Source organism: Streptomyces sp. NPDC030820 (assembly GCF_055572075.1).
The window spans coordinates 327180-383866 of the sequence record NZ_JBVIEB010000001.1 but is presented as its reverse complement, the minus strand read 5'-3'; the positions used below and the strand labels follow the sequence as shown (position 1 = coordinate 383866).

Here is a 56687-nt window from a genome sequence, read left to right as displayed (position 1 = left end):
CCTCGCCGCGCGGGACGCGGGAGTCGGCCGGTACTTCTACTCCTCGTCGGCCTGCGTGTACGCCGCCGACAAGCAGATCACCAGCGACGTGCTCCCGCTGCGCGAGGAGGATGCCTACCCCGCCATGCCCGAGGACGGCTACGGCTGGGAGAAGCTCTTCAGCGAGCGGATGGCCCGCCATTTCCGCGAGGACTACGGACTGGCCACCCGCACCGCCCGCTACCACAACATCTACGGCCCCTACGGCACCTGGGCGGGCGGCCGGGAGAAGGCTCCCGCCGCGGCCTGCCGCAAGGTCGCGCGCGCCGTCCTCACCGGCGAGCACGCCGTCGAGATCTGGGGCGACGGCGAGCAGACGCGCAGCTTCACCTTCATCGATGACTGCGTCGAGGGCACCCTGCGCCTCACGCGCAGCGAGTACACCGAACCGCTCAACGTCGGCTCGGACAAGATGGTTTCCATCAACCAGCTGTACTCGCTGGTGGAGCAGATCGCCGGCGTCACGCTCGAGCACCGGCACGTGCCGGGACCCCTCGGTGTACGCGGCCGCAACAGCGAGAACACCCGTATCCGCAAGGAACTCGGCTGGGAGCCGGAGACCTCCCTGCTCCACGGGCTGGAGGTCACCTATCGCTGGGTGTACGACCAGGTGAAGGCAGAGCTCGACGGCGACGCCAGGGCCTTCTGATGGAGTGTCATCCCCGCGTCGACGTGCTCGGCGTGGGCATCAGCGCGGTGACCCCGCCGACCGCCCTCGACGAGATCGCTCGCTGGATCGAGACCGGCGAGCGCACATACGTCTGTGTCACTGGAGTACATGGGGTCATGGAGGCGCAGCGCGATCCGGCACTCCGCCGCATCCACAACGCGTCGGGCCTGACCGTGCCTGACGGCATGCCCATGGTCTGGGCCGGTCACCGTGCCGGAGCGCCCTGGATGCGCCGCGTCTACGGCCCCGACCTGATGCTCGCCGTCCTCGAAAAGGCCGTCGAGCGGGGATGGTCCTCGTTCCTGTACGGCGGTGCCGAGGGCGTACCCGAACTCCTCGGTGAGCGGCTGGTCGGCCGGATCCCCGGGCTGAAGATCGCAGGTGCGTACTCGCCGCCCTACCGGCCGCTCACAGCGCAGGAGTCGGAGGCGGTGGTGGCCTGCATCAACGCCTCCGGCGCCGATCTGGTCTGGGTGGGACTGTCCACGCCCAAGCAGGAGCTCTGGATGGCGGAACACCGCGACCGACTGGAGGCTCCGGTCCTGCTGGGGGTCGGCGCAGCCTTCGACTTCCACGCCGGCCTCAAGCCCCAGGCATCGCGGTGGATCCAGCAGGCCGGCCTGGAGTGGGCGTACCGTCTGGCGAAGGAGCCGCGTCGGCTGTGGCGCCGCTATCTCCGCAACAACCCCTCTTATCTGGCGCGCGTCGCCCTGCGCCCACCACGGCTCACCTACGAGGGGCATCCGTCGTGAGAATCGCCATCGTGCACAGTTTCTATGCGTCCGGGCAGCCCAGCGGCGAGAACGAGGCCGTGCACGACCAGCTTCGGGCGCTGCGCGCGGCGGGTCACGAGGCTGAGCTGTTCGCCGCCCACACCGACGAGCTGGCCCGGGACCCCCTCTACCCGCTCCGGGCCGCCGCGCGTGTGGCCACCGGACGGGGCAGCAACCCTCTGTCCCGGCTCCGGGCCTATGCACCCGATGTGGTGCATGTCCACAACCTCTTCCCCAACTTCGGGCGGTCCTGGGTCAAGGAGTGGGCCGGGCCACTGGTCGCGACGCTGCACAACTACCGCCCGACGTGCGCCGCGGCGACCCTCTACCGAGGCGGTGCCGAGTGCACGCGCTGCCTGGACGGCGATCGCTGGGCGGGTCTGCGGCACGGCTGCTATCGCAACTCCCGCCTTGCCACGCTCCCGCTGGCCTGGGCCGGACGACGCGGCGCGACGGCGGACCCGCTGCTGGACCGGGCCGACCGGCTGGTGGTGCTGTCCGCACTGAGCCGGCGCATCTATCTGCGCGCGGGAGTTCCCCCCGAACGTCTCGTCCTCGTCCCCAACTTCGTCGAGGCCCCGAAGGACGGCGGGGTGCGACCCGACGACACGGGCCGCTGGCTGGTCGCGGCCCGCCTCACGGCTGAGAAGGGCGTCCTGGAACTCCTCCGCCTGTGGCCCGAGGGCGAACCACTGGACGTCGTCGGTGACGGCGAGCTCCTCGCGACCTGCCGGGCCGCGGCGCCCCCGTCGGTCCGCTTTCTCGGCCGCCTCGACCGCGCCGAACTGCAGCGCAGGATGCCGTCCTGGCGCGGCCTCATCTTCTGCAGCCGTTGGTACGAGTGCGCGCCCTGCGTCGAGGTCGAAGCCCTGGCAGCCGGGCTGCCGATCGTGGCCTTCGAGGGATCCTCGGTGGCGGAGTCGGTACGTGAACGGGGCACAGGCCTGGTGACTCGCTGGGACCGGCCTCTCGCCCCCGTCCTGGCCATGGCAGCCGACCGGTTCCCGAACCTGCGCTCCCGATGCCGCCAGGTGTATGCGGACCACTTCACCGAGCAGGCATGGTCGGGTCGCATGACCGCGTTGTACGCGGAACTCCTGGGCACCGAAAGGACCATGCGAGGTGTGGACGGCCTCGCAATTACCGAGGGCTGAGTCTCACATGAATGTGCGGGTCACCGTGCGAGCAGGAGGAAGTGAATGACAAGCGGAGTGGATTTGCAGCGTGCCGCCATGACCGAGATCTGCGGTGAGCGGGACGAGGATTATTGGTCATTTCACGTTACCAGTGATCCTCTGACCCGATTCCTCCGGGACCGGCGCATGCTGATCGCCATGAAACTACTGGCCAAACACGGTCTGTTGGACCGTGGCAGGCAAAGCGTGCTGGTGGTGTGCGGCGGTGTCGGCGGAGAAGGGGTGTTCCTGCGGAACTTCGGGTTCAAGGACGTGACTGTGAGCGACCTCTGCGAGGAGGCGTTGTCCGTGTGCCGCCGGCTCGCTCCGGACATCGAGGTCGTGTCGTTGAACGCAGAGGACATGGCAGGAATCCCGAATTCGAGCTATGACCTGGTGCTGGTACAGGACGGACTTCATCATCTGCCACGTCCGGTTCTGGGGTTCACCGAGATGCTGCGGGTCGCCCGCAAGGCGGTCGTCGTGATCGAGCCGCACACAGGTCTCGTGGGAAGAATCATCGGAACCAAATGGGAGAAGCAAGGGGATGTCGTAAATTACGTCTTCCGATGGAATCGCTCCGTCCTTGAACAGGCCGCCATGAGCTATCTCGTGGACGAGGGAACAGTTGTGGTGCCACATCGGGTGTGGGATCACAATGTGGTCGTCGGGAAGGCAGTGAACAGAATCCTCCCCCGCCGCTACCGGCTGCTCGGCGCAAGAATCATCTATGGGGCACTGACCCCCTTGAACAGGGCCGGCAATATGATGATCGGGATCGTCGCGAAGGGCAGCCACGCCTCCGTCCGGTGAGCGGTGGAAATTCATCGAAACCCGATTTGAAAATCAGAATTGGCCGAACCGACGTGTCGGGACGAGTTTTCACTCCGGCGATACAGCACTATCGCTGCATGAACGGACTCGTCAAAGTGAAGTCAGCCGCAAAGACCGATGGGGGGAGGGCGGGCCGCCTGCCGGTCTTTGTCCGCATGCCGAAGGCGCCTGACACCGACCGCGGCGGCGGGCCGGCAGCGAACCCGGTCTGCCGGGTGCCAATGGTCGGCCTGCACACCGGCACTCCCGGCCCTGGCGACCACGACCTCGCGGTGCCTGGGGCCCACACGTGCCCGCCGGGGGCCCTGCGATGAGCGCCGACTCCCGGACGAGCTGGACCGGCACCCCACCTCGGCCCACCCGACCGGTCACGGCGCGCCAGCGGGCGCTCTGTGCCCTCATCTGGACGGGCCGTCGTGCCGTGCGCGGCACACCGCTGAGCGGCAGTTGGCTCACCACCAGACTTTCGGCAGCGATGCACAGTCTGGCGTTTCCGGCGCATGTGCCAGGCGCCGAAGTACCGTACCGGGGACTGCGGTTCACGATGGCCGAAGGCGAGCGTGCCATCTCCGTCGAGCTGGTCTCCGGCAGCGTCGAGGCCTTGGAGCTGGACCTCTTCGAAACCCTGACGGCCCGCTCCATGCAAGTCCTTGATGTCGGGGCGAGCATCGGTTTGTACGCCTGCCTGGGTGCCGTCCGGCTCCCCCGGGGCGGGCGACTCACCGCCTTTGAGCCGGTACCCGCCAACCTGCGTGCGCTGCACCGCAATCTGGAGCTCAACGGCTGCGCCGACCGGGTCTGCGTCGAGGCGGCGGCGGTCGGTGCCCGTCCGGGTGAGCTCACCCTGCGGCTGTCGGCGGTCAACAGTGGCGGCCACACCGCCGGCACCGCCGGATACGCCCCCAGCGGCGAGACGGTGACCGTGCCGCTGGTCAGCATCGACAGTTACATCGAGGCGCACGGGCTGCCCGCGCCGGATGTGATCAAGATGGACGTCGAGGGTTACGAGCCGTACGTCCTCGACGGGGCCGCCGCCACCCTGGCAGGTGCGGGAACCACGGTCTTTTCGGAGTATGTGCCGGAGTTGATCCGCGGCTGCGGCGCGCGCCCCGGCGATGTACTCGATGCGCTCTTCGCCGACGGTCGCCGTGTCTACGCGATCGACGAGCCGTGCGGCCAGCTACGCCGTGTGGACGCCAGAACACTGGTCGGCCTGCCGAACGGCCACGCGCATGCGCGCAACCTGCTCTCCGTGGCTCGGCCCGAACACGAGGCACTGTTGCCGGATTCGATCCGGCTTGCCTGGGAATGCGGCGGGTGAACCGGAGGTCCTCTGGGTGAAGTGACCGAGACCGCTCCGGAGGAGCTGGTCTCCTTCGTCGGCAGCCAGAGGACCGAGCATGACGTGCCGCAGCGCGAGGCCTGACGGGTCGCGCCCGCCGAGCGCATCCGCTGCGGCAAGTCCACCGGATTCGGCCGCTTTCCCTCCCGCCGCTTCGCCATCAACGCCGCCTGGCTGCACCCGCGACCTGACCAACGGCTTTGTCCCGGGAGGCTAGACCGGCCGGATCGAGGAGAACAGCTGGACCATCCGCGTGTACAGCGGTTTCAACCGGTGCTGCATGCGCTCGGTCGTGAGCTTCTCGACGAGGTCACCCGTGGCATTGAGCAGTGTGCGCTGGGGCGTGTGTCGAGTGATCGACATGATCGCGCCGACTCGTTCACGGAACTCGTCAGCCGACACGGTCCAGTACCAGGACCCCGGCTCCACCACGTCCCGGTACAGCCGCTGGAAGCCCAGGTCCTTCTCATGGATCAGATGCCAGAGGGTCAGACCGAGGATCGTCTCCCGATCCGTCAGGAACCGCCGCCAAGGCGCTGTCGGCACAGACCGCACCAGGTCGCTGGTCTCCACCCAAGGTACGCCACGCAGCGCGTAGTTCATGAAGTGCTCGTCTGTCCACAGATGGGGCAGTCCCCGCGCGTGACGGTCCAGCGAGTGGCACCAGGCCCGCTCGACCCGCTCCAACAGCGCCGGCGCCCACCGTTCGGGCACGAGATAGAAGTGACCGCCGAAGACCGGGTGTTCGGCGCTCCCCTCGCCCAGTTCCGGGTGAACCTGCGCGCACAGCTCCCGGTACGGGCCGAGCATGTCCGATGAGCTCTTCTGCAGGTCCTCGATGCGTTCCCCCTGGACCCCGACGGAGTCGCCCACGACCTCGAGCAGTCTCTCAAGCGGCCTTGCACAGATCTGGTCCGGGTCGCTGAACAGTTGTGTGCCGCCCCGGTCACGCAGTGACGCCATCGCATCGAAGAGGAAGAGAGAACTCGCCCAGCCCTGCCCGAATCCCTCCGGCGGACGGTGCGCGAACGGTGTGATGAGCGTTTCGACGCCGATGTCCGTCAAATGGCCTGCGAAGGACTCGGGCGGCAGCTCATTTGTCACCAGCACGAGCGCGGCGTCCGGGTTGAAACGCCGGAAAGAGGCGAAAGCGACGATCATGCAGCGGTAGTAGGTGTACGCCACGGGCTCGCCCACCCGGCCCCTGACTTGTGCACTCTGCGCTTGCGGAGTCCGTGCGAAGGCAATGGCGACGGTGACAGGCGGGGTACTCACCGCGCCTCCGGGGCGGCAGCCTGCGCGTCGAGGGTTTTCCGGAAGTTCACTGAGCCTCACCGAGGAAATCAGACGGACAGAAAGGGGCGCGAATAACCCCCCAGAAGTCGGTTTCGAGCTTAACCCCTGCCCCCTCCATTCCGCCGCGCTGCGCGACCGATGCACCAAAAATAATCCACTCGGTTCAGGAAAGGCGTCGCAAAATATACCGCCTGCCCGCCGGAGGCGCCATCGGCAGCCCGGCGGAATTGATCCCCCTCATCACATTGGTCGAATTTGCGCCGACCCGCTGCTGGTCCGGTTGCGCAAGGCTTGCTCCGACCAGGGCACCAAGCGGCATCATGACAAAAATGTAAACAACCGGGTTGTCTGTGATCATACCGAGGGCAATCGCCGCCAGGGCGAGGGCGGCCGCGATGTGTACCCTCTCCGACGAACGATCGGGGGCGGCCTTGGCTCGTCTCACCACTCGCATAAAAATAGTCACGTATCCAATGCCCCACAAGGCGAGTCCTACGATGCCGAAATCGTGCAGGAAGCGGAGATAGTCATTGTGCGGGTGCCCGACTTCGGCGGCGAACAACTGATTGATGAGGCGACCGGATGAGCCGGGACCATGCCCGAGCCAGATGTGCTCCTTCGCACTGTTGAGCGTTGCTGCCCACATCTTGTTTCGTCCCGAGGTGTCCAATGCGAAGCCTGCGACCTTCGAGTTGTCCCCACCACCATTGAAGCGGTCTCGCACCGGCGGAAAGAAGTTGATCAAACCTGCCACAAAAATAGCGATGCCGCCGGCCAGGACGATTGACTTGAAAAGGCGCACCCCTTTTCTCGCTCGCACGGAGAGCGCGATCAACAACAGTGCGGCAATCACCGTGCAGGTACGTGAAAGACTCACGGCCACCAGCAGGAAGAGCGTCAGGGGGAGCCACGGGCCGTGACGTCGTTCCTCGGCGGTGGGGATGACAGCGGACATCATGACCAAGGCAGCCAGCGCAAAAGCTCGCGGTCCGAAGATTCCCCCTTCTCCGAAGCCGTCGATGCTGATGCCATAACCGAGGGCCGCAATCAGCGCAGCGCGTCGGTATCCGGTGAGCAGTACCTCCGGCCTGACCTCAACGACATGCGAGGCAATCATGGCCATGGTGCAGACGAAGACGATATAGACGCTGACGTTCTGGAAACCCTCGACGCTGAGCGGCGCCGTGATCATGCGCAAAACAACCCAGCCGCAGAATAGCCACATTGCGACCGGTACAGCTCTGGTCTGATTTCCGGCGGCGCCCAGGCCGTGCTGCTGCTTCAGTTCAGTACGGGGCCGCAAACACGTGACAGGAAGCGCCAGCAGACAGACGACCGCAACCACAATGGTCAATACACCCAGGAGCGTGATCCCGTAGATGGAGACTCTCCGCAGGGCGTCGACGGTGGCCAGAGGAATGAGGGCTACGGCGGCAAATACAGGGAGCCCCGAGTTCACTTTCTCACTCTGTGATCGCACATGATCCAGCATAGCGATGAAGCTGTCTGTACAGCCGTAAGACGTGGGCCTTCGATGCAGGCGCCCAAAATTCCCGACGGCCACACAATCCTTCTATGCGCACAATTCAGGCCCGCTCATTTCGAATCCTGCGCCCTCATCCTTGGGATGGGAATCGGTGAGGGTACGGTGCGCCGTACCCTCACCGAGGACGCTGCGCCCCGTCCGCCGAGACGTTGTCGCGCGCCTGGCAGGGGGACCATCAGCGCCGTCACCGGGGCGGCTTCATCCCGTGGAGGCCGCGCCGGCCAGCGCCACCGGATGCGCCTGGTCGGCGAACCACTCGATGGTGCGCATGATGCCCTCGTCGAGTGGAACCTTCGGGGCCCAGCCCAGTGCTTCGTACGCACGGGCGATGACCGGCCTGCGGCGCTGTGGATCGTCCTCAGGCAGTGGGATGAAGACGATGTCGGAGTTGCTGGCCGCCATCTTCCGAATGCTCCGGGCCAGTTCGAGCATGGTGATCTCGTGCGGGTTGCCAAGATTGACCGGCCCCGGGACGACCGAGTCGGCCATGCGCACGACGCCTTCGACCAGATCGTCCACGTAGCACAACGAACGCGTCTGGCTGCCGTCTCCGGTCACCGTCATCGGCTGCCCGTTGAGCGCCTGGTGGATGAGGGTGGGCACCACTCGGCCGTCCCCGGCGCGCATGCGCGGGCCGTAGGTGTTGAAGATCCGGATGATCGAGGCGTTGGTGCCATGGGTGCGCCGGTACGCCATCGTGAGTGCCTCGGCGAAGCGCTTCGCCTCGTCATAGCAGCTGCGCGGACCGATCGGGTTGACGTGCCCCCAATAGGACTCCGGCTGCGGATGGACCTGCGGGTTGCCGTACGTCTCGGAAGTCGAGGCGAGTACGAATCTGGCGCCCGTGCGAGTGGCGAGGTCGAGCATGCGGCGGGTGCCCTCCGCGCCCACCCGCAACGTTTGGAGGGGATGGCGCAGATAGTCGGTCGGAGAGGCCGGCGAGGCGAAGTGCAGCACCACGTCAACCGCGTCGACGACATCGACGCTTTCGCTGACATCGCAGTCGATGACCCGGAATCCGGGGTGGTCGACAAGCCCGGCGATGTTGCTCGGATTTCCCGTCAGAAAGTTGTCCAGGCAGAGCACTTCATCGAATCCATCGAGGAAGCGCTCGCACAGATGCGAACCGATAAAGCCCGCACCCCCCGTCACCACCGCTCTCACCGTCAAGCCCCTTTCTGTTTTCACCACGTGTCCGAAGTAGCAGTCGACGTCCAGCCCTTGTGCTTACACGGGGACGGCGACTCTTCCACCCGATCGGGCGTCGAGGTGACCGGGACGACGCACGCCCGTCCGACCCTTGGCCGGAAAGAAGGACGGCGGATCCAGGTCATCCTCGCGCCGGAAGAGTCCAACATCGACTCAAATGTCTGCTATACACCATTGATCATGCATGACGTACACGGAGGAGCCACCCGGTGACCGGGCCCCGGACCACCCAACTGGGGGAGCACCGAAGCGCGCCTGGTTGCAGACACGCGGCTCCGGTGGCTCGCCCGGCCCTGCGCCTCTCACCGTCGACTGCCGCACCAGGGAGCCCGCCCATGGACCGTCCGTCACCCGCCGTCCCGCGCCACGAGCGCCTTACCGATCCGGCCGGCGCACCACCGCTGCTGACGCTCACCGCACCGCTCCTCGCGCTGATCTCCATCACGGTGGAGTCGAGTTCGCCGGACGGCGTAACCCACCGGCAACCCCGCCTCGGCCGCGGCGGACACACCTTCGCCATGCTCAAATTCCGCACGACGCGCCGCGGTGCGGACCGGCAGCGGACCGAACTCGCTTCTCGCAATATCTCCGGTGGCCCTCTGTTCAAGCTGCGTCGTGATCCACGCGTCACCCCCGCCGGCCGGGTGCTGCGCCGCTTCTCCCTCGATGAACCGCCACGGCAGGTCAACGGGGTGCGGGGTGAGATGTCGCTGGTCGGCCCGCGCCCGCTGCCCGTCGACGACTCCGGGTATCCCGGCCCGGCCCGGCACGAGACGGTGCGACTCGACCTGCACCACGTACGCCACCGGCCACGCGGACTCGACCTGACGGCCCTGACCCGAACACTGCCCGCCGTGCTCACCGCACGCGGCGCCCACTGATGCGGCCTCCGCGCCCATGTCTCGCACTTCCCGCAGTCTGATGTGGAACTACGGCGGTTCCGCGGCCGCCGCCGTCATCCAGCTCGCCTACACCACCCTCACCGCACGCCTGGTCGCCCCTGACGGGTTCGGCGCGTACGCGCTGGCACTCACCGTGAACGCCCTGGTCTCCTACTTCGCGGGAAACGGCATGGCGGTCTGCCTACTGCGCGCCGATGCCCTCACCCGGTCTCTGCTGCGCACCGCGCTGCGCACGGCCGTCGCCTGCGGGCTGGTGTGCTGCGCGGCGGTCCAACTCGTGGCGCCGCACGTCGGCATGTTCTTCACCATTCCGGCAACCGAACCGCTGTTGCGGCTGCTGGTACTCCAGTTCCCCTTCACCGCGGCGTCGGTCACACTGTGCGCTGCTCTGCGCCGAGTCGGCCGGGCCAGGTCGGCCGTACTCGCCGAGAGCCTGGGCCAACTGACGGGCTCGGCGGCAGGCACGGCCCTGCTGCTCGCCGGGTGGAACCCCTACGGACTCGCTGCCGCCGGACCCGTCAACGGCGCCGTCTGCCTGCTGCTCGCCCACCGGATGCTGCGGCGCCGCGGGCCGCTGCCGGACGGTCCTGCGGTACCGGTGCGTCGGGTACTGGGCCTCTCTGGATTCTTCGGGTCCACCTCCTTCGTCAGCTGCGGGGTCGCCCAGCTACCGGTTTGGTGCGCGGCGCTGCTGGGTCCGGCGGCTGCCGGCTACTACTCGCGCGCTCTGACGTTGATGGGGCTGCCGCTGAACGCCTTCAACCAAGGGCTGTCCCAGGCGAGCGCCCCTGCTCTGGCAGACAGTGCCACTTCGTTGCCATCGGGTCGACTGCGCCTGTCGAGGAGCGCGGCCTACGACACCATGTGCGCGGCGTCGGCGCTGGCCCTGATCGTGCTCGGGGTGCTCGGCGGTCTGGGACCGGCCGTGCTCCGGCTGCTGCTCGGGCCCGGCTGGGAGCCCGCGGTCCAACTCCTCCCATGGCTGAGTTGTGGTGCCGCGCTCTGCCTGCTCTGCTACAGCGGGCTCTCTTTGGACCAGGTGCGCCATGCTCCGCGCGCCGTCCTGGCCGCACAGACAGCGACCCTGGTCGCCACCGTGGCCGTGCTGGGGCCTGCGGTGGTGTACCGGAGTCTGACCTGGTGCGCCGTGGCGATGGCTGCCGGTTTTGGGGCTGGACATGCCGTGCAGTTGGTGTTGTGGCGACGAGAACGCGTAGTAGAGGTAGGCCGTTTGGTTCGGGCCCACTTGGTGCACGCCGGTGCGGGCGGCGTTCTCTTTCTGGCGACCTGGTCGGCAGCCGTCCATGTGAGAAACCCTGTTCTGGGGCTGTGTCAGGGTGTGTTGGCAGCGCTGCCATGCCTCGGCGGACTCTGGTTGCTGCGCAGTCGGCTGCCGGTGTACGAGGTCGCCGCGCGACGCGTCGCACACAGCCTCACTGTGCCCCCGGTGCTGACGGCCCTGCAGAGCAGGTTTCAGAATCGCGCAGTCCTGAAATAGCCGACGAGATGGCGGTGCAAGGCGGCGAGCAGTGTCAACAACTGCAGGGCCCGGGTCATGGCCTCCGCGAGAGCGGGCTTGCTTCGCTCAACATCCTCAGCAGTCCACTGCTGAAGCGTGCCGCCATGTTCTCGATGGTGTAAACGGATGCGTCCGCGCCGCATGCGTCGGTCAGTGCGGCGAGACGGCTTCGGTCGCGCAGCAGCGCAACGGTGGCTGCCGTGTAGGCATCGGGATCGTCGGGGGTCACGACGGCGTTGCGTCCGTCGGTCAGATACTCGAATTCGGGCGCGTGCCAGGGCCAGGTCGTGGTGACGATAGGTGTGCGCAGGGCAAAGGAGTCGACGGCACAGAGTCCGACTCGGCCGGGCATGAGCATGATGTCGCTGACGGCACCCAGCAGCGCCGCGCGCTGGCCGACCGCGCGGCCGACCGGGATCACGGCGCGTCCGGGGGATGATGCCGCGCTGTCGACGAGGTTCCGGGCCGGTCCGTCGCCGGCAACCAGCAGCCGGAAGCCCGGCAGTTCCTGTGCGACCCGTCGGGCCGTATCCAGGAGGAAGGGAATCCGTTTGGGTGCGTCCAGTCCGCCCAGGAACAGTGCCGTGCGTCCGGCCATCAGCTCGTGATGGTGCCGCAGGCGCGTGGCCTCGACGTACTCGGTCGTCCCGGGCGTCCGTGCGCGGTCGCGGATTTCCGACAGCGCCGCCGTGTCGACCGAGTTGCGAACGACAGTGATGCGTTCCCGGGGGAAGCCTCGCGACGCTACGTGAGCGGCTCCTTCATCGGTGTAGGAGAAGAACCACGCGCCCTGTCGGGTGAGGGCACCCTTGGCCCACGCCTCAAGCCGGTTCTGCGGCTTGGTGAAGGTCCGGCCGTGGCCCCAGAACGCGATCGGGCGGACACGTCGCCCGAGGCGACCGAAGGACTGCCGCAAGAGGAGCGGGTAAGCCTCCAGGTTGTGCAGAGCCTGCTCCAGGACGACCGCGTCGGCATCGGCCATGTGCGGCGCCAGCCTGTGCCAGCTCAAATGCCGCCCACCCGGCGCGGACCACCTCATGGTGGGAACCTCCGTCGCACAGCCACAGGCGGCGGCATCCCTTCTGGCTTCCTGGTCCCTGGCCGGTGAGCCATGAGCCACTTCGAAGGCGACTCCGGCTGTCGCGAGGGCAGCCTCCACCTGCTCGAAGAAGGCCGTCCGGTAATCAGGGACATAAGGCTGCACGACGAGGACGCGTTTGCCTGGTCGCCTCTTCGTGCTCAGCATGCTGCCTCGCAGCGGTCCACCGCTTGTCTGCACACTTGACCCATCGCAGCGCTCCAGGATCGTCGTCGCCGACCGTCCATGTCCTCGCAGTCGCGCTCGCATCCGCAACGCCGCACGGCATCGAATCATCCGGTGGCGTCCCGCATCATGAATTAAAGAGATAACACAGGAATGGCACGGTTCGAGAATTTCAGACCTGAAAATCAGAGACTCCGACGTCACCACTCGAACCTGAACTTCATCCAACCATTCATGCAGGCCGCGAGGCCGGGAAACCCTTCGGAGTCGGCATAATTCATCCGTTTGCCCGGCCCGTTCAGCGGCCTACTCAGTAGCTATTAACAGGAAAATCGGCCTTGCATCGCAAGGGGGTTACCCGATCAGGTGAACAGCCTTCGCCCAACGTCGTTGCGCCTTTGTGCGCCACATATGTGCGAGTACAACTGCGAAGAGAATGGCCTGCGGTGAAAGATCCGGCAATTTCGGAGCAGTCGTGGGCCGAGGCCGTCTCACCAGGAGTGAGCCGGGGCAACGACCTTACAGTCCGAAGGAGTTCGAGATGGCCTTGCAGGCGCCGCCCACCGCGTCACGGCTGATCAAGCGAGCCGCGCACGGCGCGTTGCGGCGCGCCGGGGCCGATCTGGTGCGGTATCCGGGACGTCAGCGGGTGAGGATCATGCGCCGCTACGGTATCGACCGGGTGATCGATGTCGGTGCGAACACGGGACAGTACGGCGCGGATCTGCGGCACTTCGGCTACAGCGGAGAGATCGTCTCCTTCGAGCCGTTGACCGACGCATATGAGGAACTGTGCCGCCGGGCAGCGCGGGATCCGCTCTGGCACACGGAGAGACTGGCCCTGGGTGATGAGACGGGCACCGCGACCATCAACGTCTCGAGGAACTCGGTGAGCTCGTCGCTGTTGCCGATGATGGAACGGCACCGATCAGCGGACCCCGACTCGGAATATGCCAGGAAGCAAACCGTGGATGTGCGGCGGTTGGACGAGGTACTCACCCGCTATCCCGGCCACCACGAGCGCACGCTGCTCAAGATCGACACGCAGGGCTTCGAGCGTCAGGTCCTGCTGGGCGCCGGTGATCTGCTCGACCTCATCGGAGGACTCCAGATCGAACTCTCCCTGGTGCCCCTGTACTCCGGGCAGATCCTGTTCGACGAAGCACTCCAAATGATCACTGCCCGCGGACTGCGCCTGACCTCGTTCGAGCCCGGATTCACCGACCGTGAGACGGGAGAAATGCTGCAACTCGACGGTTTGTTCTTCCGCGGCACAACGGTCGCCGCGAGCTGACGACGAGGAATCGAGGTGCCGCATACCGCTGCGACCTCCAGCAGCCCGCAGATCCCGCAGGGATTCCCCGAAGCGATTGCTGTCGAAAGGAACGCTGATGCCATTGAACGGTTCGCTCCCCACGCGGATCTGCATGCCTCGCCGCTTGGGTGGATGGCGGGCCGCCGGCCTGGGTAACCAGATCTTCCCCTGGGCCAAGGCCTATCTCGCCAGTCGTGAGCTGGGCTTCACACTCGTACAGCCCCCTTGGGGAGGACTGAACCAGCACCAGGGCTATCGGCGTGAGTTCGGCACATCGCGACTGGACTGGCTCGGGCACGCGGCGCTCCGAGCGGCCCTGCCGGTCATGACGGTCACGGACGAGATGATCAGGGCAACCGGAGAGACCGACTACGGTGCGGCCGTGCGTGTGCTCGACGGCGAGTACAAGTGGTCTCAGCGGCGGGCACTCATCTTGCTGCACGAGGGCATGTCCGGTGGCCATCTCGGCATCGCACGGGCCCGTGACTACCTCCGCAACAGGCTGTTGGGGCGCCTTCCCGAGGAGTCCTGCCAGGAGAACCGGACAGCGGATGTACCCCAGCTCCGCGTCGCCGTCCACATTCGCCTGGGTGACTTTGCCCAGAACTCCGCCGGACCCGTACCCGGCGTCTTCAACCGGCGCCTGCCGCTCTCCTGGTATCGATGGGTGCTCGGTGCACTGCAGGAGCAATTCGGTGACCTGCTCCACGTGGACATCGTGAGCGACGACCCCGCATCGGCGGTCCGGATGCTCCCGGAGTGGAACCTGTGCGCTCCTCGGCAACGGACCCCGCTCCAGGACCTCTCGGTCATGGCGACGGCGGATCTGCTCGTGTGCTCGGTCTCCACCTTCTCCATGCTGGCCGCGTTCCTCTCCGACGCCCCCTATGTGTGGTATCGCCCGCACCTGCACGAGCAGGGTGGCTTCCTGAGCATTTGGGGCTATCAGCCTGAGCAGCAGGCGGGGGCGACCGGAGCGAGCATCCGTGCGGAACAGCAGACCGCCGACACGCCGCCCACGCGAGGCCTGGCGATGGACGTCGGCGGAGAGTTTCCACCGTGGTTGACGGAGTTCCTCACCACGAAGGCAGCCTTCAGCAGGCGGACCGCGGACCTGGTCCACTGCGGGGTCGTCCGCTCCGCCGATCCAGCCCTTGCCGCCGTGGCGCCCGCCACCCACCGGGGGTGACCGCCGGGCGCCCTTGCCAGACGCCGACCACTCAGCCGGAACAGGCGGCTTCGGCCGTCCCGCTCGGCAGGATGATGTCGTGAGCCGGCGACCAGTTGTGCAGTCGTCGGCCACCCCTGTCTTACCGGGGGTGGCCGCGGCCGCTTCTCCATCAGGCCGGAACGAACACCACACGGAACATCTTGGGCCAGAACTTCCCGGTGATCAGGAACTGATCCGTTCCGGGGACGGCCGCGATGCCGTTCAGCGTGGATCCCGGGACGAGCTCGTCACCGCGCAGCAGGCCCGACGCGTCGATGGTCGCCGTCACCGCTCCGGTGGCGGGATCGATGCGCATGATCCGGTCGGTGAAGAGCACGTTGGCGTACACGGCGGTGCCGACGCACTCCAGCTCATTGAGGTCATTGACCAGGCGGCTTCCCTCGGTCACGACGACCCCGCCCGTCTTCGCGAGCGTCCCTGGGGCACGGAACGTCAGGCGCGCCGTGCCGTCGCTCGTCACCAGCCGGTGGGATGCCCGCTGGAGGCAGGTGCCCCAGCCCTCGTCGGGGTACGGGACGCGACGCAGTTCCGCGAGCGTCCTGGCGTCGCGCTCGATGGCGATCCGGTTCCGCCAGGTGAGCTGCCACAGGGTCCGGCCGAGCAGGGTGATCCCCTCTCCGAAGAGGGGCGTCGGCAGCGCGGCGCGGACCGCGGGCCGTTTGCCCGGGGGTCCGGCCCGCAATGAGGACCCTGTGGACAGCCCGGTGCTCTCGTAGAGCGTGCCGCCGGCCATCTCCAGGCCCTCGGTGAACGCCTTCGGGTCGTGCGGCAGGACCTGGAGGACCTTGACCCGCAGGCGCTCGACCCGGCGTGCGGCGAGCGGTCGTTCGTCGGCGGCCGCTCGTGCGGGAGCCGCACACCATCCGAAGGCAAGCGCACCCGAGAGGACCAGCGCCCCCGTCCGCCGCAGGCGCTCACGCATCGCACGTACCCTTCGCCCTCAGCGTGGTCCGCAGTGGTGTCACCAGGGGTTGCTGCAGCAGGACGGGCGTGCCGTTCGCGTGGGGTTCCAGGAGGTGCAGGACCAGCGTGCGGTGGGAGTGGGCGGGGAGTTCCAGGTCCAGGGTGTACACGGAGTGGCCGCGTTCCACGCCGGGGGCGAGCAGCGCGGGGCGGCCGTCCAGGGTGGCGCCGGCGAGCTTGGCACCGACGCCCGCGTAGTACGACACCAGGAGCCGGTTGTCGCCCGGCCGGGTGCGGTAGGGCGGTCGGTCGTCCCGTTGCGTGACGTAATCGGGCAGGCCGGAGGTGGGGGCCCGGTTGGTCAGGGTCACCGTCGCCGTGACCGGGCGGTCGTCGCCCGAGCAGCCGCCCGCCTCCCAGACCATGCTCCGGTCGAGGTAGTAGTCCAGCTTGGAGCCCGCAGCGTTGTTCACCACGAGTCCGGCGAAGGGGCCATGGGTGTCCGGGAGCGTGCCCGAGTAGGGGCGTGTTCCGAGGAGGCGCTGCTCCGCCGCGTGAGCGCTCCACACCTTCAGCCGTCCGTCCCGCTCGGCGTCGTGCAGGGCGACGACCAGTGCGGGCAGCAGGCGGGCGTTGTCGGCGGCGGCCATCAGCGGCGTGGCGGCGGCGCGGGCCGCGTCGACGAAGAACGCCTTGCGTCGGGCGACGTTGTCGTACTTCGCGTAGCTGGTCCGTTCGGTGAGGTCCACCACGTTGTCGGCGGTGAGTTCGGTGCCGTCAGCCGTACGAGCCGGGCCGGTGACCCGCAGCAGACGGCTCAGTGTGGCGGGGTCGACGACGATGGCGCCGTCCACGCGCTCGCCGGTGTGATCGCGCCACGCGGCGGCCCAGATACGTGCCGCGTAGGGGAAGTGCGGGCTCATGTTGGAGTTGTTCCACACCTGGGTGGGGTCGCTGCCCCGGTAGCGCGCCGCGAAGTCGGCTCCCAGGTTGACGTCCGCTTTCGCCTTGGCCATCTCGGTGTTGTTGCCGAACCGCTCGAAGGCCAGATGGCCCCGGTCGGCCCGTAGCACGCCGAAGGCTCCCGGCAGGCCGCCGGTGCCGCGTGCCTCGGCGAAGTTCTGGAACGCGAGGAAGTAGCGCCGTTCCCCCTGCAGGCCGAGCATGGACGGCAGGACGCGGGCCGCCACGGACGCGTCGGCCATCACCGGGGCCAGCCGGTCTGTCTGCAACGCGAGCTGGTTCCGGGCCCGGTCGGCCGCCGGCAGCCAGGTGGACCTGGGCAGCCCGTGCACGTCGGCCTGCACCTCAGCCGCCACCCGGGCGGCCCTGACGATGTCCGGGGTGTGCCTCTGCACCACCCTGAGGGCCTCTGACATCCCGGCGCCGTCGCTGTGCGCGGTGGGCTGCGGCAGGGCGTGTGCCAGGGGAGCCAGGACGTCGCCGGCCAGTCGGTCCGTCGCGTACGCGGCGCCGCGCACGGTCCTCAGCGGGCCGCCGAGGAAAGGCAGTTGGGCGCCGGTGTACCAGGCCGGGCCGATGGTGAGGCGGTGCGCGCGAGCCGCATGGGCGGCTGCTGAACGTACCGCCCGGTCGCGTTTCTGCGCGGACGAGGGAACCGCAGGGGAGGCGGAGGCCGGCGCGGGCGCGGCCGCCACCGACTGCCGCAGGGTGTCGAGGTCCCGTTGGGCCGCGAGCAACTCGGAACGGGCGAGCAGCCCGGTGACGCCGATCCAGACGGCACCGGCGAGCGGGAGCGCCCCGCCGGCCAGCAGGGCGATCCGGAGAATGCGACGGCGGCGCGGTGCCCGGTCGCCGGGGCGGCCGGGCCCGGCCGTGCGGCCAGCGTCCCGGCCGGGGCCGGGACGCTGTGGTTCCGCTGTCCGGAGGTCTTGCCGCGTCATGAATTACGGCGGCGGCGCACGGCCAGCAGCGTGCCACTGCCCACCGCGAGCAGTGCCACCGCGCTGCCGCCCACGGTCATGGCCGTCTCACCGCCCGTCTGCGCGAGACGGGCGTGCTGCGACCGGCTCACCGGGTCGACGGAGTTGTTGCGCCCGTCGTCCGTGAAGTCCACGTTTTTTCCGTGATGTCCGTGGTGTCCGTGGTGTCCCGGCTTGCCGTGGTGGTGCGGCGGCCGGTGGGTGTGAGTCGGGGTCGGAGTCGGGGTCGGAGTCGGCGTTGGCGTTGGCGTCGGGGTCGGGGTCGGGGTCGGCGTCGGGGGCGGAGGAGCGCCGACCCCGCCCCGCACGTAGATGGTGACGCCGACACTGGGGTCGGGGTCGTCCGAGCTGAGCCGGAAGACGTGGAAGCCGGTGACGGTCGTCGCCGGGATGTGCACGGTCCCTGCCACCATTCCGTTGCCGTCGGCCTGGAAGTGACCGAGTTCGACCGGCGTTGATTCCAGCACCGCCGTGACGCCGGTCCCCGCGGGGAAGGCCCTCGAGCTGAAGCTCAGCGGGTCTCCGGCCGTCACGGTGGTGGCACTGACGCCCAGCGTCTCCGACGACCCTGGCGGATACTGCTGTGCGTGAGCGGTCTGAGCTGCCGTCAGCGGTGCGGCGACGAGCAGGACAGCGGATGCTGCCGATGCCAGTGCGACGCGCCATCCAGGCGATGTCCTCATTTTCTTCATTCACTCTCCTCGACTTCGGTACGGGCCGGGCGGTTGCGCGTCGGTCGTACTCAAGATCTGGATGTTCAAGACCTGCGTACATGGAATGAATGGGACATATCAGGGTCCGTTAACGTGGCGTCGCCCAGAAGTCACCGGATGGGGTAGCCCTCGCTTCTCGATGGCCCAAGCGGGCGCGCCGGTGAGTGATCGCGCCGCGTGCGTCGCCCGGGTCGTTCGACGGGCCGACATGGGGGTGGCTTCCCCGCTCCGGACGTGCGAGTCCCTATGGTCGGCTGTGCGCAATGGGAGCAGAATGCCCTGATTGGGGCGGTTCCCCCGGCTCTGTGAGGGATGCAGCTTGGAATTCCACGCTTTTCTGAAGGCTCTTGCCAGACGCTGGCCGACCGTCGTGGTCTGTCTGGTACTCGCGGTCGGTGCGGCAGCCGCCGCGACGGGCTTGAGTACCCCTGTCTACGAGGCAAGGACTCAGCTCTTCGTCGCCACCCACAGTGGTGAGGATTCCGCCCAGCTGAACCAGGGGCAGAGTTTCTCGCAGGCGCGTGTGCAGTCGTACGCGGAGATCGTGACCACCCGTCAGGTCACCGAGCCCGTGGTCAAGGAGCTGGGGCTGCGCAGCACACCGGAGGAACTGGCATCACGGATCACCGCCACCGCCCCGCTCAACACGGTGCTCATCGACATCGCCGTCCGGGATACCGCGCCCGAGCGGGCGGCGCGCATCGCCAACGCCGTGGCGGAGCGGTTCAGCGAGGTCGTCGAGCGGCTGGAGACGCCCAAGCTCAACCCTGGCGACGCGCAGCACGGAAAGATCCGCGCGGACGGCAAAACCGTATCGTCACCCGTTTCCCTGGGCATCACTCAGGAGGCCGTCGCCCCCACCCAACCCGTCTCGCCCCGCCCGCTGTTGAATCTGTCGGCAGGGCTGCTCGGCGGACTGCTGCTGGGTGCCGCAGTGGTCGCCCTGCGCGAGACCCTCGACACCACGTTCAAGACCAGCGAATCGCTGAGCGAGTTCACCGAGCTGCCCGGCCTCGGCACCATCCCCTACGACAGAAACGCCACGAGGCGGCCACTCGTCAGCACCGACGCGCGCTCCAAGCGCGCCGAGGCCTTCCGCAAGCTGCGCACCAATCTGCAGTTCTCACAGGTCGACGACCGGCCCCAGGTCATCGTGGTGACGAGTTCGGTGCCCGGTGAGGGCAAGACCAACACCGCGGTGAACCTCGCCCTCTCGCTGGCCGAGGCAGGCGTCTCCACGTGCCTGGTGGACGGCGATCTGCGCCGCCCGTGCGTGGCCTCGACCTTCGGCCTGGTCCAGGACGCCGGTCTGACCACGGTCCTCATCGGGCAGGCCCGCATCGAGGACGTGATGCAGCAGGCCGAGGGCCGGCTCTCGGTGCTCACCAGCGGCGCCGTGCCGCCGAACCCCACGGAGCTGCTCGCCTCGGGGCGCATGGAAGAGGTGCTGCGTGAGCTGGCGGACACCTACGAGGTCGTGATCGTCGACACCGCGCCGCTGCTGCCGGTCGCCGACACCGTCGGACTCGCCTCGCTCGCCCAGGGTGCGCTGCTCGTCGTCCGTGCCGCCAGGACCAGCCGGGACCAGGTTCGCGCCGCCGCGGCATCGCTGGACCGCGTGGGCGTCCGCGTCCTCGGCACCGTCTTCAGCATGGCTCCGGCCCCCAAGGGCGACCGCTACAGCGCCTACGGGGCCTACGGAGAGCTGCCCGCTCCTCGTGTCTCGGCCGCTCAGGAAAAAGCAGGCGCACGTGGCACAGGCCGGCAATGACCCGGGTCCTGTTCGTCTGCACGGGCAACGTGCACCGTTCGGTACTCGCCGAGCGGCTGCTGGCTGCCAGGCTTCCGCCCGGCTCGGCCGTGCGGCCGGAGAGCGCCGGCACGCAGGCGTGGCACCGCTACGGCATGCACGCCCCCACCAGGGCGGTGCTGGAGGAGCTGGGCGGTGACGGATCGGGGTTCGTGGCCCGCCCGCTCACCGCGCAGCTGGTCGCGGAAGCGGCGCTGGTGCTCGGGCTCGCACGTGAGCACCGGGAGGCGGCCGTGCGTCTGGTGCCGTCGGCGCTGCGGCGCTGCTTCACCCTGAAGGAGTTCGTCCGTCTCGCCGCCGGGTCCCCCCGCGGAGCGCGCAACACGGAGGACCGAGTGGATTCGGCGTGCCGTGATGCCGTGGTGGCGGACGCGGCGGCCCGCAGAGGTGCCGTCCCCCCCGTCCCGCCGGCCGAGGACGACATCGCGGACCCTGAGGGGAGACCCCGGGATGTGCTGTACGGGTGCGCCCGCGAGATCGACACGATGGTGAGCAGGCTCGCCGGGCTGCTGGACGGGGAGGGGGTAAGGCTCTGAATCCCTGTGATCACAAGGTGTCCGGTATCCGCACCAACGCGGTGCGATGGCCGCCCACCGCTCCCGCAGGGGGCGTCGGCGGCCGGGAGCTCCGGGGCCCGCGCAGGGTGCCGGGTCGGAAGCCACTCGGTGCCCCGCACATCGCCGTACCGCATCGCCCGCAAGGGAAGCCGCTGCCGCACACACCTCCCGACCGACCATGACGGTGCAAGGCCCGACACCTCGGTCACCCGGTCTGAGACCATAGGGGACGTGAATGAGATTCGGCGCGGCACGCTTCAGGAGCAGACCTTCTACGAGCAGGTCGGCGGTGAGGAGACCTTCCGCCGGCTGGTCCACCGTTTCTACGAGGGAGTCGCCGAGGACCCGTTCCTGCGGGCGATGTACCCGGAGGAGGACCTGGGACCGGCCGAGGAGCGGCTGGCCCTGTTCCTGATGCAGTACTGGGGCGGCCCCACCACCTACAGCGAGAACCGCGGCCACCCCCGGCTGCGCATGCGGCACGCCCCGTTCACGGTGGACCGGGCGGCACACGACGCCTGGCTGCGGCACATGCGGGTGGCGGTCGACGAACTCGGGCTGTCCGAGGAGCACGAGACGACGCTGTGGAACTACCTGACGTACGCCGCCGCATCGATGATCAACACCCCGGAATGACGAACAGCTCTCGCTGAACGCCCCATTCCGGTCGCGCACGGCCGTATCCGGGTGAGGGGTTCGTCCTCGCACCCGCGCGTGCGCCGTAGCAAGCCCGGCCCCAACCCCACCTGCCCCACCGTCACCGGCACCCGCACCTCCACCTACAGCACCGGCTACCTCCCGGACACCGACGCACGGCGGGTCGCTGGACATGCGCGACCGCGTGGCGCTGGAACCGGAGTCCGACCACATCGGGGTGTGGCCGGACGACACGGAGCGGCGCTCTTCCACCGGGAGGCTCAGCGCACGCTGACGCCCAGAGACCCGAGCCCAGCCCGCCGTACGGCGACAGACCCGTACGGCGTGCGCAGCCTGAGCCACGCCCCCGAGGAGAACAGCCCGATGCCGGCCGGATCGGCACCCTGCCGCAGGAAGCCCAGGGACTGGGCGGCGTGCACGGCCCGCACCGGAAGCCCGGTCCGCCCGATCTCCCGGGACCAGATGTCCCGCCCGATCCGGTCCAGCTCCGCCCGGGTACGGCCGTCCGGCGCCAGCTCCTCCGTACGGGACCGGAACTCGCTGACCGCCGCGGCGACGGTCGCCCGCAGCGCGTCCGGCGCGGGCAGCCCCGGCTCGGGCTGCCAGCCGCCGCGCGGCGGCAGCACACCGGCCCACGGCGGACCGGTGACCGCGGCCGGTACGGCGGCGGTGGCCGCGCGCTCGTCCACGGACTCCAGGAACTCACCGGCGGAGACGGTCACGTCGAGGGTGACGTCGAGGCCCTTCTCGTAGGGCTTCGCCAGCCGTACCGCGCGGACGGCCAGCACCTCGAAGGACGGCGGCCGGCCGAAGACGGCGAGTGCCGTGCCGGCCGCCTGCAGACGCACCGCGGCTCCACGGTCGTAGCGGAGCAGCCGGGAGAGGAAGGCGGCGAGGTCGGCCGCCTCCGTCTCGTCGGCCAGGTGCAGCACCGTCATGCGGCGACGGCCTCCTCGTCGGCGTCCTCGGGCCCGTCCATGTACTCCTGGAGGAACTCCCGCTCCTCCGCGGTGATCCGGCGCGGCCGCTGGGCCTCGAAGTCGAACGGCACGACCACCGTCGAGGCCCGCACATAGACCAGGTCGGCGTCCTTCACCTCATAGGCGATGGTGAAGGACGCGGCCCTGATCTCGGTGACCCACAGCTCGATGTCGACCGGGTGGTGCCGGTGGACGAGCTGGCGCTTGTAGTCGATCTCGTGGCGCGCCACCACGGACCCCTGCTTGAACTCCTTGTCCGGGCGGAACAGGAAGTTGATACGGGCTTCCTCCAGGTAGCGGATGAAGACCGCGTTGTTGACATGGCCGTACGCGTCCATGTCGGACCAGCGCAGGGGGCAGCGGTAGATGTGGCGCAAGATCGATCAGCCCCGGGTCAGCTTCTTGTAGGTGGCACGGTGCGGACGCGCGGCGTCCGGGCCGAGCCGCTCGATCTTGTTCTTCTCGTACGACTCGAAGTTGCCCTCGAACCAGAACCACTTGGAGTCGCCCTCGTAGGCGAGGATGTGGGTGGCGACGCGGTCGAGGAACCACCGGTCGTGGGAGACGACCACGGCACACCCGGGGAACTCCAGCAGAGCGTTCTCCAGGCTGCTGAGGGTCTCCACGTCCAGGTCGTTGGTCGGCTCGTCGAGGAGCAGCAGGTTGCCGCCCTGCTTCAGGGTCAGCGCCAGGTTGAGCCGGTTGCGCTCACCACCGGAGAGGACACCGGCCGGCTTCTGCTGGTCCGGGCCCTTGAAGCCGAAGGCCGACACATACGCGCGGCTCGGCATCTCGACCTGACCGACGTTGATGTAGTCGAGCCCGTCGGACACGACCTCCCACAGCGTCTTCTTCGGGTCGATGTTGGCGCGGCCCTGGTCGACGTACGAGATCTTGACGGTCTCGCCGACCTTGATGTCACCGGAGTCCGGCGTCTCGAAGCCCTGGATCATCTTGAACAGGGTGGTCTTGCCGGCACCGTTCGGACCGATGACGCCGACGATCCCGTTCCGCGGCAGCGTGAAGCTGAGGTTGTCGACGAGGACCTTCTCGCCGAAGGCCTTGCTGAGCTTGTCGACTTCGACGACGACGTTGCCCAGGCGCGGGCCCGGCGGGATCTGGATCTCCTCGAAGTCCAGCTTCCGCATCTTCTCGGCCTCGGCGGCCATCTCCTCGTACCGGGCGAGACGCGCCTTGGACTTGGCCTGCCGCCCCTTGGCGTTCGACCGCACCCACTCCAGCTCTTCCTTGAGCCGCTTCTGCCGCTTGGCGTCCTTCTGGCCCTCGACCTTGAGACGGGTCGCCTTGGTCTCCAGGTACGTGGAGTAGTTGCCCTCGTACGGGTAGGCGCGCCCGCGGTCGAGCTCGAGGATCCACTGGGCGACGTTGTCGAGGAAGTACCGGTCGTGGGTGATGGCCACGACGGTGCCCGCGTACTTGGCGAGGTGCTGCTCCAGCCAGTTCACGGACTCGGCGTCGAGGTGGTTGGTGGGCTCGTCGAGGAGCAGCAGGTCGGGCGCCTCGAGGAGCAGCTTGCACAGCGCGACGCGGCGCTTCTCACCACCGGAGAGGTTGGTGACGGGCCAGTCGCCCGGGGGGCACCCGAGGGCGTCCATGGCCTGCTCGAGCTGCGCGTCCAGATCCCACGCGTTGGCGTGGTCCAGCTCCTCCTGCAGCTTGCCCATCTCGTCGAGCAGCGCGTCGGAGTAGTCGGTCGCCATCAGCTCGGCGATCTCGTTGAACCGGTCGAGCTTGCCCTTGATCTCGGCGACACCCTCCTGGACGTTCTCCAGGACGGTCTTCTCCTCGTTCAGCGGGGGCTCCTGGAGCAGGATGCCGACGCTGTAGCCGGGCGACAGGAAGGCATCGCCGTTGGACGGCTGCTCCAGTCCCGCCATGATCTTCAGCACGGTCGACTTACCGGCACCGTTCGGCCCGACAACGCCGATCTTCGCTCCCGGCAGGAAGTTCAGGGTGACATCATCGAGGATCACCTTGTCGCCGTGCGCCTTGCGCGTCTTGCGCATGGTGTAAATGAACTCAGCCAAGAGAAACCGTCCGGCAGCTTGAAATCTGGCAGTGGGCAGATACACCCCATCTTGCCTGAACGCCAGGCTTGGGTGTTAACCCGTTTGGTGCGGGGGCTGTGACCTGGGGTTTCGTGACCGGGCGGAGGTGGCTCGTCTGTCACTGTCGGTCGCCGTTGGGTGGCCTCGGGCACCCTCGCACGGCCCAGGGACGGCCCGGCGTGGGGCACGGATCAAGCACTGGAGGGGCAGGTCCGGGACCGGACCCATGGGGCATCGGGCGGCAGGCTCGCCGTCGGCTGTCGGCTGTCGGCTAGCGGTTGATCGGGATCTCGTACACGATCTCGCAGTGCGCGGCGGGCACCACGATGTCCGCCGTCTCCACGGGCCGCCCCTGGTCGCTGAAGTACGTCCGCCGGATGTGCGTGACGAGCGCGGCCTTCTGGATGCCGAGTATCGACGCCTCCTCGGCGGTCGCCTGCCTCGGCTCGGGCTGCTCCACGGCGTGGCTGACGGTGACCCCGATCGCGGCCATGCGGTTCACGACACCCGCCCCCGCGTGCGGCCCTCCCTCGGGGAGGACGACGAGAGTGCCGGCGGTGAGGTCGTACGGCTCCCAGCTCGTGGACAGCTGCACCGGCCTGCCGTCGGCCAGGAACTCGTACGTCGTCCGGACGCAGAGGTCACCCTCGGCGATGCCGAGCCGCGCCGCGATGTCCGCCGGCGCCGGGACCTTGGCATCGGTCCGGCTCTCCCAATCACCCTGCTTGCCCGCGGCCTTCATATCCGCGCGGAACGGCGATCCGCCGGGCTGCTCCCGGGCCGCCGACCGGACGACCCGGACCCGCTTCCGGGGCTCGGCGACGTACGTGCCCGACCCGGCGCGGCCTTCCAACACACCCTGGGAGATCAGCAGCTCCTGCGCGCGGCGGACGACGTTCTCACCCACGCCGCACTCCTGGCCGATCTGGGCGCGAGAGGGCAGACGGTCCCCGGGCTCCCATACATGCTCCGCGATCCGCCGCCGGAGTTCGTCGGCGATGCGGAGATAGGGCGGCTGCTGAGGCATATGGAAAATCTAGTCCACGCTCCAATCTAGTTAACTAGATTCACTGAAAGTGATCGCCGGTTGACGGAGTCTGCCCTGTGCCCGCTTCGGGAGTTAGCGCGGCAGCCATCGCTGCCCGGCTGTCGGCCGTCGGGCTCTCCGCACGCGTGGAGGAGCACGACCGGTACGCGTCGGTCGAAGCGGAAGTGCCGGACTCGCTGTCCGCCGATTTATGGCGGGAGGTCCTGGAAGCGGTGGCGGAAGCAGATCAGTTCTGTCTCGTCGCCACCAGCCTGAACGGCCGCACCCTCTGGGCGGTCGTACGCAAAGCGGTCCCCACGACGGGCGATGTCGGGCCCACGGCTCTAACCAGGTCGGATGCCGTGGGCTTCTGTCGTTGTCGGTTGGCGTCGGTTGACCTCGCACGGCCCAGGGACGGCCCAGAAATCGCGCCGGTGGTACGTGCCGGGAAGGTGCATCACCTGCTGCACGCACTGACGATGCCCAGAACCACCAAGGCCACGAAGAACATCGCTACGCAACCGCCAATGGCGCTCTCCGCCTCCGCGACGATCCCCTTGGGCTTCGGGCGGGACTTCTCGTAGTCCTGCATCCCTCGTGCTACCGCGCGCCTGATTTCGTCCTCGTCCACGGAGTCCCCCAAGCCAGTCACTGTGTTCTGAACGGCCCCGGTCAACCTACTTGCTGCACCGCCGCCGCTCGCTCCATCGGCGCGCACAGTGGCTGGCATTGACCTCTTCGTCCCGAAGCAACTTGGGTGTGACCGCTGCCTTGGTTTCGTACGTCTCTCAACTGTGCTGATGGTCCGCAGGCGTCCGTGCTCGCCCGCGGTTGTTCGTCGGCGATGTCACGCAGTTGGACACTCACCCCCGACCACACGATGCGGCCGGCCGGGGCTTGGTCAGGGCCGACGCGGTAGAGAATGGCAAGGTGGACATAGCTGCCGAACTGCACACTCTTACTGCCTCGTTGTCGCGGGAAGGGGGGCTTCGGCCGTGTGGTCGACAAGGCCGGCGGATCCGTCCCGGAACTCGTTCGCCAAGTGGCCGCCGAGGCCGAAGAGGCTTGGAAGCACTATGCAGTGGAAGGTGCATTCGGTCCGGACACACCGGTAGAAGTCGACGACGCACTTGCGCGGATTGACGCAAAACGCGCGGTAGAACTCCTGACCTACCTGGCGGCCCATGACCTCGTTTTCCCGGGCTCAGGACGCCGTGACCGCACCCACGCCCGCAGAGCGGCGGAACGTGTTGTCCGCCTGCTGGGCTACGAGGCTGTCTGGTACACGAACATCACCGATCTCTCGCCCCGAGCACGGGCATGGAATCCGGTAACACGGCATACCGTCGACGGCGTCGTTGCGGGTACGAGCGCTCACTTCACCGTGGTGCTGTTGCAGGTGGGTGAGGCCTGAGCCCGGGCACTAGGATCGCTACTGATTCCCAATGTGGATGTCAACGCCTGACTCGTGACTGGCTGTAGCCACCTCAGCCAAGGCTGGCAGCGCGAAGTGGCGGGCTGCCCTCGAAGGGACGACCGTCGCGTAGGAGTGCCCAAAGGACGTTCAGGCGGCGGCGCGCGAGGGCGATGACGGCCTGCTTATGGGTCTTCTTCTCGGCCCTTTTGCGTTCGTAGTACGCCTTTGAGACTGGACAGCATCGGGCCGCGACCTGGGCGGACATTAGAAGACCCGCATCAGGCGGCGGCAGTAGCGACGAGGTCGGCGCATATTGCCGCTGATCCGGCCCGAGTCCTTCGGAACGGGTGCCAGGCCGGCGACACCGGCAAGGCGATCGGCGGTGCCGAAGACGCTCATGTCGCCGCCGGTATGGGCTATGAACTCGGCGGCTAGGACGGAGCCGATGCCGGGCATGCTCAGGATGACCTCGGCGTGCGGGTGGTCGCGAAACCGGCTCTCGATCAGGGCGTCGGTCTCGGCGATCTCCTCATCGAGGGCCATCACCTCCCTCGCCAGCCTGGCCACGACGGCCGCGGCCAGCTTCTCTCCGGGAACGGCGGTGTGCTGGGCCTCGGCAGCTTCGATGGCGGTGGCCGCGACGAGCCTGTAGTTGCGGACCTTGCGGTTCTTCAACCAGAGGGCCAGGTGGTTCCTGCCAGTCCGACGCAGGGCGGCCGGCGTCTGGTAGCCGGTCAGCAGGACCAAGGACGCCTTCGAAGTGCTGTAGTCGAAGGCACGCTCCAGGGCCGGGAAGTACCCCAGCATCTGGGCCCGCATCCGGTTGATCGCCCTCGTGCGGTCCGCGGCCAGGTCCAAGCGGCGAGAGGTGAGGATGCGCAGGTCGACGGCGATGTCGTCGCCGCGGTGCATCAGCTGGAGGTCGCGGCGCATGCGGGCCTGGTCCGCGATGATGAAAGCGTCCTTCGCATCGCTCTTTCCGTCGCCCCGGTAGGAGCCGGAGGCGTGGTGGACGGTGCGGCCGGGGATGTAGAGCACCTGCTGCCCGTTGTCGGTCAGCATTGCGATCATCAGCGCGGCCCCGCCGGCATTGAGGTCGATCGCCCACGTCACTGGCTCTCCCTCGCTCAGCGCGAGGACATCCGCGATCAGTTCCAGCAACGCGGTCTCGTCGTTGGCCACCCGCCGCGACAGCCTGCGTCTGCCCTCCGCGTCGATCACCACGCAGTGATGCTCGGTCTTGCCCGCATCCGTACCGGCCCACAGTTCAGGCACGGCCACCTCCGGAATCGTTCCTGTTCGAGTTCCAGCAGACGACCTCGCCAGCGTGTCCTTACCAAGCGATCTTGCCGCGCGTATCCCAATCAGTGGCCGAGTCGTCGCGGGGCGCCAGGCGGCCAATCAGTAGAAGCCACTCCTGCGGCATGAGATTGACAGCCACACCCGGTGCCCGTGAGCCTCCCGATCCTACGAGTGACCGGAATCAACCCACCAACAACGTAAGGAACTTGATTGGGTGAAGTCGGGTCGTTCGCCCGTGGGTTGAACTGGCCGGCCGATACTGCTGCTGTTCGTGAGGTATGCGCAGGGCGGTTTGGCTGACACCGAGAGAGCGGCGCGGGAAAGGATCCGGCTGCAAGCCGTGGCCCGTTTCGATGCCGGGGATACGAACAGGGACATCGACGCCGCGTTGTGGGTGTCGGAGCGGTCCGTGGAGCGATGCGGCGGAGCCTGGCGCGAAGGCGGTGCAGCGGGCGTCGCTCCGAAGAGCTCGCCGGGCCGCCCGAGGTTGTCTGATTGAGTACCTTGATGGTCTCGATCAACCCCAAGCGTCCGATTACGGGCCCACGCCGAGGTTGTCGGTCGGTTCATACACCGCATTCAGAGGCACCGGGGCCAACATAAGCCTCCAATGAATGAGCGTATGCCATTCTGGTGTAAGCCAAGTCGCTCCGCCTCCCGGAGAGCTCCTCCTGCAAATCGCGGATTCTGGCGGCGGTTTCCTTCCCCTCTTCTTCGCCGTGCTGAGCCATCTGCTGTTTTTCGATATTGATCTTCGCTTCGAGTTGCGCGATCTCGCTTTCCAGTCTACGGCAGTCTTCCTCGGCTTTACGTGCCCGCTCCTGCTCTCGTCGCAGCTTCTCCTGCAATTCATCTGTTTCCAGGCGCAGCTTGGCAATGGCCTCTGCTGCATGGCCCCGCTCGCTGTGATGGGATGCCTTCAGGGATCGCATATTAGCCCGAAGGTCACTAACCTGTTTCCGCTTCAGCTTGATCTGCTTCTCTAACTCTTCGGATTTCTTCTTTGCGGCACAGACTTCACTATCCTTATCGGCGAGCTGTAGGTGTAGTTGCTCAATCCGAGAGGCCTCTCCCTGCTGTTCCGCCAAGGCCCTCTGCAGTAGGTGGCGCAGGTGAGATGCATCGTCGGGGCCAAGTGGAACACCAGCGTCGTGGGCCTCACGAATCAGGCCGGTAATGAAAGATACTGAAGGAATCCGATGCCCGCTGAGGAAGCGAGACACAACAGACTGATCCTGGTGAATGCGCAGCGCATACCGGCGAATACTGATGTCCAAGTGCGAAAAGAGAGATCGCAAGCCCTCGGCCAATTCCCTCCTCGTCGGCGAGAGGTTTCTTGCCACCGGCTTGATTGGCCCAATAGTAGAAACCTGTGCGCGGAGATCCTGCGCCACTTTTGGGTTGTTCGGCATCGGTCTAGCTCTCTTTCAGCCCCAAGACTTCGCGGCGCCTAATTTGGCTCCATCGGCGCCTTCGCGTCCTTCGAAACCATCCGTAATCCTGGCGAGCCTGCAACGCGGAGCGGATGGTGACGAGCGATGCCACAATACTGCTGACTTCGACCAGAGATGCGCCCTGGCAGATCAGGACGGTTCCCGTCACAAGGACGGCGACAAAGGCCAAAAGATCGCGCGATCGGGAAGCGTGAGGGCATGTCATTGAGGCCTCCGAATACAAGTGGCTGAGTCACTCTCAAGTCTTCATCAGTGCTGAGGTGTTGCGGCAGTCTGCAACAGTTGCCACTTGCTGCAACGCAGGTCAGCGAAGGTTCCCTTCGATGACCGCCCATCGAGAGGGGTTGACGGCTGTGCCGATGTCGGCTCCGGCGGCCTGTCGCTGAGCCGGCAGGCCGGTAACGACTTCAACGATGGCGCTCAGGCGCCGTTGCAGCATCCCCGGGCGCACCCCCTTGCCGCGGAGAGTCTCAGTTGCGGTCTCGATTGCCGCTTGCTTCGTACCCGGTGGCTGAGACGCCTCGGACACTTACGCTCCTGATCAGAAACGGAGGAGAACCGGGATGGCGGTCGAGTACTTCACGTTGGTCTGCGACGAGGTGCCTCACGACCTGTTCTCGTCCGCCCCGGTCGCTGTCCACTCGACGTAGCCCAGGTCGTACGTCGGCTGACTGGCCTAAGACCGTGTCCTACGTGGTGAGGCAAGATGCGGGCACACCTTGGTGGGCCGGTCAGATCATCTCGTGCTGCCACCGTGTTGGGCCGTCGAGTGCCGCTGCCGTCCGCCGTCGTTGCCGTCAGTACTGCCGTCGGCGCCGCTGCTGTGTGACCACCACCTCAGGAAATCACGTGGCGAACGCGCTGGCCGTCGTCTGCCCCCGTTGCAGAGCAACATGGCGCTGGCCGTGACAACGCGGCACATGTGCGTGCCAGGCCCCTCCTCTCCGACAGGACCCGCCGGGTAGGTCCCAAAGGCGCCCTCGACAGCGTCCGGCACCTCACCGACACTGATCGGCGTGGGGGACAGTGCGATGTGGGTCGCAGCTTTCACCGGCGGCACGGCCGTCTTCGCGAGCTGGGTGACCAACCTGGGGAACGTGCGGGCCGCCCGGGTCCAAGCCGAAGCCTCGGCACAGGCTCAGCACCGTGGACGAGTACGGGAGTTACGGCGGGCCGCATACCTTGATCTAATGGAACGCGCCCATATCGTGGGGGAATTGTACCGAAGGGTCTTGGACGCGTTTCACGAGATCCCCAGCCCGGACCAGCAGCTGACGCGCCTTGAGGATCTGCGTTCGGAGCTACGTGAAGCCTACGCTCCTCTCATGCACAGCGTCCGTGTCGTGGTCCTGGAGGGGCCGTCTGCGACCGCCGCAGCGGCCCAGGCTGTCCTGGACGCAGCGCTGAAGGTCAACCGGTGTCTTTGGCACATCACCCGCGGTGACGCGGACGCGCGCGCTCGCTTCGACGAAGTGCGGGAGGCGTATCTGCGGTGCCAGGGGCGGTTTGTCGAATCGGCGCGCACGGCGATGGAGGCATCCTGATCAGCCGCTGCCCCCACTAGCCACCGGGCTTTGATGAACGTCGACCACGTCAACTCCTCCCCAGGCCGATCACAACTGTGCGGAAGACTCACGATCGCCGCTTTACAAGTTCGCTCGCTGGATCAGGCGACATCCCGGAACCGGTCCTCCTGGCTGCCCCGCATTCCAGCCGAGGCCGCCGTTGTCCGCCCTGGTCCGGCACCGTTGATGTCAACCGCTGTTGCCGAGGGCTTGGTTGGCTTGCCGCTCGGCCGGGAGCGTGCGCCCCAGCGCCGCAGCCGGGCGAACGGCAGGCCAACGCGTGACATCGCGGATCAGCTCGCTTGGCTGGCGCGCCATTCCAGGGCCTGAGGCTCTTCCGTGAACTCGACAAGGTGCTGGCCGGCGTACCGCTGCAGGGCATCACGCACCTGGGCTGGCGTGACGCGGAAGAACTCCTTTCGGGCATTGACGCGGTTTACTCGGTGGTCGGCGAACTCCTGGTGCAGTTGTGACTCCAGCCCCACCGCGTCCTTGCTGAAGATCAGCGCATGGACGTCGAACCGGAACGGTACTGATGCACCACTCAGTTCGTATACGCGCTCCAGTGGCTCCAATCGCCGCGTCATTCCGATCTTGACCATCCGCTCGCCGAAGGCGCCGATGTTGGAGATCACGTACACGTAACCTGCGCGGACATTGGCGGCGCGTGCCTCGACGGAGCTGAGCGCCTCTTCGATCTCTGCGAGTTTGGCTTCCATCTCCGCCACGGCGTCGGCGTCCCCGCGATCCCGGAGTCGGTCCAGAGCCGCCTGGTAGTGGCTCAACTCCTTCTGGAGCTTCTCCCGCTCGCGATCCAACTCCCTTTGAGCGGCGGCCTCTTCCTTCTCACGCGCCCGGATCTCTCGCTGAGCTTCCTTCTCCTCTTCCTTCTTCTGCAGGAAGTCCGCAGTCAGCTCCAGTTCACGCACACGGGCGTCGTGGTAGGCATCGGAGATGCGGATGTTCATCGTTGCACCGAGCTTTGCGATGGTCTCCCGACTCTTGTAGAGGCGGTCAACGAGCGAGTTCAGACGGTGGGGGCGCATGGAGCGCACCGCGTAATCTGCCTCGGCGTTGTATGCCCTGAGCATGAGCTTCGAGAAGTCCCGGACCATCTTCCGCCCGGCGCTGGCCGACCCGTTGACCGTCCAGTGCTGAACTGCGAGGACGGCTTGGTCGGTACGCGCAAGGTTCTTGATCTCGTCCTTCAGCGAATCCAAGCGAGTGCGGTAGGCAATGGCATCCTGCAACTGGTGACGGTAGGCGTAGATACCGACCTGTTGGAGCATCGCCGTTTCATCGGTGATCACGACTTGGGCCTGGAGTTCGGCAAGCCGGCTGCTTGCCTTGTAAATTTCCTGCCTGACCCTCTCCGCCTCCTTCCGGACGCGGTCAGCTTCCTTGGCGGCCTTCTTCGCCTCCGCCTTCTCCGTCTTCACCTCGTCCCGAGCCCTTTGGCGGATCTGCTCCGCCTCAGCTTCTGCAGCTTCGCGCACAGCTGCGGCTTCCTCGCGCGCCACACGCAGGGCATCGAGGACCTGGACGGCGTCCATGCCGTGCGTGCTAGTTATCCACGTGCGCAACTGTTCGATCTCTTGGCTCTCGTCGCGACGACGCCTGCCGAACAAACCAGTGCGGCGAGCCTGCGGGATGGGAGACTGCGAGGGCGTAGCGGCCCCTGCATCGACTACCGGGGTGTCGTGCGTAGGGCCTGATGGCGCGGTTGGCGCTGCGAGGGCACTCGTTGCCTGGCCTGGCAACTCCGTGGGGCCAGCGCCGACGTCCACGGCACTGTCGGGTACCCAAAGCTGCCAACCCGGCGGCGGCGGTGGCCACGAGGGGTCGGGATGCCAGCCGGGAGGTGGCATCCATCCAGGAGGCGGCGTCGGCCAGCCTGGCGCCGGATTGAACCGATACGTCATCATCGTGCCCCCCAACCCGGCCTGTCCCCACAGACCGATACTGGCTTCACAGCCCGCGCCCCTCAGAGTGCGGAGAGTTAGTAGACCGAGGTTACTATCCCTCCCCCGGCTCTAGATCCACCCCCTGAGCTTGGCTTGGGCGATCTAGGGAGCACAGAGAGCGGCGTAGCGTCTGCTGGTTGCCGAATTGGCGCCCGATGTTCCCGTGGTCCCCGCACTATTTGGCACGAGCCGACTGGACTACGGACCCGCTGCGTTGGGGACCTCCGCTTTAGGAGTTCGATCCGAGCCTGCTCCGGTTGCTGCCGGCGACTGGTGCGACGGCCGGACAGAGTCACTGGTGTGCGCCCCCGCCCAGCGTCGTTGATGTCAGCCGTGGATGTCAGGAGCCTTCTGATCCGTAGCTCCACAGAGATCGGTCGGAGACGGTCATGCGGGTCGCGGTGAGTGCCGTGGGAGTCAGCGCCGGGTGTTGACGGTTGCTGGGGTGCTGTACTTCGCTGCTGTACCGCGACTCCCCCGCTGCCAGGCCGTTGTCAGTGCCACTTGCCAGTCGGTCACGTCGGAAGGCCTTACGTCCGGACGTGGTGAAGCCCTGCCGTGACGCAGACAGCACACATCTTGTATGCGAAGTTTCGTTCATGTTCCAAGGGGTATCGCCTAAATCTGAGCGCTAGGGGGTGAGGGGACATTGGACAGCGCCCAGTTGATCGTTGAGGTTCTCCGCATCTCCATGTCGGAGCGGCTTGACGCCTTCTTCCGCGCCGTAGCCGCCCGCTTGGCGCTTCTGCACAGCGGCCCTCACGCGCGCGTACCCTCCGCTGCTCGTGTGGCAGCGCTCCGCGCCGCGCAGGCACTTGCGGACCGACGATGTGCCCTTGCCACTCGTCACTGGCTCATTGCTGTACCGACCCCCCTCCCGACGCCACTCGTCCAGACTCCGCGCGCCCCGCGAAGCCCCGCAGACTGGGCAGCCCTCACATTCATCTAAGGGGTGCACCCTCGTCCTCGTACCGCCCGTGAGGGGTGTCTCAGAGACGCGGTGAGGGGCCCATGGGGCTGCCGTGTGTCGGAGTCGCAGACATGCTCGTCGAATATCTCGCAAACCTGCCAGCGTGGGCAGGTTCGTTGGCCGTCATCCTGATCGTGCTGAGCGGTACAGCGGCAACCATCTGCCGAGTAATCTTTCCTCAGGCGTCGAAGGACCGCGCTAGGGTCTGGTCCGAGTTCCTTGCTCTCGCAGGCCGCTGGGTTGATGCTCGCATCGAGCGTCGGCGCAGGCAGGATTGGAACCGGCAGCGTAGTCGTGAGCGCGCCCGCCGCTAGCTTGCCCGCATTTCCCACGTCACCCTCTCGGGCAACACCACCAGGAGCCTGGCGCGGATGGCGAGCACCGAACTCGCGCTCTCAGCTTGGGAAGCTGCGATCATTTGAAGCTCGCTTGGGCGCTGACCTGGGCGAACGGCCAGGGGCAGCCTTATCAGGCCGGGCTGTCTTCACCGTGATTCCCCGCTGTTCCCCGCTCGATCTGGTGCGCTTGTGGTGCGGAGTGCTGTGCTGCTCAGCGGGCCGCGTCGGCCCTACCACTTCCGCCACTTGTCCGTGAGCTGGTACCGGCCCAGTCCGTGGCGCGCGGTCAGGCCGACGACATCGACGCCGTGCTCGGTCAGCGACTGGTCGATGTAGTCGCACAGCTCCTCGCGCTCGTCGGTTTCGAAGGCCGTCCAGTGAGATGCGGACCCGGAAGGCCATCTCCGCGATGTACCGGACCGCCGGTCACGCTCACGACGGCCCGAAGACGGGCGACGGCCCAGAGACGGCCCAAGCGGCCTGACACGGCCCCTCATTGGCGAATAAACCGCTGGTGAGGGGCCTTTTCATGCCCTCCCCCTGGCAAGTAACACCTCATCTTGCCTGAAGCCAGGCTCGGATGGAAACGCGTCCGGCTGGGGGCCTGTGACCTGGATGTTTGCTGTTGTCGAGGGGTGGCTCGTTCGTCTCCGTGACAGTTGAGCGTCGATCAGCGAGCGGCGATCATGAGCCCATGAGTCATGGCTTACGTCGTATCGGCGGACTTGCAGTCTTGATCGCGGGCATTGCGTTGGGTGCTTGGGTGGTTTTCGGGGCTCCGCACGACTGGCACGGTGCCAAGGTTCTCGGGCGGCTGCTGATCGGCGGCCTGGGGGCTGTCGGGATGATCAGCGGTTCGGCAGGGTTGATCTTCCCCCGCACTCCCCAGGATGAGCCCAGTGCCTCTCAGGACGGGCCGCGCGCCCAGGACGACGAGGCGTGACGCCGGGCCAGGTCAGTCGCCGGCCTGTTCGCGCTTGCGCAGCAGGACCAGGACCGCGCCGCCGATGACGACCAGGCCGATGGCCACGCCGGCGATCAGCGGGGTGATCGCGGAGCCGCCCGTCGCGGCGAGGTTGGTGTCCGGGGCAGTGGTGCCGCCGACCGAGGCGGGGCTGGGCTCGTTGTGGACCTGGGTCGTCTGCGTGGTGATCGCGCCCTGTGTCTTGCAGTCGAGGACCCCGGTGAAGTGGTGGCTGAAGCCATGGGGTCCGCTGATCGTGAAGTCGTAGGCCTGGTCCTCCTGGAGCGGGATGGTCACCGTGCGGTGGGCGCCCGCGGGGATGGTGTGCTCGGCGCCCATCAGCTCGAAGGTGAAGGGCTTGTCGCCCTTGTTGGCCGCGAAGATGTCCAGGCCGCTCTTGGCGCAGTTCTTCCGGGCCGACACCGCCGGTATGGCGCCCTCGGCCGCCCAGGTGGCGGTCGCGGTCGCGGAGACCGTGGACTCGCTGGAGCCGGCCAGGATCTGGGTCTGGCTGCGGCTGTCGGAGGCGAAGGCACGGCCCACCGGTACGGTGGTCGACGCCTGCACGGTCAGCTGCGCCGAGCCGTTCGTGGCGTCCTCGGGAATGTCGAAGTACAGCTGGGTGCCGTCCTGTGCGGACGTCATCACCTTGCCGGTCTTGTCGATGATCCGCACCCCGCTGGTGGCCGCGTCCGGCGGCGGACTCACCGTGACGGTGCCCGCGTTGGTGTGCACGGTCACCGGTCCCAGCACATCCCCCGGCCGGCCGGAGACCGCCGGCGGGTCCAGGGTCAGCGAGGCCTGTGGTTCGCCGAGGTCGCGGGCGCTCTTCTGCAGATAGTCGGCGAGCTTCTCGGCCCGCGGGTCGACGGCGTCGACCTTCGCGTGGTCGGAGTACCGCCAGATGGCCACCTGGGTTCCGGCCGCCGCGTCCTGCTCGGTCAGGGTGCCGACGCCGGCCTGGCGGGCGAGCGCAGCGAGGTCGTTGACCTGGGGATAGGAGTTCTGCAGGATCCAGCGGATCCGGCCGGCGTCCTTGTTGCCGCCCAGCGAGGTGCCACTCCAGGGCGTCTCCTGGTAGAGGGCGTCGCGCTGGGTGGGGTTGTGGAGGTCGACGCAGTACGTCTGGAGGGTGCCGCCGCCGTCGACGGACATCTCGAACAGGCCCGCCTCGACGTGCTGGTCGCCGCCGTCCTCGTGGATCACCGCCTCGCCGTAGGTCTTCAGGCCGCTGATCGTGGCCGTCGCCCCGCCCTGGGTCTGCGGTGTTCCGTCGGTCCCGTCGGCCACGGCCGTACCGGCGCCGGACAGCACACCGGCTGCCACGAGGCCGGTCACCGTCGTGGCGGCGGCCAGGCGGGCCGCTCCGGCGGAACGGCGGAACCCACACAACGCAGCAAGCACAGAATTCCCCTTCGAGCAGGACCCGTTGGACGCGGGGGGGGGCGGTCCCACCAGCAGAATCGGCAGCCCCTAGGGGCACGCCCGGCATCCTATGGATCAGCCGGAGCCTGTCCTGCCGGTCGGATGATCCGATGGGCGATCCGATCCGTAATCGTTATCGCCGGGACCGTCCATGAGCTGGGCATATCGACAAATCCACCGGTTCGTACGGGGCGTTGGGACACCGGCGGCCCCGGTCCCGCCTCCGCCCCGTCGACGCGGAGCTGATGTCACGTCACCGCCACTGGCTCCGCCTCTCGTTGGGACACACCGTCACCCTCGTCCACGTCGTCGGCGGGACGCGGTGTCTCCCAGTTCGGCTCCGGCCGGGTCGCCGTCATAGGTGCCTCCGGTTTGGCCGACCGCTGGAAGGCGGCCGTACCGCGTGACAGGTCGTGGCCGATCGCCACGGCATCGATGTCGGCGGAGGCCCACTGCTGCTGCCCGTCGCGCACTTCCGTGCGCACCTTCAGCCGGCCCTGTACGACGACCGGCTGGCCCACCTCCACGCATGCGGCCACGTTCATCCCGAGCTGCCGGTTGGCCCACACCGTGAAGAAGTTGGTGTGCCCGTCCGTCCAGGCGTTCCTCTCCCGGTCCCAGTAGCGCGCGGTCACCGCCAGCCGGAACCGGGCCGACGGACCCGCGGCCGACTCCCGGTACACCGGCCGGGTGGCCACGTTGCCCACCACGCACACGTTGGTCTCGTTCATGTCCTCGCTCCCCTCCCCCGCCCGGCCCTTCCGGCCGGGCGGACACGCGCACGGGCCCGTCCCGTACGGCCGTGTCTGTCGTGTGTGTCTGTCTCGTTGGTCTTTCCTGCGTGTCTGCCGTGCGGGCGCGTACGACCGCCGTACGTGCCTGCACGTCCCGCCGATCGCGCGCACCGTCCGCCACCGTCCCTCCGGCCGGAACCGCCGTGCGATCGCCGCGACCCCAGAGTGCCTCCGCCGGACCGTGCCCGCTGAGAGCTGTGGACGACCACCCCACCTGTGGAAAACCCCGCCACCCGCACGAGGGGCCACCATCGCCGGCCGCGGCTTCACCCCCGAGCCCGCCCACGGCCTCACCCCGCGCCCGCACATGACCACCCCGCCCCCGGAACCCGCCGAGGGGCCCCGGAAACACCCGAGGCCCCTCGCGCTCACACCTCACCCCCCGCCGGGCTCACCCCCCGCCCGCCCCGCCCCGCGCAACGCACCCGTACTGCTCCCGTACCTCCCGGTACCGCAAGAGCTCCGCCGCCACCGGATCGAGCACCCGTGCCCGGCCGCAGCCGGCCGCAGCCTCCCGGAGCCGGCGTTCCGCCTCCTGGCCGTAGCGCCGGGCCGGGCCTCTCGCCGCCATCCGGCACCCCCACTCCACCAGCGGTCCGCCGACGATCCCGCACGCCATCAGCAGCACCGGAACCCCGAGGTTGGGCGCCATGACGCCGACGATCTGGCCGAGCAGCCACAGGCCGCCCACGACCTGCAGCAGGGTCATCGCCGCCTGGACCAGCACCGCCGCCGGCCACCAGCCCGGCCGTGGCGGCCGGCCCGGTGGCAGTCCCGCCCGCGCCGCCAGGTCGTCCAGCGCCTCCGGCAGCCCCTGTGACCCGCGTACGGCCGCCTCGCGCACCGCCTGCGCCCACGGCGCCGGCAGCCCGGCCGAGGCCCGGTCGGACACCGTACGGACCGCCTGTTCGACGCGCTGACGGGCCGTGGCCTCCTCGTCGGGCTGGCCCGCCCGCACCGGGATGCGGCCCGTGGTGGATTCGCCCCGGCACTGGTACCAGCGCCACAGCCGCAGCCAGGGGGTGCCGCAGGCGCGGTTGGCGTTGCGCAGCCAGGCCCGCTCGGCGGCCTCGCCCGCCGCGGTGGCGCCCACCGCGTCCGCGAGCCGGTCGGCGAACTCCTCGCGCGCCTCCTCGCTGAGGCCGGCCCGCTGCCCGGTGGCGTACACGGGCCGCAGCCCGGCTGCGGCGGCGTCCACGTCGGCCGACACCCGGCGGGCCGCCGCGCCGCGCTCGGCCACGAACTGGCCGAGGTGCTCGCGCAGTTCGCCGACGCCGTCGCCGGTGAGCGCGGACAGTGCGAGCACGGTGGCGCCCGGTTCGCCGTACTCGCCGAGCGCGATGCCGTCCTCGTCCAGCAGCCGGCGCAGATCGTCCAGGACCTGGTCGGCGGCCTCCCCGGGCAGCCGGTCGATCTGGTTCAGTACGACGAACATGACCTCCGCATGGCCGGCCATGGGCCGCAGATAGCGCTCGTGCAGCACGGCGTCGGCGTACTTCTCCGGGTCGACGACCCAGATCACCGCGTCGACCAGCTTCAGGATCCGGTCGACCTGCTTACGGTGCTCCACGGCGGCGGAGTCGTGGTCGGGCAGGTCGACCAGGACCAGCCCGCGCAACTGCGCCTCCGCCTCCGGACTCTGCAGCGGACGGCGCCGCAGCCGGCCCGGAATGCCGAGCCGGTCGATGAGTCCCGCCGCGCCGTCGCTCCAGCTGCACGCGATGGGCGCGGCGGTGGTCGGGCGTCGTACGCCGGTCTCCGAAATGGCCACTCCGGCAAGGGCGTTGAACAACTGCGACTTACCGCTGCCGGTCGCGCCCGCGATGGCCACGACGGTGTGCCGGCCGGAGAGCTTGCGGCGGGCGGCCGCCTCGTCCAGCACCCGGCCCGCCTCGGCGAGGGTACGGCTGTCCAGGCGGGTCCGGGAGAGCCCGACCAGCTCGCGCAGGGCGTCCAGCCGGGAGCGCAGCCGACCGTCGTACGCGAGCGGAGCCGATGTCTGGCTGCCGGGGCCGCGGCCGCCGCCGTCCAGCGCGGAGGCGCGTTCGGCGGCGAGGGTGGCGGCCGTCGCCTCCGTGACGCGCCGGGCGATGAGGCCGTCGTCCCAGGGCTCGGAGGGGTCGGGGGACTCGGGGGACCGAGGGGAACTGGGGAACTCGGGGGAATCCGGGGACTTGAGGGTCTCCGGGGATTTCGGCGGCCGTGAAGACTCCGAATGCCGCGAGGGCTCCGAGGGCCTCGAGGGTCCTGAGGGCTCCGAGGGCTTGTGTGGCTCCCGGTGGGTGTCTGCATCCGTGGTTGTGCGGGAGGCGGGGGTGGGCGTGAATACGATCGTTGGACAGAGCCGTGGGAGAGGCGGGACTGAAGACGCCGGTTTGGCAGCCGGGATGGCTTTGCCTGTCGTGATGACTTTGGCTGGCGGGGCCGGTTTGGCAAGGGGAGTCGGTTTGGCTGCGGGGTGCGGGAGCGGGTGCGGCAGAAAGAGCTGCGTGCCGCCTCCGGTGTCGGTGTGCTTGCTCCGCCGCTCGTCCAGGTTCTCCCGGTCCACGGCCTCGCCGTCACCCTCGCCCTCGCCCCGCACGCGCGCGTGCAGCTCGCTGGACGGGCTCTCGGGGCCCGAGTCGGCGACGTCCCCGTCTTCTGCCGGCTCACCGGCGGTGTCCGTAGAAACGTTGGAGGCGTTGGAGGCGTTGGAGGCGTTGGAGGCGTTGGAGGCGTCGGAGGCGTCGGACGTGTCGGAGAGGTCCGAGATCCGGTCTCCACCACGATCCCCGCTGTGCCCCTCCCCGACCGCCGGCCCTTCGCCGAAGCCGGGACGCGGGCCGGGACCGGGACCGGGACCGGGAGCACCCACTCCGCCGCCGTCATCCACTCCGCTCCGACCACCCCCAAGCCGCTCCGTACGCTCGGCCACACCTGCGCTGTAGTCGAAGCGATCCACGTACTCGAAGCGATCCACGCGGTCCATGCGCTCCACGCGATCCGCATGCTCCACGAGCCCGGGACCCAGGTGACCGCCGTGCTCCACGAGCTCAGACCCCAAGTGACCGCCGTGTTCCACGTGCCCGGTACCGGTGTCGTTGCCGTGGCTGCCGTGTTCCATGTCCCTCATGCGTCCGGCGCGCCTCATGTGGTCGGTGTGATCCGTGTGGTCCTCGTCAGTGACGGCCGTCACCGGTCACCTCTCCTTCTGCAGTACGGACAGCGCGGCGATGAGTGCGGCCTGGGGCTCGGGATGGACGTCCAGGGCGTCGAGCGGGGCGAGGCGCCGCTCGCGTTCGGTGTGCATGACGCGGTCCACGTGTTCGCCCAGCAGCCGCCCGGCCCGGTCGCGGAGCCGCAGCGCGCCGTGCGCCCCGATCCGCTCCGCGAGCCCCTCGCCCGCGCTGCGCGCCCGGCGTCCGCCGAGCAGCGCGGTGGCGACCAGGGCGGCGACGGATTCCGGGTCGGGTGCGGAGGTGGCGCGTTCCAGCTCGCGCACCTCGTCCTCGGCGTACTCCTCCAGCTCACGCCGCCAACGCCGTACCGCGACACCAATGCGGTCCTCGGTGCTCTCGGCCGTGGACTCGCCGACGGCGAGGGCCCGGTCGGCTCCGGCCGGCTCGCGCCGCCAGGCCTCGTCGATGCGCTCGTCGGCGGCGGTGACGGAGCACAGCAGCAGAGCGGCCAGGCTCGCCACGAGTGCGTCGATGAGTTCGCCGGGGGTGCAGTCCAGGGGGAAGGCCCGCCAGCGTTTGAGGGCGTCCCCGGCGAGTACGGCGCCGGACTGGAGCCGGCCACGCACGCGCGCGTGCTCGCTGTCGTAGGCGGCGTCCACGATGGCGATGAGCCGGACGGCGGCGGCGTACTGAGCGGCGGCGGCACTGGCCAGCTCGGGCATGCGGGACTTGAGGGAGTCGAGGAGGCCGTACGCCGTACGGGCCACGACCTGCTGCCGTGCGGCGGGGTCCTGGGCGTGGTGCGCGAGCCAGTTCTTCAGCGGCGCGACGGCGGTGGCGGGCAGCAGGCCGGCGCCCCAGGCGGACTCGGGCAGCTCGGGCACGGTGAAGCGGGGTACGTCGCCGAGGCCGGCCTTGGTGAGCAGGGCGCCGTACTGCCGGGAGACCTCGGAGACGACCTGGTGGGGCACGCGGTCCAGGACGGTGACGAGGGTGGCGTCGTACTCCTTGGCGGTGCGCAGCAGGTGCCAGGGGACGGCGTCGGCGTAGCGGGCGGCCGTGGTGACCATGATCCAGACGTCGGCGGCGCAGATCAGCTCGGCGGCGAGGACGCGGTTGTCGGCGACCAGGGAGTCGATGTCGGGGGCGTCGAGCAGGGCGAGTCCGCGCGGGAGGGTGTCGGCGCTCTCGATGCGCAGTACGCGCGCGGGGCGGTCGCCGGGGACCGGGAGGTCGTCGGGGTCCTCCTGGGGCTCCCACACGCGCGTGAGATCGGGCAGCACGCGCATGCCGCTGAACCAATGATGATCCTCCGGATGGCAGACGAGCACTGGCGTCCGGGTGGTCGGCCGCAGCACGCCCGCCTCGCTCACCCGGCGGCCGACGAGCGAGTTGACGAGCGTCGACTTGCCGGCGCCGGTGGAGCCGCCGACGACGGCCAACAGCGGTGCCTCGGGCTCCCGTAGGCGCGGTACCAGGTAGTCGTCGAGCTGCGCGAGGAGCTCGTCGCGGTTGGCACGCGCGCGTGGGGCCCCGGGCAGGGGCAGCGGAAAGCGTGCGGCGGCGACACGGTCGCGCAGTGCGGAGAGTGTGTCGAGCAGCTGAGGCCGTACGTCCAAGGTCACCACATGCGAAGAATGCCCAATTTTAGGGGAATTCTGAAGCATATGGACATGCCTGCGCGCCGACGGGACAGAAAGGGCGCAACGGGCGACCGGGACACGGGTACAGCTCAGGCATAACGAGTGCACAACACCCGGTGCGTCGGACGCCAAAAGTGGTGCACGATTCGTACCTGCCTGCGATTATCGGGATCGCTTCACCAAACCTCCACATCGAGCCACGGAGGCGAAGCGACAGGGTCGAGGAACAGGGACCTTTATCCTTGGACCCGCCACCAGGCCCCCGTAGCTCAGTGGATAGAGCAGGCGCCTTCTAAGCGCTTGGCCGCAGGTTCGAGTCCTGCCGGGGGCGCAAGTCTCCGCCCTCCCGCTTGGGAGGGCTTTTTGCTGGTCAGGGCGGGTGTCGGTCGACGCGCCGAAGCCCCGGACGCCCGCTCGGTGATCAAGGGCAGACTCCGGGGCTGTCCGGCTGTCACCGGGTTTTCGCGAGTGCCCGTGTCGAATGCGTGTCGAAGTTCTCGACCGGCGAAGATCAGCCAGCGCCCGACACCTCCGCCTCCGGGAGGTCGCCCGCGGCTTCCATGCGGCGGGGGCGGTCGCCAGGAGTACGGCGACGCTTTTCCCGCCCCACTCGGCCACCCGGGCGGGCAGGATGCCGTCGTTGAGCCAGTTCGTCAGGCGCGTGTTCCGGTTGTCGTACACGCGCCGCCCGGTGGTCGACTCGAAGACGTGCGGAGGCAGTACGGCCTTACGCGCGCTGCGCCACGCCCGACGGATGACGGAGTCGGCGAGGATGCCACCGGACTCCCCCTGAAAGAGGGGATCACCCGGCTGGAGCTGTTCGTCGGCGATGCGCCGGCGCAGGAGGCGCGAGGGGGCCGGACGCCCCCGCACCGTGCTTGTTTCGCCCTCAGCGCGGCCCTTCAAGTCACGTTACTCGTGGATCTCCCCATGTCGGTTCACTGCTTCCCGACCTCCGGAGCCGCCGCGTGGATCAGCACGCCTGCACCACTGATCGACGGCGTCGAGCTCCGGCAGCGTCACGCCCGCCACGCGCATGGCTGCAGCTTTGTCAAGGGCGCCTACGGCGTCATGTATCCGCTCTGACCGCCGGTACGGCGTGGCATTGCCGCTCTACCGCTCGGCCGTGCCGTCCTCACCGTCAATCTCGTAGATCCGCTCTTGAAGCCGTTCACCGGCCCAGTCCAGCCCGACGCCCAGGTCAAACCACTGCCGATCCTTGCGGACTTCGGGCGGTGAGAGGTTCACCGCCGCCCAGGAGAACACCCCCAGGAGGATGGAACGCCCGTGCTGCGTGGAGCGCACGGACAATGCAAAGGGCGCGGCGAGTGCCGCGCGGGTGACCAACATGACCTGTTCGTCTTGAGAGTGTCGACGCCCACCCGTGAGAAACCGGGGCGTTTCAAGGATCTTGACCCACTCGACCACTGCGTCTGCCACCTGGGCGCGCAAGGACTCTTCGATGCCCTTCCGGACGGCGGTCGCGGGATCATCGCCGAGCCAGCCAAGCCAGTGATCAGGATCAGTGAGCTTGCTGAAGTCGTCCTGTGGCACCCCGTGACGGGGGTTTTCCTGGTACTCACCTGTCAGTTTCCCGCTGCTGTCCACCAACCACGCGCCGCGGATCGCCTCGGGAGGTACGTAGCCGTTCGGGTCGTCGATATACGTCGGGTCGATCTCGGCGACGCTTCCACCGGGATTCTCAGCAGCCGCAGCCAGTAGCGCCGGCTCGTTCGGTATGTCCTTACGTCGGCTTCGCGAGCCAAAACGCCCCACGTTCCCACCCCCACCGTTGCCCGCCCAGTTGACCGCGATTGTGCCGCACCGGTCAGCACCGCGTGAGGGGGGTATGCGTGACGGCGACGGGTGGGTGGGGAATCTCAGGTTTGATGGCTTGGTGTGACCGGGACGCCATACGATTGCTGGGTCTTGCGAAGTTCATGCAGACGGGCAAAGCAGGGGGTGCTGGTTCTGATGAAGCAGCTGTCGGAGATGAGCGAACGCGAGTACTTCGCCTGCGTAGGGCAACGGCCCGGCATGTTCGTCGGCAAGACGTCCTTCCACATGCTGACTTCCTTCCTGACCGGCTACGACCAGCATGCGGTGCGTAACGGCGGTACGGGACTGGCCGGTTGGCACGAGTGGCTTGTCGCCCGCCGTGGCCGTGACTGCAACCATGCCTGGCCGGGTCAGGTCTTGCATATCGCCCTCCCCGACGGCTGGGAGAGCATGTGGGACCTGCCGCCACAGGATGAGAAGCGCGCGATCGACGTCCTGTTCCAGCTCCTCGACGAGTTCGCTGCTGAACGCGAAAGCCAAAGGCAGCTCGGGGTACTTGGTAAGGGAACTTCGTGAGACGTGCCACCAGGCTTCGGTGGGGCCTATCGCTCGAAGGTGTGCTCTTTCCCGCGGCTGTAGGAGTGAAGGTAGAGCGCGTGGAAGCGCTCACCGTGCGATGAAACCATCTCGACCGGGCTGATCATCGACGGCCTGGCACATGCACGTCTGTCTCGGTCAACCGGTCAGGAAGGCGCGCCCGCCAGGACTTCTACCTTCCCGGTGTCGAGGGAGTAGTAGGCGCCGACCACGGCAAGACTGCCCTTTCTTACGAGTGAGGTCAGGTTCTGGTTGGAGCGCAGGACCGCCGCAGTCAGCTTGGCCTGCGCACGGGCCATGGTCTCGACCGGGTCGGCACCGCCCTCCTTGACTGCCTGTTCGTACGCCGGACGCAGGGCCTTGGCGATCGCGTCGAGATTCCCCGGCAGCGGCTTGCCGCCACGGAGAGACTTGTACGCCGCCTCGATGGCTCCGCAACGCTGATGCCCGAGGACCACGACGAGCGGAGTGCCACTCGTCATGGGCCCGTACTCCACGGAACCCGTGACCACCGGGCCGACCGCCTGTCCTCCTGTGCGCATCACGTACAGGTCGCCCAGCCCGGTGTCGAAGAGAAGCTCCGGCGGCACCCGGGAGTCGATGCAGGAAAGGATCGCCCCGAACGGCTTCTGCCCCTGGGCCACGAACTGGCGCCGGTTCGGATCCCGGTCGGGGTGTTGAAGTTCTCCGCTCACCCAGCGCTTGTTGCCATCCATCAGCCTCGCGAATGCTGCGGCGGGCGTTGTCGGGCTCGCTTCCGGCGAGGCACTGGTCGCCAACGTGGTGGCGTTCGTCGATGAGCACCCCGCAAGTGCGGCCGAGGAGACCGCGAGTCCGCCAACGAGCAGAGCCCTGCGATTCGGGTGTTCCGCTGCAAGCATCGGTCGTTCCCCTCAATTCGACGAGACGCGTACATACGCCATGACCAGGCGATTGTTCAGTGCGGTGAGGAAGTCAGAGCGCAGGCACAAGCAAGCGAGGGCCGCTTTCCCGCAGACGGCGCACAGCATCCGTTCCGGCGGCCGCAGGAAAGCCTCCCGTGCCGGCTGGCCGCCGGCAGCCGCGCAGGGCTCCGGTTTGTCCGGCGGGAGGCGCACATCCTCGGGGGCCGAGTCTTCGGTGCCGGGGGTTGGTGGTCGTCAGCCGGCCGCCTTGGCGACGATGCGCTCCATCTCCTCTCGGCCGAAGGCCCGCAGCGTCGTGGAACGGACGTTGCCCACCCCACCGAGCTGCAGGAGCGCTGCGGCGGCAGTTTCGTCGTCGGGTGCCTCGACCACGGCCACGAGGTCGTACAGACCGACGGTCCAGTAGATGCTCAAGAGCTTCGCGCCGAGCTTCTGCACCGCCGAGCCGAAGGTCTCGGCGCGCTTCGCGGTGTCCTTGTAGTTTCGGACCCCTTGATCAGTCCAGCTCAGCAAGGCAACGTACGTCGGCATGTTCTTCCGCCTTCACGAGGAGACAGATCGCGAGGTCAATCCTGGGCATCTGAGGCAGAACCTGCACGAGGTACGCACCCGAACGAGCGCAACGAGCGACCACATGGCCCGGTCGCGGTCGCTGGTCAGGTGCTGATGGAAGAACGCGGCCCGCGATCTCCTGTGGCCCGTGCGGGTCATCAGCGGAGGCATTCGTGGGCGGGGCGATGCTGAAGTACGTCAGCGACCTCGGCGACGAGTGAGACGGCCGTGGCGGCGGGTCGCGCTGGACGTGGCGGGGGTGTTCCGCCGCGCCGACGCGTGACCCGGCCGCCGGGCACCTCGGCAGCTTCTATTCGTTCTCGTCCGGCTCGTTCTCGTGCGGCTCGGTCTTATGCGACGACGGCTCCACGAGAATGACTTGCCCGTCCCTGCCGTTCCTCCCTCTCCTTCCGTTGTGCCCCCTCCTGCCGCGATGACCGTCGATCCCATGACGACCCGGCTTACCGGTCGGGCCGGTGGGGCCGGGCGGACCGGAGGGACCGGAGGGGCCGGGCGACCCCGGGGGGCCGTACAGAACGCCGTTCCCCTGGAGGTCGACGCGGCGTCCTCGGATTACGTCGATCTGCTGTTGGTGGACGATGAGCAGAGCTGACTGCGCGACGAACAGGACAGTCAGCACTGCGCCGAGCACAAGGCGGCGCCGCGGGTTACGGAACGCCTCGATTACGCTACTCACATTTTTCCTCACGCTATGTGACGGCGAAAGTGCGAGGGACGGGTCTCGACCCCATCGATCGGACTCGGGGCGGCCGAGCACCCCGATCCCGATCGAATGGAGAAGCCGGTCTAGCTCTACGACGCCGGGCAGACGGCGTCCTTCCCGTTCGTGCCGTCCTTCCCTTCATGGCCGTCCTTGCCGTCCTTGCCGTCCTTGCCGTCCGTCCCGTCCTTGCCCGGTGGCCCGATGGGGCCGGGCGGGCCGGTAGGACCGGAGGGGCCGGAGGGGCCGGAGGGGCCGGGCTCAAGGCGCTCTTGGAGGTCGATGGGCTGTGTGTGGAGATTGTCGATCTGCATTTGCTGGGCGACGAGCGCAGCCGACTGCGCGACGAGCGCGACGGTCAGCACTGCGCCGAGCACAAGGGGGCGCCGCGGGCTACGCAGCGCTTCAATCACGCTTCTCACATTAGTCCTCACGCTGTGTGACGGGCGAAAGTGTAGGCGACGGAGACTTGCTGGGCGTGGATCTACGCGTCGAAGGGCGTGCCGGTTCGGGCATATGCGTTCGGGTTCGCTCATCCGGAATGGCACGCCTCGGCGCCCTGGTTGAACAGTCGTCAGCTCATCGTGGGAAAGGGAGAGACGACGTGCGACTGCGCTGTGCGGTGCTGGACGACTTCCAGGGTGTGGCCGTCGAGTCGGCCGACTGGTCGGTGATCGAGGACGAGGTCGAGGTCGTCGCCCTGCGCGAGCACCTCGACGGCGAGGACGCCCTCGCCGCCGCCCTCGCCGACTACGACATCGTGGTCACGCTGCGCGAACGCGTCCCGTTTCCGGGGTCGTTGCTCGCCCGCCTGCCCCGGCTGCAGCTGATCGTCGCCACCGGGATGCGCAACACCGTCATCGACTACGCCGCCGCCGAGAGGCACGGCGTCACCGTGTGCGGCACCGACAGTTCCGGCATCCCGCCCGCCGAGCTGACCTGGGCTCTGCTGCTCGGACTGGCCCGCGGGATCGTCCGGGAGAACACCGCGCTGCGCACGGGCGGCCCCTGGCAGTCCACCGTCGGCGCCGATCTGCACGGCGCCCGGCTCGGCGTACTCGGCCTCGGCAGGATCGGCGGGCGGGTGGCCCGGGTCGGGCTCGCCTTCGGCATGCGCGTCAGCGCGTGGAGCCCGCGCCTCACCAAGGAGCGCGCCGCAGAGCACGGTGTCGAACTGGCCTCGTCCAAGGAGGAGTTGCTCGCCGACAGCGACTTCGTCTCGGTCCAGGTGCCCGGCGGTGACAGCACCCGCGGCCTCATCGGCGCCGCCGAACTCGCCCTGATGAAGCCGACGGCCTATCTGATCAACACCTCCCGGGCGTCGGTCGTCGACCAGGACGCCCTGCTGGCCGCGCTGCACGAGGGCCGGATCGCGGGCGCCGGCGTCGACGTCTTCGACATCGAGCCACTGCCCGCAGGCCACCCGATGCGCACCGCACCCCGCCTCCTCGCCACGCCCCATCTCGGCTATGTGTCGCGGGCCAACTACACGACGTACTACGGCCAGGCGGTGGAGAACATCCGCGCCCATCTGGCGGGCTCCCCCGTACGGCGACTGCCCTGAGCCCGCCCGGACGGGTGAGGAGCTCCTTCGTCCAGGGCACGAGGGTCATCGCCTGAGGGCCATCCTGTGGTACGACGGTCCGGCGCAGGAGTCGGAGGGTTACGGCTCGGGGCTGGGCGCTGGGGCTACCGGCCCTGACCGCTGCTCAGGTCCGCGCCCGCGGCCGTCCGGAGGACCGGGACGAGGACGCCGGCCTCGGGGAGCTTGAGGTCCGGCAGGCCGAAGTTGTTCGGGTTGGGCGGGATCAGGGGCGCGCCCACGTCCAGGCCCGGCCGAAGGCGCGCAGGTCGGAGGCGGGGGCGTCGGCGCCGACGTGGTCGCGGTGTCCACCGAGGAGTTGCAGCAGCGGCGCCTACGGACCGGCGCCGGGGCAGCGCGCCGTTGAGGGGCAGTTGGGGCCTGGTCCGGTCGGGCAGGAGGCGCCCGGTGACATAGTGCGGGCCGTCGGGCGTGCCCGGGTCCGAGGGACTGGGATATGCCCTCCAGCGGCACCGGGACGGGGACCGCGCCGGACCGCGGCGGCCGGGGGTGGCTGCGGCTCCCACGGCGGCCGCGGCGCCCGCGATGAGGGCGGCAAGGGTTCCTCGGGTGCTGACTTCATGTCAGGTACGGCCCCTTTCAAGTTGCGGGATACGGGAATTAGACGTCCGTACCGCGTAACCGTCCGGAAGAAGCCTTCAGTTCACAATTCCCCCCGACTGCCGTAATGGTGGGCCGGTCATTCGTCAGCTCGTCCAGAAGTCCCACCAGCGGGTCAGGATGAGCATGCCGACCACTCCGATGTGCAGGACCGGAAGCACCCAGGTGAATTCGGCGAAGAAGCTCTTCAGCCAGCCGGGTGCGGGCAGGAAACCGTTTCGGACGATCAGCGAGGCGGCGTACCAGAACATCAGGATCGTGGCGACCCAGGCCAGGCAGCACCACAGGCACAGCGCGTTGATCCGGTACAGCGACTCGAACTGCAGCCAGGAGACGAACCCGACGCCGAACAGGCAGCCGGCCCCGAACAGCAGCCAGTACCAGCCGGAGAAGCGGGCCCCTGCGATGAGGCTCATGCCGACGCAGATGACGATGCCGTAGGCCACCAGGCCGAGCATCGGGTTGGGGAACCCGAACACCGAGGCCTGGGGGCTCTTCATCACGCTGCCGCAGGACACCACCGGGTTCAGGCTGCAGCCGGGGACGAAGTTCGGGTTCTGCAGCAGCTTGAACTTGTCGAGGGTGATGACCCAGGAGGCGAGCAGTCCGGCCGCCCCGGTGATCACCAGCAGCAGTCCGAAGCCTCTGCCGCCCGCCAGGGTTCTGGGCATCAGGCGCGCAGGCTGGTCGTCGGCAGGACGACGTGCGCTGCGGCGGTCAGGGTCTCCTCGGCGCCGGCGAACTCGGCCAGCGCGGCCGCCTCGACGGGCTTGCCGGGCTCGCCCTCGGGCCAGGCCCGGGTCGTGAAGACGAGGTAGGCGTGGCCGCGCCGCGAGACGGCGGCGAGCCACTCCGGCGGCGCGGCGGCCTGGGCGACCAGCTGCTTCATCCGCAGGACGGCCTGGCCGGCCTCGACCAGCAGGCTGACGGGAAGACCGGGCCGGCCGTTGCCGTCGACCAGGTCGCCGCCCACGGGCAGCCCGTTGCTCTCCAGCAGCCTCCGCACGGCGGAGGAGGAGGCCTCCGGTCCGCCCTCGGCGTCGCCGAGAGGGTAGGCGAGCAGGTAGGGCATGTCACCGTCGGGAGCCTCTCCGCTCCAGGCCAGCACGACGATCGTGCCCAGGTCGGCGAGGCCGGAGGCAAGGGTTGCGCTTGAGGTTGAGGTCACCGCGCGATCGTATCGACGGCCCCGGAAGCAGCCCGACGACGCTTCACTCGACCGGACCAGCGGCTCGTATTGTCCATACGAACGAGGGACGCCTCTCAGCGCCCCTCGAGCACCGCCCAGGTGCGTCAGCTCTGCAACGGCAGGCCACCCAGCAGCCGGGTGTGCTGGTTGAGTGCACCAGTCACGCCCTTGACGGCGTGGAGCACGGAGCCCCGGTTCTCCGTGTCCAGCGCGCCCGACAGGTGGTGCAGCGGCATCACGTCGAGAGGACCTTGGGTGAGCCTGTTCACGGCGCCATTGAGGCTGGTGGGGGTCACATCGGCGGCACTTTGGGCGAACGCGGGCGCGGCGGTACCGGCGAAGACGACGGATCCGACAAGTACGGCGGCGGTTTTCAAGGGCTTCATCGATTCCCCTTCTTCGGCGAGTCACTGCGTATCGACCGTCTCGGACACCGTGTTCAACGATTCTCGGCCGGGGTGGAAACCCCGGGTGGAGAAGTTCTCCGCACCCGCCGAGTCCTCGTATGAGCCTGGAAAATATGAGGAAAAGGAGATCAAACAGGATGACGCCGCTGCGCCGGTGAGGAAAGACCGGCGCAGCGGCTGTCCGGGTGCCGAGGGCGTGCCTGTTGAGTCGGCACGGACCACGGTGCTGCTCACCCCCGTGGCTGCCCAGCAACCCTAGAAGGCCCCGACGCCATTCGGCGTGCCAAGCCCGGTCGGGCCGTCGTAGCCCGGACGTGCCGTGCACAGGTAACTTCCACCGCAAGCGCCGTTGCTGCCCGAGACCACATCATTGAGTGCCGAGGTATGGCTGTACGGGTAGGAGCCGTAGACGGTCGATGCGGCATTGCCCGCAAGCGCATAGACGCTGGCAATGATCGGAGAGGACACGCTGGTGCCGCCCACCTGGATCCAGCCGTCGGCACCCTGTACCAGGCCGACGGAGATCAAGATGTCGCACAAGCTGCTCTGACCGCAACTGTTGTAGGTGTCGTAGGTGGCCACCCCGGTATACGGGTCGGCGACAGCAGACACATCCGCAACTGTCCGCCGACTGCAGTCGGGATCGTGCTGCCAAGCGGGCTTTGGCTGATAGGCCGAGCAGCCCGAACCGGCACCGCGCCATGCCGTCTCGCTCCAACCGCGGGAGTTGGACGCTTTGACCAGCGACGTCCCGCCGACCGCGGTGACATACGGGGAAGACGCGGGCCAGGACACACCGTAGCCGGAGTCACCGGAACTCACGGTGATGGCGACACCGGGATGGTTGAAGTGCACGTCATCGGACGGCACCGCGTTGATCTCCGGCTCGCCCCAACTGTTGGAGATGGATGTCACACCGGGCGTTGCGGCCGCTTGATCTTCGGCTTTCATCAGGTCGGAGGTGTAAGCCGAATTTGCCTCGACCAGCAGGATGCGGCAGTCGGGGCAGGCGGCGGAGACCATGTCGAGATCAAGGCTGATCTCTTCCGCCCAGCCGTAGTCGCCCGGCGGAAGCGGTGAAGCCTGCCCGTTCTGGTTCACCTTTCTGAAGCATCCGTTGGCCGTGGTGCACGGGGGAAGGCCATAGGACTTTCGGTACACGGCCAGGTCGGACTCGGCGTTCGGATCGTCGTAGGAATCGACGATGGCCACCGTGCGGCCCGAGCCGGACGTGCCGTCCAAGTGGTATGCCGATCGCAGGGCGGATGGTGTGTAGCCGGCGCTGGTCGGAGACCCACTGACAGTTGGCGAAATCTGCCCTCCGGCGGTTCGGTGTCCCACCATAAGACCGAAACAGCGAGCCATGTCGGGAGAGTTCGGGTGGGCACACCCGAACTCGACTACGTCCTTGGGGTCCTGCGACCCGGTCGATGTCCGGTTCCCGGAACTCTCGGCACGGTGAGTACCGACCGACAGTGGGCGAGCGTGGGCAAGACCGCCGCTCATGCACATCGCGAGCAGAGTGAGCAGCGTTGAGAGGACTGTTGCCCGGCGCCATGCCGTAGGCCTTGGTGAACGATGCCTCAGCGTGTGCCGAGCCGATGACGGTCTGGTGGGTTCTTGGTGCATCACGCCTCTTGTCGCATCCGAGACCGCTAAATCCATCTGAAGCCGAGAAGGCATAGGATTAGAAAGGGGCCGCTTCACCGGTGGAGAAGAACCTCGGCGGCCGACGCGGCCCATGTTTCGTCTTTCCGGCGTACCGGAAGTGTGCGGTCGACCAGCAGCTTTTGCTGAACCCATGCTGTAGCAGGAGACGGTGTTTGCGTTGCTGCAACACTTTTCTCCCACCCGTACGGCGCATGGACCCGCCCAATGATTTCCGCCTGTTCAGGGCAGCCGCGAGTGCGCCGAGGAACACGCGAACGGCCGCCCTCCCCTGTGGGGTGGCGGCCGGTCGACGGAGGGCCTGAGACGTCAGGAGTTGGTGCAGCCGCTGCCGAACGCCGGGTTCAGCAGACCGATGATGTCGGCGGTGTTGCCACAGACGCTGGTCGGCACGTGAACCGGCAGCTGGGCGGTGTTGCCCGACAGGACGCCCGCGGAGTTGCTGGCAGCACCGTTCGCGCCACTGTCGGCGGCGGCGAGGCCGGCGGCGCCGCCGATGGCCGCGGCGGCGACGGAGGTGAGGACGAGGCCCTTCGCGATACGCGACATGAGGAAATGCTCCTTGGATTGAAAAAAACAGCATCCGGGCGAATGCCCGATGTCATGTCAACGCGCGGTATCCAGCAGGGTTGTGCCGCCGAAAGAGTGATCTGAGGAGGACCGGTTTCGAGAGGACCGACCAGCAATGCCACGCCTGTCGGCACAGCGAGGGCCCTCCTGGTCGGCACGACCGCCAAGAGGGCCCTTCTGGACACCGACCGCCCCGGGTCGGTGCGCTCCAGCCGACGGCCTGCTGCGGCCGCGTCGACTGGTCGACTGCGGGGGCCGGACGTCGCCACGTCCGGCCCCCGGCAGATCATCGTTGGTGTGCGGCTCGGCTTCGCCGGTACAGGGTCACGCCGGCCGCGATCAGCACAGAGCTGATGCCCGAGGCCGTCAGCATGGCCCCGCTGCCGGTGGCCGCCAGGGTGGCGCGGGTGGGGCCACTGACGTGCATGGGGGTCATGTCCGACGACCGCACCTGGTCGGTGGAGCTGTCGGACCTTTGCTGTTCGGCAGCGGCGGGGTGCCGGGGGGCCGGAAGGTGGGCAGTGGACGGAGTATCCCCGCCACTCTTCGAGGGAGGTGTCTGCGCTCGTCCCGGGGGAGGTGTCTGGGTTTGTCCCGGGGGAGGTGTCTGGGCTTGTCCCGTGGGAGGAGTCTGGGCTTGTCCCGGGGGAGTCGCCACGGAGCTTGAGTCGGAGTCGCCCTGGCCCGGGACGTTCGGCGAGCTCGGACTGCTCGCACTCGACGCACCGCCACAGGAACCCCCGGACACCGGGTTCAGCAGGGCGATGGCATCGACGGTGTTGCCACACACGTTGACCGGCACATCGACCGGCGCCTGCACGGTATTGCCGGACACCAGCCCGGGCGAGCCCACGGAGGTGCCCTGACTCGAGGCACCCGACGAACTCGGCCTGCTCGCACCCGACGCACCGCCACAGGAACCCCCGAATGCCGGGTTCAGCAGGGCAATGGCATCGACGGTGTTGCCACACACGTTGACCGGCACATCGACCGGCGCCTGCACGGTATTGCCGGACACCAGCCCGGGCGAGCCCACGGAGGTGCCCTGACTCGAGGCACCCGACGAACTCGGCCTGCTCGCACCCGACGCACCGCCACAGGAACCCCCGAATGCCGGGTTCAGCAGGGCAATGGCATCGACGGTGTTGCCACACACGTTGACCGGCACATCGACCGGCGCCTGCACGGTATTGCCGGACACCAGCCCGGGCGAGCCCTCGGAGGTGCCGCTCGCGTTCGAGTCCGCGAAGGCGGGGCTGCCGTACAGGGACAGAACGCTCGTCGCGGCAGCTGCCACGACGATTCCCCTGCTCAGGGTCTGTCGCACTCTTGTTGTCTTCCTGCTTGGAGAGATGAAGAACTGGGAAAGCCGGCCTTGGCACAGCAAGCGGTGGTGGTCCAAGGCCGACTGTGGCGCAGCCGGGCGGCTGGCGCCGTTACCCGGTCAGGAGTTGGTGCACAGGGAGCCGGACGCCGGGTTCAGCAGGGTGAGGAGGCCGATGCTGTTGCCACACACGCCGACGGGGATGTGCACGGGGACCTGGACCGTGTTGCCGGAGAGGACGCCCGGGGAGTTGGCGGCGGATCCGCTGGCGCCGGCATCGGCGAAGGCCGGAGCGGCCACGCCCAGAGCCATGATCGCTCCGGCGACAACTGCAGCACTCTTCTGCATGGAATTTCCTTTCTCTCCGGTCATGCCCCTTTGGCGGTAAGACCGAGCGAGCACAGTTTGAACGGCTCGCGCCATGACCGGCATTTCTACAACGAGGAATAGACAGCCCGGGAAACTGCGGAACGCGAGCCGCCAAGGAATTCACCCGAACGCCTTGGCAGACTTGACACCCAGGCGCCATAAAGAGCGGGAAACCGGCGGTGACGGTGCCGTAGCGGGCGGCCAGCTCCTGGGCGCGGCAACCGCTGTCGCGGCCGTTGCCTTCTTCCGCCTTCCGCTCTCCTTACCTGACAGGCACCCACGTCACCTGGCGAACTCACACGTTCCTCCACATCAACCGCGGCCGGCGGGTCTGGTTTCGGTGATTCACCCGGTCGGACGGTTCAGGATCGGAAGCAGGCAGTGACACAGGACCTCGCAGCACGCCCCGACGGAATTTCGGCGTGGGCCATCGGAGTGAAGCCGCACAACCAGGGAAGGGCGCGGCAGTTGATTCAGGATGCTCCGCAAGACGGGGTTTCTTCAGAAGGGAACCAGCAAGTGATCAAGAAGGTTCTGGCCACCGCTGCGGTCGCCGCTTCCGTTGTCGGCGTCTCCGCCGCGGTCGCGCCCCAGGCACTGGCCACCGGCAATGACACCGGCACCACGTCCGCCAGCGGAGACAGCGCCTCGCAGGTGTTCGGCAACTCCGCCACGTACGGCACCATGAGCCCCCAGATGGCGCTCATCCAGGGGTCATTCAACAAGCCCTGCGTCGGTCTGCCGGCCAAGGCGAACCTGGCATCGCTCGCCGGAGTCGTACCGGTATCCGTACAGGACATCCCGGTCCTGTCGGCGCCGCAGAGCCAGCAGTGCGTCGAGAACTCCACCCAGGCCAAGGGCGACGAGCCGCTCTCGCACCTCGTGGACGACCTCTCCGTCCTGTCCGGCAACGGCACCCACAACAGCTGAGCCCCACCGCCGGCACTCGGCCGGCTTGCCGGCCGTCGGCCTCTCGGGGCCGTGCGCCGGTCCGTACCGCTCACCGCGACCGACGGGGACATCGGTCGCCTCGTCCCACGGCACCGAGCCGCACGGGGCAAACCCTGCACCCACGGGCGGGACCGCCGCGTCGTTGGTCGGCTCCCTCCCGGATCCGCATTTCGAAAGGGCATGAGAATGAAGAAGCTGTGGGCAACCACGGCAGTCGCCGCTTCGGTCGCCGGCATCGCGGCTACGGCCGCTCCCCAGGCGCTCGCCATCGGCAACGACACCGGAACCAGCTCCGTCAGCGGCACCGGCGCTTCGCAGACGTTCGGCAACTCCATCACGTCCGGTACCATGAGCCCGCAGCTCTCGCTGGTCCAGGGCTCGCTGAACAAACCCTGTGTGGGCCTGCCCGCCAAGGCGAACCTCGGTTCGCTCGTCGGCGTGGTGCCGGTCATGGCGCAGGACGTTCCGGTCCTGTCGGCGCCGCAGAGCCAGCAGTGCGTCGAGAACTCCACCCAGGCCAAGGGCGACGAGCCGCTCTCGCACCTCCTGGACGACATCTCCGCCGTGTCCGGCAACGGCACCAACAACAGCTGAACAACGTTCCGCAGCGGGGGGGGGGGGGGGGGGGTTGTTGTCCGTCCCCTCTTTTTTTTTTTTCCTCCCTTTTTCTGTTCCCTCCCCCTT

General features: G+C 68.1%; 49 protein-coding genes, 1 tRNA gene and 4 pseudogenes (1 of these 54 only partly in view). 24 read left to right on the top strand and 30 right to left on the bottom strand.

The window, feature by feature from the left end; genetic code table 11:
* The 5 genes from ACZ418_RS01765 to ACZ418_RS01745 form a co-directional block, all read left to right on the top strand.
* On the top strand, positions 1 to 688 hold the 3' portion of the coding sequence (locus ACZ418_RS01765) for an NAD-dependent epimerase/dehydratase family protein (protein ID WP_468355343.1). Its footprint begins 308 nt before the window's first position; the window shows 688 of its 996 coding nt (coding positions 309-996); the start codon falls outside the window, past its left edge; the stop codon is at positions 686 to 688.
* On the top strand, positions 688 to 1461 hold the full coding sequence (locus tag ACZ418_RS01760; protein WP_468355340.1) for a WecB/TagA/CpsF family glycosyltransferase: 774 nt from the start codon (positions 688 to 690) through the stop codon (positions 1459 to 1461). The genes ACZ418_RS01765 and ACZ418_RS01760 overlap by 1 nt, the downstream gene beginning before the upstream one ends.
* A gap of 11 nt (positions 1462 to 1472) precedes the next feature.
* Entirely contained in the window at positions 1473 to 2636 is a 1164-nt protein-coding gene (locus ACZ418_RS01755) for a glycosyltransferase family 4 protein (RefSeq protein WP_468355337.1), read from the top strand.
* Positions 2637 to 2714: 78 nt separating this feature from the next.
* The gene (locus ACZ418_RS01750) at positions 2715 to 3470 is read left to right on the top strand and encodes a class I SAM-dependent methyltransferase (RefSeq protein ID WP_468355334.1); all 756 of its coding nucleotides are present in this window, start codon (positions 2715 to 2717) and stop codon (positions 3468 to 3470) included.
* 331 nt (positions 3471 to 3801) lie between these two features.
* The gene (locus ACZ418_RS01745; RefSeq protein ID WP_468355331.1) at positions 3802 to 4812 is read left to right on the top strand and encodes an FkbM family methyltransferase; all 1011 of its coding nucleotides are present in this window, start codon (positions 3802 to 3804) and stop codon (positions 4810 to 4812) included.
* A gap of 234 nt (positions 4813 to 5046) precedes the next feature.
* On the opposite strand, the gene ACZ418_RS01740 is transcribed toward ACZ418_RS01745, so the two are convergent.
* From ACZ418_RS01740 to ACZ418_RS01730, 3 genes are all read right to left on the bottom strand, one after another.
* Positions 5047 to 6030, bottom strand: a complete 984-nt coding sequence (locus tag ACZ418_RS01740) for a hypothetical protein (protein ID WP_468355328.1) — start codon at positions 6028 to 6030, stop codon at positions 5047 to 5049.
* 262 nt (positions 6031 to 6292) lie between these two features.
* Entirely contained in the window at positions 6293 to 7621 is a 1329-nt protein-coding gene (locus ACZ418_RS01735) for an O-antigen ligase family protein (protein ID WP_468355325.1), read from the bottom strand.
* Between the two features lie 252 nt (positions 7622 to 7873).
* Positions 7874 to 8845, bottom strand: a complete 972-nt coding sequence (locus ACZ418_RS01730; protein WP_468355322.1) for a UDP-glucuronic acid decarboxylase family protein — start codon at positions 8843 to 8845, stop codon at positions 7874 to 7876.
* Positions 8846 to 9219: 374 nt separating this feature from the next.
* Between ACZ418_RS01730 and ACZ418_RS01725 the strand changes: the two genes are divergently transcribed.
* Both ACZ418_RS01725 and ACZ418_RS01720 read left to right on the top strand, forming a co-directional pair.
* A complete protein-coding gene (locus tag ACZ418_RS01725) occupies positions 9220 to 9765 on the top strand; it encodes a sugar transferase (protein ID WP_468355319.1) in 546 nt (181 codons plus the stop codon).
* Between the two features lie 16 nt (positions 9766 to 9781).
* On the top strand, positions 9782 to 11284 hold the full coding sequence (locus tag ACZ418_RS01720; RefSeq protein WP_468355316.1) for an oligosaccharide flippase family protein: 1503 nt from the start codon (positions 9782 to 9784) through the stop codon (positions 11282 to 11284).
* Positions 11285 to 11339: 55 nt separating this feature from the next.
* Here the strand turns inward: ACZ418_RS01720 and ACZ418_RS01715 are convergent, their stop codons facing one another.
* The gene (locus ACZ418_RS01715; protein WP_468355313.1) at positions 11340 to 12287 is read right to left on the bottom strand and encodes a glycosyltransferase family 4 protein; all 948 of its coding nucleotides are present in this window, start codon (positions 12285 to 12287) and stop codon (positions 11340 to 11342) included.
* A gap of 823 nt (positions 12288 to 13110) precedes the next feature.
* On the opposite strand from ACZ418_RS01715, the gene ACZ418_RS01710 reads away from it, so the two are divergent.
* On the top strand, positions 13111 to 13863 hold the full coding sequence (locus ACZ418_RS01710) for an FkbM family methyltransferase (protein WP_468355310.1): 753 nt from the start codon (positions 13111 to 13113) through the stop codon (positions 13861 to 13863).
* 133 nt (positions 13864 to 13996) lie between these two features.
* Positions 13997 to 15073: an O-fucosyltransferase family protein gene (locus tag ACZ418_RS01705; RefSeq protein WP_468355307.1), complete on the top strand. Its 1077-nt coding sequence runs from the start codon at positions 13997 to 13999 to the stop codon at positions 15071 to 15073.
* Between the two features lie 151 nt (positions 15074 to 15224).
* Here ACZ418_RS01705 and ACZ418_RS01700 read toward each other — a convergent pair whose 3' ends face one another.
* Genes ACZ418_RS01700 through ACZ418_RS01690 form a run of 3 tightly spaced genes read right to left on the bottom strand, consistent with a single transcriptional unit; the run spans position 15225 to position 18644 of the window.
* Positions 15225 to 16037 carry a glutaminyl-peptide cyclotransferase gene (locus ACZ418_RS01700; protein WP_468355304.1) on the bottom strand — a complete coding sequence of 271 codons (813 nt, stop codon included), beginning with the start codon at positions 16035 to 16037 and terminating at the stop codon, positions 15225 to 15227.
* Entirely contained in the window at positions 16030 to 17922 is a 1893-nt protein-coding gene (locus ACZ418_RS01695; protein ID WP_468355301.1) for a DUF4012 domain-containing protein, read from the bottom strand. Before ACZ418_RS01695 ends, ACZ418_RS01700 begins: the two co-directional genes overlap by 8 nt.
* Positions 17919 to 18644, bottom strand: coding sequence for an LPXTG cell wall anchor domain-containing protein (locus tag ACZ418_RS01690; protein ID WP_468355298.1), 726 nt, complete (start codon positions 18642 to 18644; stop codon positions 17919 to 17921). The genes ACZ418_RS01695 and ACZ418_RS01690 overlap by 4 nt, the downstream gene beginning before the upstream one ends.
* A 313-nt stretch (positions 18645 to 18957) precedes the next feature.
* Here ACZ418_RS01690 and ACZ418_RS01685 point away from each other — a divergent pair, with 313 nt between their 5' ends.
* From ACZ418_RS01685 to ACZ418_RS01675, 3 genes are all read left to right on the top strand, one after another.
* Positions 18958 to 20445, top strand: coding sequence for a tyrosine-protein kinase domain-containing protein (locus tag ACZ418_RS01685; RefSeq protein WP_468355295.1), 1488 nt, complete (start codon positions 18958 to 18960; stop codon positions 20443 to 20445).
* Positions 20442 to 21020: an arsenate reductase/protein-tyrosine-phosphatase family protein gene (locus ACZ418_RS01680; RefSeq protein ID WP_468355292.1), complete on the top strand. Its 579-nt coding sequence runs from the start codon at positions 20442 to 20444 to the stop codon at positions 21018 to 21020. The genes ACZ418_RS01685 and ACZ418_RS01680 overlap by 4 nt, the downstream gene beginning before the upstream one ends.
* 243 nt (positions 21021 to 21263) lie before the next feature.
* Positions 21264 to 21677 (top strand): globin, encoded by a 414-nt coding sequence (locus ACZ418_RS01675; protein WP_468356842.1) that lies wholly within the window; start codon positions 21264 to 21266, stop codon positions 21675 to 21677.
* Between the two features lie 281 nt (positions 21678 to 21958).
* Here ACZ418_RS01675 and ACZ418_RS01670 read toward each other — a convergent pair whose 3' ends face one another.
* The 4 genes from ACZ418_RS01670 to ACZ418_RS01655 form a co-directional block, all read right to left on the bottom strand.
* Positions 21959 to 22636 (bottom strand): DUF8185 domain-containing protein, encoded by a 678-nt coding sequence (locus ACZ418_RS01670; RefSeq protein ID WP_468355289.1) that lies wholly within the window; start codon positions 22634 to 22636, stop codon positions 21959 to 21961.
* The gene (locus ACZ418_RS01665; RefSeq protein ID WP_468355286.1) at positions 22633 to 23055 is read right to left on the bottom strand and encodes an acyl-CoA thioesterase; all 423 of its coding nucleotides are present in this window, start codon (positions 23053 to 23055) and stop codon (positions 22633 to 22635) included. The genes ACZ418_RS01670 and ACZ418_RS01665 overlap by 4 nt, the downstream gene beginning before the upstream one ends.
* A 6-nt stretch (positions 23056 to 23061) precedes the next feature.
* Positions 23062 to 24726: an energy-dependent translational throttle protein EttA gene (gene ettA / locus ACZ418_RS01660; protein WP_468355283.1), complete on the bottom strand. Its 1665-nt coding sequence runs from the start codon at positions 24724 to 24726 to the stop codon at positions 23062 to 23064.
* A 292-nt stretch (positions 24727 to 25018) separates the two neighbouring features.
* Positions 25019 to 25774, bottom strand: a complete 756-nt coding sequence (locus ACZ418_RS01655; protein ID WP_468355280.1) for a GntR family transcriptional regulator — start codon at positions 25772 to 25774, stop codon at positions 25019 to 25021.
* Between the two features lie 77 nt (positions 25775 to 25851).
* On the opposite strand from ACZ418_RS01655, the pseudogene ACZ418_RS01650 reads away from it, so the two are divergent.
* Both ACZ418_RS01650 and ACZ418_RS01645 read left to right on the top strand, forming a co-directional pair.
* A pseudogene (locus ACZ418_RS01650) lies at positions 25852 to 26127 on the top strand (hypothetical protein); the annotation flags it as partial.
* A 644-nt stretch (positions 26128 to 26771) separates the two neighbouring features.
* Positions 26772 to 27188, top strand: a complete 417-nt coding sequence (locus tag ACZ418_RS01645) for a hypothetical protein (protein WP_468355277.1) — start codon at positions 26772 to 26774, stop codon at positions 27186 to 27188.
* Between the two features lie 73 nt (positions 27189 to 27261).
* Here the strand turns inward: ACZ418_RS01645 and ACZ418_RS01640 are convergent.
* Positions 27262 to 28472: pseudogene (locus ACZ418_RS01640) on the bottom strand (IS110 family RNA-guided transposase).
* Positions 28473 to 28764: 292 nt separating this feature from the next.
* Between ACZ418_RS01640 and ACZ418_RS01635 the strand changes: the two are divergent.
* Positions 28765 to 28989 (top strand): annotated as a pseudogene (locus ACZ418_RS01635) (IS630 family transposase); the annotation flags it as partial.
* A gap of 70 nt (positions 28990 to 29059) precedes the next feature.
* Here the strand turns inward: ACZ418_RS01635 and ACZ418_RS01630 are convergent.
* A complete protein-coding gene (locus tag ACZ418_RS01630; protein WP_468355274.1) occupies positions 29060 to 29905 on the bottom strand; it encodes a hypothetical protein in 846 nt (281 codons plus the stop codon).
* 1367 nt (positions 29906 to 31272) lie between these two features.
* Between ACZ418_RS01630 and ACZ418_RS01625 the strand changes: the two genes are divergently transcribed.
* Positions 31273 to 31491 carry a hypothetical protein gene (locus ACZ418_RS01625; RefSeq protein ID WP_468355271.1) on the top strand — a complete coding sequence of 73 codons (219 nt, stop codon included), beginning with the start codon at positions 31273 to 31275 and terminating at the stop codon, positions 31489 to 31491.
* Between the two features lie 314 nt (positions 31492 to 31805).
* Here ACZ418_RS01625 and ACZ418_RS01620 read toward each other — a convergent pair whose 3' ends face one another.
* Entirely contained in the window at positions 31806 to 33065 is a 1260-nt protein-coding gene (locus ACZ418_RS01620) for an SNIPE associated domain-containing protein (protein WP_468355268.1), read from the bottom strand.
* A 2413-nt stretch (positions 33066 to 35478) separates the two neighbouring features.
* Here ACZ418_RS01620 and ACZ418_RS01615 point away from each other — a divergent pair.
* Complete coding sequence (locus tag ACZ418_RS01615) at positions 35479 to 35727, top strand: hypothetical protein (RefSeq protein ID WP_468355265.1); 249 nt, start codon at positions 35479 to 35481, stop codon at positions 35725 to 35727.
* Positions 35728 to 35739: 12 nt separating this feature from the next.
* Here ACZ418_RS01615 and ACZ418_RS01610 read toward each other — a convergent pair whose 3' ends face one another.
* From ACZ418_RS01610 to ACZ418_RS01595, 4 genes and pseudogenes are all read right to left on the bottom strand, one after another.
* Positions 35740 to 37152, bottom strand: a complete 1413-nt coding sequence (locus ACZ418_RS01610; protein WP_468355262.1) for a Cys-Gln thioester bond-forming surface protein — start codon at positions 37150 to 37152, stop codon at positions 35740 to 35742.
* 269 nt (positions 37153 to 37421) lie between these two features.
* Positions 37422 to 37904, bottom strand: coding sequence for a single-stranded DNA-binding protein (locus tag ACZ418_RS01605; protein WP_468355259.1), 483 nt, complete (start codon positions 37902 to 37904; stop codon positions 37422 to 37424).
* Positions 37905 to 38358: 454 nt separating this feature from the next.
* Positions 38359 to 40080: pseudogene (locus ACZ418_RS01600) on the bottom strand (YfjP family GTPase); the annotation flags it as partial.
* Between the two features lie 1065 nt (positions 40081 to 41145).
* Entirely contained in the window at positions 41146 to 42753 is a 1608-nt protein-coding gene (locus ACZ418_RS01595) for a dynamin family protein (RefSeq protein WP_468355256.1), read from the bottom strand.
* A 273-nt stretch (positions 42754 to 43026) separates the two neighbouring features.
* Here ACZ418_RS01595 and ACZ418_RS01590 point away from each other — a divergent pair.
* Together ACZ418_RS01590 and ACZ418_RS01585 are read left to right on the top strand one after the other, a co-directional pair.
* Positions 43027 to 43099, top strand: a tRNA-Arg gene (locus tag ACZ418_RS01590).
* 377 nt (positions 43100 to 43476) lie between these two features.
* Positions 43477 to 43854: a hypothetical protein gene (locus ACZ418_RS01585; protein ID WP_468355253.1), complete on the top strand. Its 378-nt coding sequence runs from the start codon at positions 43477 to 43479 to the stop codon at positions 43852 to 43854.
* 27 nt (positions 43855 to 43881) lie between these two features.
* Here ACZ418_RS01585 and ACZ418_RS01580 read toward each other — a convergent pair whose 3' ends face one another.
* Positions 43882 to 44544: a hypothetical protein gene (locus ACZ418_RS01580; protein WP_468355250.1), complete on the bottom strand. Its 663-nt coding sequence runs from the start codon at positions 44542 to 44544 to the stop codon at positions 43882 to 43884.
* 198 nt (positions 44545 to 44742) lie between these two features.
* Between ACZ418_RS01580 and ACZ418_RS01575 the strand changes: the two genes are divergently transcribed.
* Positions 44743 to 45123 (top strand): hypothetical protein, encoded by a 381-nt coding sequence (locus tag ACZ418_RS01575; RefSeq protein WP_468355247.1) that lies wholly within the window; start codon positions 44743 to 44745, stop codon positions 45121 to 45123.
* A gap of 167 nt (positions 45124 to 45290) precedes the next feature.
* On the opposite strand, the gene ACZ418_RS01570 is transcribed toward ACZ418_RS01575, so the two are convergent.
* The 3 genes from ACZ418_RS01570 to ACZ418_RS01560 all read right to left on the bottom strand — a co-directional run bounded on the left by ACZ418_RS01570 (position 45291) and on the right by ACZ418_RS01560 (position 47735).
* Positions 45291 to 45839: a carbonic anhydrase gene (locus ACZ418_RS01570; protein WP_468355244.1), complete on the bottom strand. Its 549-nt coding sequence runs from the start codon at positions 45837 to 45839 to the stop codon at positions 45291 to 45293.
* Positions 45840 to 46283: 444 nt separating this feature from the next.
* Entirely contained in the window at positions 46284 to 46580 is a 297-nt protein-coding gene (locus ACZ418_RS01565) for a GYD domain-containing protein (RefSeq protein WP_351805721.1), read from the bottom strand.
* An 834-nt stretch (positions 46581 to 47414) separates the two neighbouring features.
* Entirely contained in the window at positions 47415 to 47735 is a 321-nt protein-coding gene (locus ACZ418_RS01560; protein WP_468355240.1) for a hypothetical protein, read from the bottom strand.
* A gap of 191 nt (positions 47736 to 47926) precedes the next feature.
* On the opposite strand from ACZ418_RS01560, the gene ACZ418_RS01555 reads away from it, so the two are divergent.
* Positions 47927 to 48886, top strand: coding sequence for a D-2-hydroxyacid dehydrogenase family protein (locus ACZ418_RS01555; RefSeq protein ID WP_468355237.1), 960 nt, complete (start codon positions 47927 to 47929; stop codon positions 48884 to 48886).
* A 125-nt stretch (positions 48887 to 49011) separates the two neighbouring features.
* Here ACZ418_RS01555 and ACZ418_RS01550 read toward each other — a convergent pair whose 3' ends face one another.
* From ACZ418_RS01550 to ACZ418_RS01535, 4 genes are all read right to left on the bottom strand, one after another.
* Entirely contained in the window at positions 49012 to 49146 is a 135-nt protein-coding gene (locus tag ACZ418_RS01550) for a hypothetical protein (protein ID WP_468355234.1), read from the bottom strand.
* Positions 49147 to 49611: 465 nt separating this feature from the next.
* Positions 49612 to 50196 carry a vitamin K epoxide reductase family protein gene (locus ACZ418_RS01545; RefSeq protein WP_468355231.1) on the bottom strand — a complete coding sequence of 195 codons (585 nt, stop codon included), beginning with the start codon at positions 50194 to 50196 and terminating at the stop codon, positions 49612 to 49614.
* Positions 50196 to 50693, bottom strand: a complete 498-nt coding sequence (locus ACZ418_RS01540; protein ID WP_468355228.1) for a DUF5949 family protein — start codon at positions 50691 to 50693, stop codon at positions 50196 to 50198. Before ACZ418_RS01540 ends, ACZ418_RS01545 begins: the two co-directional genes overlap by 1 nt.
* A 125-nt stretch (positions 50694 to 50818) precedes the next feature.
* Positions 50819 to 51091 (bottom strand): hypothetical protein, encoded by a 273-nt coding sequence (locus ACZ418_RS01535; protein ID WP_468356839.1) that lies wholly within the window; start codon positions 51089 to 51091, stop codon positions 50819 to 50821.
* 94 nt (positions 51092 to 51185) lie between these two features.
* Here ACZ418_RS01535 and ACZ418_RS01530 point away from each other — a divergent pair, with 94 nt between their 5' ends.
* Positions 51186 to 51380 carry a hypothetical protein gene (locus tag ACZ418_RS01530; protein ID WP_468355226.1) on the top strand — a complete coding sequence of 65 codons (195 nt, stop codon included), beginning with the start codon at positions 51186 to 51188 and terminating at the stop codon, positions 51378 to 51380.
* Here ACZ418_RS01530 and ACZ418_RS01525 read toward each other — a convergent pair.
* From ACZ418_RS01525 to ACZ418_RS01510, 4 genes are all read right to left on the bottom strand, one after another.
* Positions 51377 to 52363 (bottom strand): S53 family peptidase, encoded by a 987-nt coding sequence (locus tag ACZ418_RS01525; protein WP_468355223.1) that lies wholly within the window; start codon positions 52361 to 52363, stop codon positions 51377 to 51379. The two genes, ACZ418_RS01530 and ACZ418_RS01525, sit on opposite strands and share 4 nt — an antisense overlap.
* Before the next feature lie 735 nt (positions 52364 to 53098).
* A complete protein-coding gene (locus ACZ418_RS01520) occupies positions 53099 to 53338 on the bottom strand; it encodes a chaplin (protein WP_468355220.1) in 240 nt (79 codons plus the stop codon).
* A 307-nt stretch (positions 53339 to 53645) separates the two neighbouring features.
* A complete protein-coding gene (locus tag ACZ418_RS01515) occupies positions 53646 to 54656 on the bottom strand; it encodes a chaplin (protein WP_468355218.1) in 1011 nt (336 codons plus the stop codon).
* A 147-nt stretch (positions 54657 to 54803) separates the two neighbouring features.
* Positions 54804 to 55031 carry a chaplin gene (locus ACZ418_RS01510; RefSeq protein WP_468355215.1) on the bottom strand — a complete coding sequence of 76 codons (228 nt, stop codon included), beginning with the start codon at positions 55029 to 55031 and terminating at the stop codon, positions 54804 to 54806.
* A gap of 540 nt (positions 55032 to 55571) precedes the next feature.
* Here ACZ418_RS01510 and ACZ418_RS01505 point away from each other — a divergent pair.
* Both ACZ418_RS01505 and ACZ418_RS01500 read left to right on the top strand, forming a co-directional pair.
* Positions 55572 to 55982 carry a rodlin gene (locus ACZ418_RS01505; RefSeq protein ID WP_468355212.1) on the top strand — a complete coding sequence of 137 codons (411 nt, stop codon included), beginning with the start codon at positions 55572 to 55574 and terminating at the stop codon, positions 55980 to 55982.
* A gap of 207 nt (positions 55983 to 56189) precedes the next feature.
* Complete coding sequence (locus ACZ418_RS01500; protein WP_468355209.1) at positions 56190 to 56597, top strand: rodlin; 408 nt, start codon at positions 56190 to 56192, stop codon at positions 56595 to 56597.
* Positions 56598 to 56687 lie beyond the last annotated feature (90 nt).

What these genes read in the sequence shown, in the direction of transcription:
- ACZ418_RS01760 (WP_468355340.1), top strand. Translation starts at nt 688, where the DNA reads ATGGAGTGTCATCCCCGCGTCGACGTGCTCGGCGTGGGCATCAGCGCG.
- ACZ418_RS01750 (WP_468355334.1), top strand. Translation starts at nt 2,715, where the DNA reads ATGACCGAGATCTGCGGTGAGCGGGACGAGGATTATTGGTCATTTCAC.
- ACZ418_RS01745 (WP_468355331.1), top strand. Translation starts at nt 3,802, where the DNA reads ATGAGCGCCGACTCCCGGACGAGCTGGACCGGCACCCCACCTCGGCCC.
- ACZ418_RS01735 (WP_468355325.1), bottom strand. Translation starts at nt 7,621, where the DNA reads ATGCTGGATCATGTGCGATCACAGAGTGAGAAAGTGAACTCGGGGCTC.
- ACZ418_RS01725 (WP_468355319.1), top strand. Translation starts at nt 9,220, where the DNA reads ATGGACCGTCCGTCACCCGCCGTCCCGCGCCACGAGCGCCTTACCGAT.
- ACZ418_RS01720 (WP_468355316.1), top strand. Translation starts at nt 9,782, where the DNA reads ATGTCTCGCACTTCCCGCAGTCTGATGTGGAACTACGGCGGTTCCGCG.
- ACZ418_RS01715 (WP_468355313.1), bottom strand. Translation starts at nt 12,287, where the DNA reads ATGGCCGATGCCGACGCGGTCGTCCTGGAGCAGGCTCTGCACAACCTG.
- ACZ418_RS01710 (WP_468355310.1), top strand. Translation starts at nt 13,111, where the DNA reads ATGGCCTTGCAGGCGCCGCCCACCGCGTCACGGCTGATCAAGCGAGCC.
- ACZ418_RS01705 (WP_468355307.1), top strand. Translation starts at nt 13,997, where the DNA reads ATGCCTCGCCGCTTGGGTGGATGGCGGGCCGCCGGCCTGGGTAACCAG.
- ACZ418_RS01700 (WP_468355304.1), bottom strand. Translation starts at nt 16,037, where the DNA reads ATGCGTGAGCGCCTGCGGCGGACGGGGGCGCTGGTCCTCTCGGGTGCG.
- ACZ418_RS01695 (WP_468355301.1), bottom strand. Translation starts at nt 17,922, where the DNA reads ATGACGCGGCAAGACCTCCGGACAGCGGAACCACAGCGTCCCGGCCCC.
- ACZ418_RS01690 (WP_468355298.1), bottom strand. Translation starts at nt 18,644, where the DNA reads ATGAGGACATCGCCTGGATGGCGCGTCGCACTGGCATCGGCAGCATCC.
- ACZ418_RS01680 (WP_468355292.1), top strand. Translation starts at nt 20,442, where the DNA reads ATGACCCGGGTCCTGTTCGTCTGCACGGGCAACGTGCACCGTTCGGTA.
- ACZ418_RS01670 (WP_468355289.1), bottom strand. Translation starts at nt 22,636, where the DNA reads ATGACGGTGCTGCACCTGGCCGACGAGACGGAGGCGGCCGACCTCGCC.
- ACZ418_RS01655 (WP_468355280.1), bottom strand. Translation starts at nt 25,774, where the DNA reads ATGCCTCAGCAGCCGCCCTATCTCCGCATCGCCGACGAACTCCGGCGG.
- ACZ418_RS01630 (WP_468355274.1), bottom strand. Translation starts at nt 29,905, where the DNA reads ATGCCGAACAACCCAAAAGTGGCGCAGGATCTCCGCGCACAGGTTTCT.
- ACZ418_RS01625 (WP_468355271.1), top strand. Translation starts at nt 31,273, where the DNA reads ATGCACAGCGTCCGTGTCGTGGTCCTGGAGGGGCCGTCTGCGACCGCC.
- ACZ418_RS01620 (WP_468355268.1), bottom strand. Translation starts at nt 33,065, where the DNA reads ATGGACGCCGTCCAGGTCCTCGATGCCCTGCGTGTGGCGCGCGAGGAA.
- ACZ418_RS01615 (WP_468355265.1), top strand. Translation starts at nt 35,479, where the DNA reads ATGAGTCATGGCTTACGTCGTATCGGCGGACTTGCAGTCTTGATCGCG.
- ACZ418_RS01605 (WP_468355259.1), bottom strand. Translation starts at nt 37,904, where the DNA reads ATGAACGAGACCAACGTGTGCGTGGTGGGCAACGTGGCCACCCGGCCG.
- ACZ418_RS01575 (WP_468355247.1), top strand. Translation starts at nt 44,743, where the DNA reads ATGAAGCAGCTGTCGGAGATGAGCGAACGCGAGTACTTCGCCTGCGTA.
- ACZ418_RS01565 (WP_351805721.1), bottom strand. Translation starts at nt 46,580, where the DNA reads ATGCCGACGTACGTTGCCTTGCTGAGCTGGACTGATCAAGGGGTCCGA.
- ACZ418_RS01545 (WP_468355231.1), bottom strand. Translation starts at nt 50,196, where the DNA reads ATGCCCAGAACCCTGGCGGGCGGCAGAGGCTTCGGACTGCTGCTGGTG.
- ACZ418_RS01520 (WP_468355220.1), bottom strand. Translation starts at nt 53,338, where the DNA reads ATGTCGCGTATCGCGAAGGGCCTCGTCCTCACCTCCGTCGCCGCCGCG.
- ACZ418_RS01510 (WP_468355215.1), bottom strand. Translation starts at nt 55,031, where the DNA reads ATGCAGAAGAGTGCTGCAGTTGTCGCCGGAGCGATCATGGCTCTGGGC.
- ACZ418_RS01500 (WP_468355209.1), top strand. Translation starts at nt 56,190, where the DNA reads ATGAAGAAGCTGTGGGCAACCACGGCAGTCGCCGCTTCGGTCGCCGGC.